52 protein-coding genes (2 of these 52 only partly in view) are annotated in these 55328 nt (G+C 68.3%); 24 read left to right on the forward strand and 28 right to left on the reverse strand.

Annotated features, from left to right (window positions below; translation table 11 throughout):
• The 6 genes in view from AC3IPM_RS18520 to AC3IPM_RS18545 are tightly spaced (at most 37 nt apart) and all read left to right on the forward strand, a layout consistent with a single transcriptional unit that may run on beyond the window.
• Nucleotides 1-214, forward strand: partial view of an RDD family protein gene (locus tag AC3IPM_RS18520; RefSeq protein WP_489301697.1) — the 3' portion only. Its footprint begins 476 nt before the window's first position; only the last 214 of its 690 coding nucleotides appear in the window; its start codon lies beyond the left edge, outside the window; the stop codon is at nt 212-214.
• Nucleotides 211-1203 carry a stage II sporulation protein M gene (locus AC3IPM_RS18525; RefSeq protein ID WP_489301698.1) on the forward strand — a complete coding sequence of 331 codons (993 nt, stop codon included), beginning with the start codon at nt 211-213 and terminating at the stop codon, nt 1201-1203. Before AC3IPM_RS18520 ends, AC3IPM_RS18525 begins: the two co-directional genes overlap by 4 nt.
• The gene (locus AC3IPM_RS18530) at nt 1193-2866 is read left to right on the forward strand and encodes a DUF4129 domain-containing protein (protein ID WP_489301699.1); all 1674 of its coding nucleotides are present in this window, start codon (nt 1193-1195) and stop codon (nt 2864-2866) included. Before AC3IPM_RS18525 ends, AC3IPM_RS18530 begins: the two co-directional genes overlap by 11 nt.
• A complete protein-coding gene (locus AC3IPM_RS18535; RefSeq protein ID WP_489301700.1) occupies nt 2863-4041 on the forward strand; it encodes a DUF4350 domain-containing protein in 1179 nt (392 codons plus the stop codon). Before AC3IPM_RS18530 ends, AC3IPM_RS18535 begins: the two co-directional genes overlap by 4 nt.
• On the forward strand, nt 4038-5054 hold the full coding sequence (locus tag AC3IPM_RS18540) for an AAA family ATPase (RefSeq protein ID WP_489301701.1): 1017 nt from the start codon (nt 4038-4040) through the stop codon (nt 5052-5054). Before AC3IPM_RS18535 ends, AC3IPM_RS18540 begins: the two co-directional genes overlap by 4 nt.
• A 37-nt stretch (nt 5055-5091) precedes the next feature.
• Nucleotides 5092-6390: a DUF58 domain-containing protein gene (locus AC3IPM_RS18545; protein ID WP_489301702.1), complete on the forward strand. Its 1299-nt coding sequence runs from the start codon at nt 5092-5094 to the stop codon at nt 6388-6390.
• A gap of 605 nt (nt 6391-6995) precedes the next feature.
• Here the strand turns inward: AC3IPM_RS18545 and AC3IPM_RS18550 are convergent.
• The gene (locus AC3IPM_RS18550; protein WP_489301703.1) at nt 6996-8174 is read right to left on the reverse strand and encodes a glutathionylspermidine synthase family protein; all 1179 of its coding nucleotides are present in this window, start codon (nt 8172-8174) and stop codon (nt 6996-6998) included.
• Nucleotides 8175-8177: 3 nt separating this feature from the next.
• A complete protein-coding gene (locus AC3IPM_RS18555) occupies nt 8178-8741 on the reverse strand; it encodes a DUF1190 domain-containing protein (RefSeq protein WP_489301704.1) in 564 nt (187 codons plus the stop codon).
• Between the two features lie 203 nt (nt 8742-8944).
• Here AC3IPM_RS18555 and ilvD point away from each other — a divergent pair, with 203 nt between their 5' ends.
• Nucleotides 8945-10783, forward strand: coding sequence for a dihydroxy-acid dehydratase (gene ilvD / locus AC3IPM_RS18560; protein WP_489301705.1), 1839 nt, complete (start codon nt 8945-8947; stop codon nt 10781-10783).
• A 179-nt stretch (nt 10784-10962) separates the two neighbouring features.
• On the opposite strand, the gene dinG is transcribed toward ilvD, so the two are convergent.
• The 3 genes from dinG to aroE all read right to left on the reverse strand — a co-directional run bounded on the left by dinG (nt 10963) and on the right by aroE (nt 14377).
• The gene (gene dinG, locus AC3IPM_RS18565; RefSeq protein ID WP_489301706.1) at nt 10963-13065 is read right to left on the reverse strand and encodes an ATP-dependent DNA helicase DinG; all 2103 of its coding nucleotides are present in this window, start codon (nt 13063-13065) and stop codon (nt 10963-10965) included.
• Nucleotides 13066-13172: 107 nt separating this feature from the next.
• Nucleotides 13173-13526: a hypothetical protein gene (locus AC3IPM_RS18570; protein WP_489301707.1), complete on the reverse strand. Its 354-nt coding sequence runs from the start codon at nt 13524-13526 to the stop codon at nt 13173-13175.
• Nucleotides 13527-13531: 5 nt separating this feature from the next.
• Nucleotides 13532-14377: a shikimate dehydrogenase gene (gene aroE / locus AC3IPM_RS18575; protein ID WP_489301708.1), complete on the reverse strand. Its 846-nt coding sequence runs from the start codon at nt 14375-14377 to the stop codon at nt 13532-13534.
• Between the two features lie 54 nt (nt 14378-14431).
• On the opposite strand from aroE, the gene AC3IPM_RS18580 reads away from it, so the two are divergent.
• The gene (locus AC3IPM_RS18580; protein WP_489301709.1) at nt 14432-15304 is read left to right on the forward strand and encodes a TolB family protein; all 873 of its coding nucleotides are present in this window, start codon (nt 14432-14434) and stop codon (nt 15302-15304) included.
• A gap of 57 nt (nt 15305-15361) precedes the next feature.
• Here AC3IPM_RS18580 and AC3IPM_RS18585 read toward each other — a convergent pair whose 3' ends face one another.
• The 4 genes from AC3IPM_RS18585 to AC3IPM_RS18600 all read right to left on the reverse strand — a co-directional run bounded on the left by AC3IPM_RS18585 (nt 15362) and on the right by AC3IPM_RS18600 (nt 17977).
• The gene (locus AC3IPM_RS18585) at nt 15362-15634 is read right to left on the reverse strand and encodes an SHOCT domain-containing protein (RefSeq protein ID WP_489301710.1); all 273 of its coding nucleotides are present in this window, start codon (nt 15632-15634) and stop codon (nt 15362-15364) included.
• Nucleotides 15635-15666: 32 nt separating this feature from the next.
• A complete protein-coding gene (hemB, locus tag AC3IPM_RS18590) occupies nt 15667-16656 on the reverse strand; it encodes a porphobilinogen synthase (RefSeq protein ID WP_489301711.1) in 990 nt (329 codons plus the stop codon).
• A gap of 40 nt (nt 16657-16696) precedes the next feature.
• Nucleotides 16697-17614 carry a bestrophin family protein gene (locus AC3IPM_RS18595; protein WP_489301712.1) on the reverse strand — a complete coding sequence of 306 codons (918 nt, stop codon included), beginning with the start codon at nt 17612-17614 and terminating at the stop codon, nt 16697-16699.
• Nucleotides 17615-17728: 114 nt separating this feature from the next.
• On the reverse strand, nt 17729-17977 hold the full coding sequence (locus AC3IPM_RS18600; RefSeq protein ID WP_489301713.1) for a hypothetical protein: 249 nt from the start codon (nt 17975-17977) through the stop codon (nt 17729-17731).
• A gap of 242 nt (nt 17978-18219) precedes the next feature.
• Between AC3IPM_RS18600 and AC3IPM_RS18605 the strand changes: the two genes are divergently transcribed.
• Nucleotides 18220-18678, forward strand: a complete 459-nt coding sequence (locus AC3IPM_RS18605; protein ID WP_489301714.1) for a hypothetical protein — start codon at nt 18220-18222, stop codon at nt 18676-18678.
• Nucleotides 18679-18759: 81 nt separating this feature from the next.
• On the opposite strand, the gene AC3IPM_RS18610 is transcribed toward AC3IPM_RS18605, so the two are convergent.
• The 4 genes from AC3IPM_RS18610 to AC3IPM_RS18625 all read right to left on the reverse strand — a co-directional run bounded on the left by AC3IPM_RS18610 (nt 18760) and on the right by AC3IPM_RS18625 (nt 24310).
• On the reverse strand, nt 18760-20574 hold the full coding sequence (locus AC3IPM_RS18610) for a DUF885 domain-containing protein (RefSeq protein WP_489301715.1): 1815 nt from the start codon (nt 20572-20574) through the stop codon (nt 18760-18762).
• Between the two features lie 78 nt (nt 20575-20652).
• Nucleotides 20653-21177 carry a cytochrome c oxidase assembly factor Coa1 family protein gene (locus tag AC3IPM_RS18615; RefSeq protein ID WP_489301716.1) on the reverse strand — a complete coding sequence of 175 codons (525 nt, stop codon included), beginning with the start codon at nt 21175-21177 and terminating at the stop codon, nt 20653-20655.
• 39 nt (nt 21178-21216) lie between these two features.
• Nucleotides 21217-23445: a S9 family peptidase gene (locus AC3IPM_RS18620; protein ID WP_489301717.1), complete on the reverse strand. Its 2229-nt coding sequence runs from the start codon at nt 23443-23445 to the stop codon at nt 21217-21219.
• Nucleotides 23446-23620: 175 nt separating this feature from the next.
• On the reverse strand, nt 23621-24310 hold the full coding sequence (locus tag AC3IPM_RS18625; RefSeq protein WP_489301718.1) for a glutathione S-transferase N-terminal domain-containing protein: 690 nt from the start codon (nt 24308-24310) through the stop codon (nt 23621-23623).
• A 107-nt stretch (nt 24311-24417) separates the two neighbouring features.
• Between AC3IPM_RS18625 and AC3IPM_RS18630 the strand changes: the two genes are divergently transcribed.
• Nucleotides 24418-25056, forward strand: coding sequence for a TIGR00645 family protein (locus tag AC3IPM_RS18630; protein ID WP_489301719.1), 639 nt, complete (start codon nt 24418-24420; stop codon nt 25054-25056).
• 186 nt (nt 25057-25242) lie between these two features.
• A complete protein-coding gene (locus AC3IPM_RS18635; RefSeq protein WP_489301720.1) occupies nt 25243-26256 on the forward strand; it encodes an energy transducer TonB in 1014 nt (337 codons plus the stop codon).
• Between the two features lie 93 nt (nt 26257-26349).
• On the opposite strand, the gene AC3IPM_RS18640 is transcribed toward AC3IPM_RS18635, so the two are convergent.
• Complete coding sequence (locus AC3IPM_RS18640; RefSeq protein ID WP_489301721.1) at nt 26350-26604, reverse strand: hypothetical protein; 255 nt, start codon at nt 26602-26604, stop codon at nt 26350-26352.
• A gap of 77 nt (nt 26605-26681) precedes the next feature.
• Here AC3IPM_RS18640 and AC3IPM_RS18645 point away from each other — a divergent pair, with 77 nt between their 5' ends.
• On the forward strand, nt 26682-27467 hold the full coding sequence (locus AC3IPM_RS18645) for an AraC family transcriptional regulator (RefSeq protein ID WP_489301722.1): 786 nt from the start codon (nt 26682-26684) through the stop codon (nt 27465-27467).
• A 148-nt stretch (nt 27468-27615) separates the two neighbouring features.
• Here AC3IPM_RS18645 and AC3IPM_RS18650 read toward each other — a convergent pair whose 3' ends face one another.
• From AC3IPM_RS18650 to AC3IPM_RS18665, 4 genes are all read right to left on the reverse strand, one after another.
• The gene (locus AC3IPM_RS18650) at nt 27616-28800 is read right to left on the reverse strand and encodes an ABC transporter permease (protein ID WP_489301723.1); all 1185 of its coding nucleotides are present in this window, start codon (nt 28798-28800) and stop codon (nt 27616-27618) included.
• Nucleotides 28797-29543 (reverse strand): ABC transporter ATP-binding protein, encoded by a 747-nt coding sequence (locus AC3IPM_RS18655; protein ID WP_489301724.1) that lies wholly within the window; start codon nt 29541-29543, stop codon nt 28797-28799. Before AC3IPM_RS18655 ends, AC3IPM_RS18650 begins: the two co-directional genes overlap by 4 nt.
• Nucleotides 29540-31051 (reverse strand): alpha/beta hydrolase, encoded by a 1512-nt coding sequence (locus AC3IPM_RS18660; protein WP_489301725.1) that lies wholly within the window; start codon nt 31049-31051, stop codon nt 29540-29542. Before AC3IPM_RS18660 ends, AC3IPM_RS18655 begins: the two co-directional genes overlap by 4 nt.
• Before the next feature lie 81 nt (nt 31052-31132).
• Nucleotides 31133-32302 (reverse strand): GGDEF domain-containing protein, encoded by a 1170-nt coding sequence (locus AC3IPM_RS18665; protein ID WP_489301726.1) that lies wholly within the window; start codon nt 32300-32302, stop codon nt 31133-31135.
• Between the two features lie 244 nt (nt 32303-32546).
• On the opposite strand from AC3IPM_RS18665, the gene AC3IPM_RS18670 reads away from it, so the two are divergent.
• Nucleotides 32547-33710: a lytic polysaccharide monooxygenase gene (locus tag AC3IPM_RS18670; protein WP_489301727.1), complete on the forward strand. Its 1164-nt coding sequence runs from the start codon at nt 32547-32549 to the stop codon at nt 33708-33710.
• Between the two features lie 50 nt (nt 33711-33760).
• On the opposite strand, the gene AC3IPM_RS18675 is transcribed toward AC3IPM_RS18670, so the two are convergent.
• On the reverse strand, nt 33761-34510 hold the full coding sequence (locus tag AC3IPM_RS18675; RefSeq protein WP_489301728.1) for a ferredoxin--NADP reductase: 750 nt from the start codon (nt 34508-34510) through the stop codon (nt 33761-33763).
• Nucleotides 34511-34614: 104 nt separating this feature from the next.
• On the opposite strand from AC3IPM_RS18675, the gene AC3IPM_RS18680 reads away from it, so the two are divergent.
• From AC3IPM_RS18680 to AC3IPM_RS18695, 4 genes are read left to right on the forward strand one after another with little or no spacing between them, the layout of a single operon-like run.
• On the forward strand, nt 34615-35574 hold the full coding sequence (locus tag AC3IPM_RS18680; RefSeq protein ID WP_489301729.1) for an ABC transporter ATP-binding protein: 960 nt from the start codon (nt 34615-34617) through the stop codon (nt 35572-35574).
• Complete coding sequence (locus AC3IPM_RS18685) at nt 35571-36371, forward strand: ABC transporter permease (RefSeq protein WP_489301730.1); 801 nt, start codon at nt 35571-35573, stop codon at nt 36369-36371. The genes AC3IPM_RS18680 and AC3IPM_RS18685 overlap by 4 nt, the downstream gene beginning before the upstream one ends.
• On the forward strand, nt 36371-37309 hold the full coding sequence (panE, locus tag AC3IPM_RS18690; protein WP_489301731.1) for a 2-dehydropantoate 2-reductase: 939 nt from the start codon (nt 36371-36373) through the stop codon (nt 37307-37309). Before AC3IPM_RS18685 ends, panE begins: the two co-directional genes overlap by 1 nt.
• A gap of 2 nt (nt 37310-37311) precedes the next feature.
• Complete coding sequence (locus AC3IPM_RS18695) at nt 37312-38214, forward strand: NAD-dependent epimerase/dehydratase family protein (RefSeq protein WP_489301732.1); 903 nt, start codon at nt 37312-37314, stop codon at nt 38212-38214.
• Nucleotides 38215-38311: 97 nt separating this feature from the next.
• Here AC3IPM_RS18695 and AC3IPM_RS18700 read toward each other — a convergent pair whose 3' ends face one another.
• Both AC3IPM_RS18700 and AC3IPM_RS18705 read right to left on the reverse strand, forming a co-directional pair.
• The gene (locus tag AC3IPM_RS18700) at nt 38312-39127 is read right to left on the reverse strand and encodes a TatD family hydrolase (protein ID WP_489301733.1); all 816 of its coding nucleotides are present in this window, start codon (nt 39125-39127) and stop codon (nt 38312-38314) included.
• A 52-nt stretch (nt 39128-39179) separates the two neighbouring features.
• Entirely contained in the window at nt 39180-40217 is a 1038-nt protein-coding gene (locus AC3IPM_RS18705; RefSeq protein ID WP_489301734.1) for a hypothetical protein, read from the reverse strand.
• Between the two features lie 92 nt (nt 40218-40309).
• Here AC3IPM_RS18705 and hrpB point away from each other — a divergent pair, with 92 nt between their 5' ends.
• Together hrpB and AC3IPM_RS18715 are read left to right on the forward strand one after the other, a co-directional pair.
• Nucleotides 40310-42814, forward strand: coding sequence for an ATP-dependent helicase HrpB (gene hrpB / locus AC3IPM_RS18710; protein ID WP_489301735.1), 2505 nt, complete (start codon nt 40310-40312; stop codon nt 42812-42814).
• Nucleotides 42815-42997: 183 nt separating this feature from the next.
• Nucleotides 42998-43387 carry a hypothetical protein gene (locus tag AC3IPM_RS18715; protein WP_489301736.1) on the forward strand — a complete coding sequence of 130 codons (390 nt, stop codon included), beginning with the start codon at nt 42998-43000 and terminating at the stop codon, nt 43385-43387.
• A 203-nt stretch (nt 43388-43590) separates the two neighbouring features.
• On the opposite strand, the gene AC3IPM_RS18720 is transcribed toward AC3IPM_RS18715, so the two are convergent.
• Both AC3IPM_RS18720 and AC3IPM_RS18725 read right to left on the reverse strand, forming a co-directional pair.
• Entirely contained in the window at nt 43591-44136 is a 546-nt protein-coding gene (locus AC3IPM_RS18720; protein WP_489301737.1) for a pseudouridine synthase, read from the reverse strand.
• A 61-nt stretch (nt 44137-44197) separates the two neighbouring features.
• Nucleotides 44198-45058: a class I SAM-dependent methyltransferase gene (locus AC3IPM_RS18725; protein ID WP_489301738.1), complete on the reverse strand. Its 861-nt coding sequence runs from the start codon at nt 45056-45058 to the stop codon at nt 44198-44200.
• 175 nt (nt 45059-45233) lie between these two features.
• Here AC3IPM_RS18725 and AC3IPM_RS18730 point away from each other — a divergent pair, with 175 nt between their 5' ends.
• Nucleotides 45234-46202 (forward strand): aldo/keto reductase, encoded by a 969-nt coding sequence (locus AC3IPM_RS18730; protein ID WP_489301739.1) that lies wholly within the window; start codon nt 45234-45236, stop codon nt 46200-46202.
• Between the two features lie 24 nt (nt 46203-46226).
• On the opposite strand, the gene AC3IPM_RS18735 is transcribed toward AC3IPM_RS18730, so the two are convergent.
• Nucleotides 46227-47129, reverse strand: a complete 903-nt coding sequence (locus tag AC3IPM_RS18735; RefSeq protein WP_489301740.1) for an NAD(P)/FAD-dependent oxidoreductase — start codon at nt 47127-47129, stop codon at nt 46227-46229.
• Nucleotides 47119-47571, reverse strand: coding sequence for an Rrf2 family transcriptional regulator (locus AC3IPM_RS18740; RefSeq protein WP_489301741.1), 453 nt, complete (start codon nt 47569-47571; stop codon nt 47119-47121). The genes AC3IPM_RS18735 and AC3IPM_RS18740 overlap by 11 nt, the downstream gene beginning before the upstream one ends.
• A gap of 187 nt (nt 47572-47758) precedes the next feature.
• Here AC3IPM_RS18740 and AC3IPM_RS18745 point away from each other — a divergent pair, with 187 nt between their 5' ends.
• Nucleotides 47759-49891 carry a methyl-accepting chemotaxis protein gene (locus tag AC3IPM_RS18745; RefSeq protein WP_489301742.1) on the forward strand — a complete coding sequence of 711 codons (2133 nt, stop codon included), beginning with the start codon at nt 47759-47761 and terminating at the stop codon, nt 49889-49891.
• A 41-nt stretch (nt 49892-49932) separates the two neighbouring features.
• Here AC3IPM_RS18745 and AC3IPM_RS18750 read toward each other — a convergent pair whose 3' ends face one another.
• Nucleotides 49933-50835, reverse strand: coding sequence for a LysR substrate-binding domain-containing protein (locus tag AC3IPM_RS18750; RefSeq protein ID WP_489301743.1), 903 nt, complete (start codon nt 50833-50835; stop codon nt 49933-49935).
• A gap of 126 nt (nt 50836-50961) precedes the next feature.
• Here AC3IPM_RS18750 and AC3IPM_RS18755 point away from each other — a divergent pair, with 126 nt between their 5' ends.
• The gene (locus AC3IPM_RS18755) at nt 50962-52176 is read left to right on the forward strand and encodes an MFS transporter (protein ID WP_489301744.1); all 1215 of its coding nucleotides are present in this window, start codon (nt 50962-50964) and stop codon (nt 52174-52176) included.
• Nucleotides 52177-52261: 85 nt separating this feature from the next.
• Complete coding sequence (dkgB, locus tag AC3IPM_RS18760; protein ID WP_489301745.1) at nt 52262-53065, forward strand: 2,5-didehydrogluconate reductase DkgB; 804 nt, start codon at nt 52262-52264, stop codon at nt 53063-53065.
• A 57-nt stretch (nt 53066-53122) separates the two neighbouring features.
• Here the strand turns inward: dkgB and AC3IPM_RS18765 are convergent, their stop codons facing one another.
• On the reverse strand, nt 53123-53821 hold the full coding sequence (locus AC3IPM_RS18765; protein ID WP_489301746.1) for an alpha/beta fold hydrolase: 699 nt from the start codon (nt 53819-53821) through the stop codon (nt 53123-53125).
• A gap of 406 nt (nt 53822-54227) precedes the next feature.
• On the opposite strand from AC3IPM_RS18765, the gene AC3IPM_RS18770 reads away from it, so the two are divergent.
• Nucleotides 54228-54587 (forward strand): hypothetical protein, encoded by a 360-nt coding sequence (locus AC3IPM_RS18770; RefSeq protein ID WP_489301747.1) that lies wholly within the window; start codon nt 54228-54230, stop codon nt 54585-54587.
• Nucleotides 54588-54618: 31 nt separating this feature from the next.
• Here the strand turns inward: AC3IPM_RS18770 and AC3IPM_RS18775 are convergent, their stop codons facing one another.
• On the reverse strand, nt 54619-55328 hold the 3' portion of the coding sequence (locus AC3IPM_RS18775; protein ID WP_489301748.1) for a bifunctional acetate--CoA ligase family protein/GNAT family N-acetyltransferase. Its footprint extends 2008 nt past the window's final position; 710 of the gene's 2718 nt are visible here — the last part of the coding sequence; its start codon lies beyond the right edge, outside the window; it ends in the stop codon at nt 54619-54621.

A 55328-nucleotide genomic window follows, 5' to 3' on the forward strand; every position in this document is an offset into this window, starting at 1 on the left:
CAGCGTCGCCATCGACAGCGTGCTGGCGCCGCCGCTTCCGCTGCAGCCGGCCGAACAGCTCGCGGTGGTCGCCTTTGCCGAACGGGCCCCGCGCCTGTCCGCGCCGCGCCAGCAGGAACTGGCCGCCATCGCCGAGCCGCTCAGTGGCGCCCAGGGCCAGGTCGGGGTACTGCGCCTGTACGCGATGGCCAACTGGTTGCTGGGGCGCCGATGAGACAGGAACAGTTCGTGCTGCGCTACCAGGCCGAATGGCAGGCACTGGAACACTGGCTGGCCAGCCGCGGTGACGCCGGCCGTCGGGCGCGCCGGCAACCGGCTGCCGCAGGCCTGGACGATGCCGATTTCCCGCAGCACTACCGGCGGCTATGCCAGCAGCTGGCCCTGGCGCGCAAGCGCGGTTACAGCCCGCAGCTGGTCGCGCGCCTGCAGGCGCTGATGCAACAGGGCCACGGGCTGCTGTACCGCACCCCGCCGCCGCGTTGGCGCCGCGCCGTGGAATTCCTGTTCGCCGACTTCCCGCAGCTGGTGCGCAGCCAGGCACGCAGCATGTGGGTGGCCACGGCCCTGTTCGTGGTGCCGCTGCTGGCCAGCTTCGGCTTGATCCAATGGCGGCCGGAGCTGATCCACGCACTGATGGACAACGCCCAGATCGCCGCGATGGAACGCATGTACGACCCGGCCTCGCCACACCTGGGCCGCGACAGCGGCACCGACTGGATGATGTTCGGCTACTACATCATGAACAACATCAGCATCGGTCTGCGCACCTTCGCCAGTGGCCTGCTGGCCGGCGTCGGCACGGTGCTGGTGCTGCTGTTCAACGGCCTGACCATCGGCGCGGTGGCCGGCCACCTGCAGCATATCGGCCATGGCGACCCGTTCTGGCGCTTCGTGGTCGGGCACGGTTCGTTCGAGCTGACGGCCATCGTCATCGCCGGTGGCGCCGGCCTGCAGCTGGGCATGAAACTGCTGGCCCCGGGCCGCCGCCGCCGCATCGATGCGCTGGTCGAAGGTGGCCGCATCGGCGCTCGGCTGTGCCTGGGCGTGGTCGCGATGCTGCTGGTGGCCGCCTTCATCGAAGCGTTCTGGTCGTCCATTGCCGAAGTACCGGCGTGGGGCAAGTTCAGCGTGGCGGCCGTGCTGTGGACGCTGGTGGCGCTGTGGTTGTGGCGGGGCGGACGCGGGAGCAGCCGTGCGCATTGACCAGCTCAACGTCGCCCTGCGCGCGCGCAGCGGTTGGGAAGCCATGGAACTGGGCACCGCACTGGTGCGCCGGCATGCGCGTGCGATCTGGCTGCCCTCGCTGCTGCTGGGCCTGCCGCTGTTCGCGGTGCTCAATGCCCTGGCCTGGTGGGCAGACGCGTTCGGCTGGGCGTGGCTGCTGATGTGGTGGCTGAAACCGCTGTTCGACCGCCTCACGCTGTACGTGGTCTCGCGGGGCGTGTTCGGTGACGTACCCGGACCACTGCAGACCCTGCGCGCGCAGAAGCACTGGGGCACCACCGGGTTCTGGGGGTATCTGGGCTGGCGTCGCTTCAGTGCGCTGCGTTCGCTGATGCTGCCGGTCAATCTGCTCGAAGGCACCGATCCGGAGCACCGCCGCGAACGTCGGCGCGCCATTGCCGGGTCGACCTTCGGTCATGCGCTGCTGTTGACCGGCACCTGCATGGCGTTCGAACTGGTGTTGGTGGTCGGTGCAATCGCCGCGGTGTTCCTGTTCATTCCCCTGGAACTGCTGTCCGACTCCTGGCGCGCGGCGTGGGAGATGATCCAGCACGACACCCCGGCGTGGGCGCGGCTGGGCCTGAACCTGGTGTTCTGGTTGGCCGCGCTGCTGATCGGCCCGTTCTATGTTGGCGCGGGTTTTGGGCTGTACCTCAACCGGCGCACCGAGCTGGAAGCGTGGGATGTGGAGATCGCCTTCCGTCGCCTGCGCGAGCGCCTGCAGCAGGCCGCGCCACTGCTGGTGTTGGCACTGGTGCTGGTCTGGCCGGGTGCGACCGTGCATGCCCAGGCGGCGGGTGACACGGCGCCAAGCTGCAAGGCCCCAGCGTCCGCGGCACCCGATGACGGTGCCCAGGACGACGAAGCGGATGTGGACGAGGTCGGGGACGAGGACGAGGACGAGGACGTCGACGAATCGACGCTCGACTACGCCAACGATCCGGCCAATACCCCCGAGCGCATCTTTGCCGACAGCACCGCCGATACCGCCGGCTTCCGCCAGGCCGTGCAGCGCGCCTATGAAGACCCGTTGCAGAGCCCTACCCGCAGCGTGACCAAGTGGAAGTCGCTGCAGGCGGACAAGGACGCCGACAAGGACAAGGCCAAGGACGCCGCCGAGCAGGACCGCCTGCGCAAGCAGTTGCCCAATGCCTTGGCGCGCTGGTCGGCGCGGATTGCCGAATGGGGTCTGTGGGTGATGGTCGGTGGATTGCTGCTGGTGCTGCTGCTGACCGCGCGGCGCTGGCTGCCCTGGCTGCGCGGGGGTGGCCGTGCGCAGCGCGAGGCCAGCGCACGCGTGCTCGAAGACCCGGTTCTGGTTCCCGACGAAGTGCCGCCGGATGTCGCCACACGCGCCCGTGCGCTGTGGCAGCAAGGGCGGCCGCGCCAGGCGCTGGCGCTGCTGTACCGGGCCAGCGTGGCCTCGATGAGCGAGCGCATCCAGAGCACGCTGCCGCCCGGTGCCACCGAGGCGCAGTGCCTGCGGGCATCGCGACGCATGCCCGACGCAACCGACCGCGATCTGTTCGCGCAGATCGTGCGGATGTGGCAGTACGCCGCCTATGCCGGCCGCCTGCCCAGCCAGGCGGCATTCGATGACCTGGCCACTACCCTGCAACAGCAGTTCCGGTGGCGCGCATGAGCCTGCGCATGCGTTGGTTGCTGGTGGCCCTGGTCGCGCTGGTGCTGGCAGTGCCGTTGACGGTGCTGTTCCTGCGCACCCACGAACAGGTCACCGAGGTGGAGCGGTTGCCGCCGCAGGGTGAGGCCAGCTACAACCCGTTGTACGTTCTGGGCCAGGCGCTGCGCGCCGACGGCATTACCGTGCAGTCGCGGCCGCGATTGGACCTGGCGGCGATGGCGCTGCAGCCGCACGACAGCGTGGTGCTGCTGCAGCACAGCGCTGAATTGACACCGCCGAGCGCACGGGCGCTGCTGGCCTGGGTCGAACGTGGCGGCCACCTGGTCCTGCGTACACCGCCGCTGACGTCTGCCGATCTGGATGACAACGGTCCATTGCTGGACGCATTGGGCGTGGACAGCATCGGCTATGAAGGCGCCTGCCAGGCGTTCCATGTGCGCGACGATCCGCACCATGTCGAGTTCTGCAAAGGCCGTCGCTTCGGCGTGCAGGCCGCGCCCGGCATGCAGATGGCACGCCAGTGGGGCGATGACGAGAACGGCCTGGTGTTCGCCCGGCTGCGCCACGGTGCCGGCCACGTGGACGTCCTGGCCGACCTGGAATTCATGAAGGGCAACGTACGTCCGTTCGACGACGAAGACCCCAAGAACAACGCCATCGACGGCCTGCACGACAAGGCCCATCGCGACCTGACCCGCTACGTGCTCGCGCCCAACTACGGCCAGGGCACGACGTGGCTGATCTACGCCGCGCGCCCGCCATCGCTGTGGCAACGGCTGTTCTACCAGGGCTGGCCGGTCTGGGTGCCACTGCTGCTGGCGCTGCTGGGCTGGCTGTGGCAGCGCGCGCAGCGGCTCGGCAGCGTGTTGCCATCGCCGGCGGTCGAACGCCGCTCGCTGCTGGAACACGTGCGTGCCAGTGGCGAACACCTGCTGCGCTTCGGCCGCGCACCCCTGCTGCATGACGCGGTGCTACGCGCGTTCCTGGCCCGGTTGCGGCGGCGTGCGCCGAGCGCGGCCGCGCTCACAGGCGAGGCCCAGGCCATGGCCATCGCCGGCCTGCTGGACTGGCCGTACACCCGCGTCCACACCGCCCTGCAGACCCCTGCTGCCCACGACGTCGCCGGCCTGCGCGACCGCATCCGCCTGCTGATCCAGATGAGAAACCTGCTATGACCGAGCCGACCGTTCCGCCGCCGCTGCTTCCCTCCGAACCGTCCCCGCCGGCATTGGCCGGGCCGGGCCTGGTCGAACGCGTCGATGCCGTGCGCGATGCCGTCGGCCGCGCCTTCATCGGCCAGCCCGAGGTGCTCGACCAGATCCTGATCGCGCTGCTCGCCGGTGGCCACGTGCTGATCGAGGGCGTGCCCGGGCTGGGCAAGACCCTGCTGGTGCGCGCGCTGGCGCAGGCGCTGGAGCTGGACTACGGGCGCGTGCAGTTCACCCCCGACCTGATGCCCAGCGATGTCAGCGGGCATGCGGTGTACGACCCCAAGTCGGAAAGCTTCAAGATCCGTCGCGGCCCGGTGTTCACCAACCTGCTGCTGGCCGATGAAATCAACCGCGCGCCGGCCAAGACCCAGTCCGCGTTGCTGGAAGTGATGCAGGAAGGCCAGGTCACCATCGAGGGCAAGTCGTTCGCGTTGAGCCCGCCGTTCCTGGCGTTGGCCACGCAGAACCCGGTGGAGCAGGAAGGCACCTACCCGTTGCCCGAAGCGCAGCTGGACCGCTTCCTGCTCAAGGTGATGATCGACTATCCCTCGCTGGAAGATGAGAAGCGCATGGTCGATGCGATCACCACCGGCCGCAGCGCCTCGGACTTCGATCTGTCGCAGGTACCGCGCGTGCTCAGCGCGGCCGATGTGGTCGCGCTGCAGCAGGCCACCGCCGCGATCACGGTGGACCCGCAGGTGATCGACTACGCGGTGCGCATTGTCGCTGCCACCCGGCGTTGGCCGGGCATCGCGCTCGGTGCCGGGCCGCGCGGCAGCATCGCACTGGTGCGTGCGGCGCGTGCGCAGGCGGTGTTGTCCGGCCGCGACTTCGTCACCCCCGACGATGTGCGCGACATCGCCAAGCCGGCGCTGCGCCACCGCATCGCACTGGCCCCGGAACTGCAGATCGAAGGCCAGTCCGCCGACGATGCACTGACCGCGTTGCTGGCCAAGGTGGAAGCCCCCCGTCAATGACTCTGGGCCGTCCTGTTCCCGTGCGCAGGTGCCCGCGATGAGGCCCGCGCCGCTGCTGCTGGTGCTGCTCGCCGGCTGGGGCCTGCTCGGGCTGCCGGTCGCGCTCGGGTACTGGCCGGCGTGGAGCTGGTATGCGGCCGCGGCCGGCATCGCGCTGCTGGCGCTGATCGACCTGCTGCGGCTGTGGCGGCGTCCCGCGCCGACGGTGCAGCGTGAACTGCCTGAAGCACTGGCCTTGAACGTCGAGCGCAGCGTCACGCTGCGGCTGGAATCCAGCCACCACCAGCGCGTGGACGTGTTCGACCTGGTGCCCGGCGCCTGGTCGCTGCAGGGCCTGCCGCAGGCGCTGCGGCTCAAGCCGCTGGTGGCCAGCAGCTTCCAGTACCGGCTCACCCCCACCGCGCGCGGACGCTTCGTGTTCGAGGGCGTGCACCTGCGCCTGCACGCACCGTGGCGGCTGTGGCGACAGCGCCGGCTGCTGCCACCTGCGTTGACGGTGCGGGTCTATCCCAACTTCGCGCCGCTCACCCGGTTCGCGCTGTTCAGTGCCGAACAGGCCTCGCGGCTGGTCGGCGCACACCTGAAGCGACGCCGCGGCGAAGGCACCGATTTCCACCAGATGCGCGAGTACCGCATCGGCGACAGCCTGCGCCAGATCGACTGGAAGGCGACTTCGCGCGCACGCAAGCTGGTGTCGCGCGAGTACCAGGACGAGAAGAACCAGCAGCTGCTGCTGATGATCGACACCGGCCGCCGGATGATGGCCAGCGAAGGCGGCCTGTCGCACTTCGACCACGTGCTCAATGCCGCGCTGGTGGTGTCCTATCTGGCGCTTCGCCAGGGCGATGGCGTGGGCCTGTTCGCCAGCGGTGGCGATACCCGCTGGGTGGCGCCCAAGCGCGGTATGGGCGCGATCGATACGCTGCTCCGGGCCAGTTATGACCTGCAGCCGCAACCGGTGGCGACCGACTATCTGGCTGCCGCCACCGAGCTGACCCTGCGCCAGCGCCGACGCTCGCTGGTGATGCTGGTCACCAACGTGCGCGATGAGGACATCGAAGACCTGCTCGCCGCCGTGCGTCTGCTGCAGCGCCAGCACCTGGTGTGCGTGGCCAGCCTGCGCGAGCGCGAGCTGGACGATGCCCTGACGCAGCCGGTGGAGACCCTGCAGGACGCTGCCCAGGCCGGTGCTATCGCGCGCTACCTGCAGCAGCGCAACGACGCCCACGAAGCCCTGCGCAGCCATCGCGTGATGGTGCTCGACGTCACCGCCGACGCCCTGCCCGGCGCGCTGGTGGAGCGCTACCTCGCGGTCAAGCGCGACGGCCTGCTGTAGCGCCACGCCATGCGTGGCTATCGCGGCGAAAGCCGCGCAGATTCATCCGCCTGCGCTGTGCCGGAACGAAGGCGTGTGTCATGGGGTTCATGGTGCCGGAACGGAGAGCAGCCATGCATGGCATGGCTCTACCCAATGCATCCGAAGCACATAGGTAGAGCCATGCCATGCATGGCTATCGCGGCGACAGCCGCGCAGATCCCTCCGTCCGTGCGCTGCCGGAACGAAGGCGTGTGTCAGGCGTTCATGGTGTTGGAATGGAAAGCAGCCATGCATGGCATGGCTCTACCAGAAGCATCCGAAGCCCATGGGTAGAGCCACGCCATGCGTGGCTATCGCGGCGAATGCCGCGCAGATCCCTCCGCCTGCGCGATGCTGGAACGAAGGCATGCGTCAGGGATTCATGGTGTCGGAACGGAGAGCAGCCATGCATGGCATGGCCCCACCAAACGCATCCGAAGCACATAGGTAGAGCCACGCCACGCGTGGCTATCGCGGCGAAAGCCGCGCAGATCCATCCGCCTGCGCTGTACCGGAACGAAGGCGTGTGTCAGGCGTTCATGGCGCCGGAGCGGAGAGCAGCCATGCATGGCATGGCGCTACCATCACACGTAAATCCGCGTCGGGGCTTCATCAATGATCGCGTGCGGCACAAACCGCGCACTGTCGCGGGTGATGCGGCTGTTGTCCTCGCGAATGCCCATGCCGCAGGCCTGGTCGCCCACCACCCAGCTGCCGACCAGCGGGTAGCCGCCGTCGAACGCGGTCAGCGGATGTGCCGCCTGGCGGATTGCCGGGCCGGTGTACGGGCCTTCGCTTTCCTGCCAGCTGCCGTCGGCCAGGTGCATGGCCACGTTGGCGCCTTCGCGCGAGAACAGCGGCTTGCGCACCCAGCCACGCGGCAACGCGCTGCGGTCGTCGAACTCGGCCGCCAGCAGATTGGGATGGCCGCGGTGGCGCTCCCACAGCAACGGCAGCACGCCCTTGTTGCTGAGGATCGCCTTCCAGGCCGGCTCCAGCAGCTGCACGCCCGCCCCCGGCAGGGCCTGGCCGAACGACTCGGTCATCAGGTCTTCCAGCGGGTACAGCTTGAACAGGCTGCCGATCACGGTGTCGTCCAGCGCGGTGAAGCGGCCGTCTTCGGACAGCCCGATGTCTTCAATGGCGATGCTCTCACCCCGCAGCCCGGCCTGGGCCGCGCAGTCGCGCAGGTAGGCCACGGTGCCCTGGTCTTCCTCCGAGCTGCCCATCGCGCTGAAGTACAGCGGCGGCGGCAGCTGCGCGGACAGTTCGCCAAAGCGCGCCACCAGTGCTTCGTGGATCGCATTGAACTGGTCCGCGTGCGGCGGCAGGCGGTTCTGGTTGCGCTGGTCTTCCAGCCATTGCCACTGGAAGAACGACGCTTCGAACAGCGAGGTCGGGGTGTCGTAATTAAGCTCATAAAGCTTGGCCGGGCCGGTGCCGTCGTAGGCGAAATCCAGCCGGCCGTACAGATGCGGCTCGCGGCGGCGCCAGCTCGCGGCGATCCAGTCGCGGAACGCCACCGGGATCGCCAACTGGTCCATCAGCTGTTCACTGCCTACCACCTCATCGACCAGGCCCATCGCCATCGCATGCAGCTCGGCGCTGGGGTCTTCGATGTCCTGCTCGATCTGACGCAGGGTGAAGGCGTAGTACGCGGTTTCATCCCAGTACGGCAGGCCGTCGATGGTGTGGAAGCGGAACCCCGATTCCTCGGCCCGGGCGCGCCATTGGCTGCGCTCGGCAATACGCACGCGCTGCATGGGTCAGCCGCCGACGCTGCTGCGGTTGGCGCTGCTGCTGCCAAAGCCACCACGGCTGGCGGTGACCGCACGGTTCGGGGTGGCCGAGACCGGGGCCAGCCCGGCCTTGCCGGCGCCGATGCCGCTGGCGGTGTTCAAGCCGCCGCTGCCACCCGGGGCCGGGCGCGCCCAACCCTTGGCCTTGTCCTGGTAGGCCGGGCTGGACGCCGGGGCCTGGGCCAGGCCGGCGCCACGGTTGCTGAGCATCTGCGACATGAAGAAGCCCATCATCATCGGGCCGATGAACGACTGGCCGGTCGAGGTCTTCTGTTCCACGCACTGCTCGGCGTTGTATTCGGCCTCACAGGCCGCGCGCGAGGCGTACTTGGGGGCCGCGTCGGCGGACTGCTTCTGTGCGTCAGCGAAGGCGTTGCGGCAGCTGGACGGGTCACCGGTGGCTTCGGTGCAGGCCTGCACCGAGGTATACAGCCCTTCCTGCACCTGGACGGCAGCGTCCTTCTGGCAGGCGGTGAACAGCAGCGGCGCGGCACTCATCAGCAGCAGCGCGGTGGTCCTGGAACGTTTCATGGCGTCATGCCCCCTCGTGCGGTTATCCCCTCAATCATGCCTGATCGGGCCGGACAACCAAAACCGGCCCACCCGGAAACATGAACACCGTTTCAGCATTCGTCGCCAGCGGTGCCGACGGCTTGGTTGCAAACGCAACCGAGATTTTTCGGCAGAATCGAGGGGAATCGCGCCCCCACGGCCCGCCAGATCCTGCCAGCCCCATGCCTGAATACCGCTCCCGCACCTCCACCGCCGGCCGCAACATGGCCGGCGCCCGCGCCCTGTGGCGCGCCACCGGCATGACCGACGGCGACTTCCACAAGCCGATCATCGCCATCGCCAACTCGTTCACCCAGTTCGTGCCCGGCCACGTGCACCTCAAGGACCTGGGCCAGCTGGTGGCGCGCGAGATCGAGCAGGTCGGCGGCGTGGCCAAGGAGTTCAACACCATCGCGGTGGATGACGGCATCGCCATGGGCCACGACGGCATGCTGTACTCGCTGCCCAGCCGCGAGATCATCGCCGACTCGGTGGAGTACATGGTCAATGCGCACTGCGCCGATGCGCTGGTGTGCATTTCCAACTGCGACAAAATCACCCCCGGCATGTTGATGGCCGCGCTGCGCCTGAACATTCCGGTGGTGTTCGTCTCCGGTGGGCCGATGGAAGCGGGCAAGACCGCGTTGTCCGAACACAAACTCGACCTGGTCGACGCGATGGTGATCGCCGCCGACGAAAGCGCCAGCGATGAGAAGGTCGCCGAGTACGAGCGCGCCGCCTGCCCCACCTGCGGTTCGTGCTCGGGCATGTTCACCGCCAACTCGATGAACTGCCTGACCGAAGCGCTGGGGCTGTCGCTACCCGGCAATGGCTCGACCCTGGCCACGCACGCCGACCGCGAGCAGCTGTTCCGCCGCGCCGGCCGGCTGGTGGTGGAGCTGTGCCACCGCTGGTACGGCGGCGAGGATGCCAGCGCCCTGCCGCGCGGCATCGCCACCCGCGCCGCCTTCGAGAACGCGATGACCCTGGACATCGCGATGGGCGGTTCCACCAACACCATCCTGCACCTGCTGGCGGCTGCGCAGGAGGCGGATGTGGATTTCGATCTGCATGCCATCGATGCGCTGTCGCGGCGCGTGCCGCAGCTGTGCAAGGTGGCCCCGAACAGCCCCAAGTACCACATGGAAGACGTGCACCGCGCCGGCGGCGTGTACGGCATCCTCGGCGAGCTGGCACGCGGGGGCCTGCTGCATACCGGGGTGCCGACCGTGCACAGCCGCACCCTGGCCGATGCGATTGCGCGCTGGGACGTGGCGGTGAGTGCGGACGAGGCCGTGCAGACGTTCTTCCGCGCCGGGCCGGCCGGCATCCCCACCCAGGTTGCCTTCAGCCAGGCCACGCGCTGGCCGACGCTGGACGTGGACCGTGCCGAGGGCTGCATCCGCGCCGTCGCCCATGCCTATTCGGCCGAGGGTGGGCTGGCGGTGCTGCGCGGCAACCTGGCGCTGGACGGCTGCGTGGTGAAGACCGCCGGTGTGGATGATTCGATCCACATTTTCGAGGGTACGGCGCGGGTGTTTGAAAGCCAGGACGCCGCGGTGGCCGGGATCCTCGCCGACCAGGTGGTGGCCGGGGATGTGGTGGTGATCCGCTACGAAGGCCCCAAGGGCGGCCCGGGCATGCAGGAGATGCTGTACCCCACCAGCTATTTGAAATCCAAGGGCCTGGGCAAGCAGTGTGCGCTGCTCACCGACGGGCGTTTTTCCGGGGGCACCTCGGGGCTGTCGATCGGCCACGCATCGCCGGAAGCGGCCGCGGGTGGCGCCATCGGGCTGGTGCGCGACGGTGATCGCATCCGCATCGATATTCCGGCGCGGCGCATTGATCTGTTGGTGGATGAAGCCACGATGGCGGCACGCCGCCTCGAACAGGATGCGCTTGGCTGGAAGCCGCGTGAGGCGCGCCCACGCAAGGTCACCGGCGCGTTGAAGGCATATGCGTTGTTGGCCACGAGTGCGGACAAGGGCGCGGTGCGGGATCTGTCGAAGCTGGACGATTGAAAGGCATTGCCACGCATGGTGTGGCACTACCGCATCGGGGTAGAGCCACGCCATGCGTGGCTATCGCGGCGACAGCCGCGCAGATGCATCCGCCTGCGCGGTGGCCGAACGAAGGCGTGCGTCAGGCGTTCATGGCGTCGGAATGAAGAGCCGCCATGCGTGGCATGGCGCTACCGGGCTTACCCGATCACCCGCTTGAACGGTGGCAGTGCATCGATGATGCGCTTGCCGTAGCGGCGGGTCAGCAGGCGTGAGTCGAGGATGATCACGCGGCCGGTGTCGGTGGAGGTGCGGATCAAGCGCCCGGAGAACTGGGTCAGCGTGCGCAGCGCGTGCGGGATCGCGATCAGGTTGAAGGCGTTGAGGCCGCGGCTTTCAAACCACTCGCTCAAGGTCGAGGTCTGCGGGTCGGTCGGGACGGCGAACGGCACCTGGGTGATCACCACCGTGGTGCAGGCCTCGCCGGGCAGATCCAGGCCTTCGCCGAACGAATTCAGGCCGAACAGCACCGAGCCCTCGCCGGCCGCCGTGCGGCGCAGATGCTCGTCGATCATCTTCTGCTTGGCGCCCTCGCCCTGCACCAGCACCCGCTTGCGCTGCGCAGCCGGCATCAGCTCGGCCACCTTTTCCATCTTCCAGCGCGAGGTGAACAGCACCATGCTGCCCTTGTCCCAGTCCAGTTCCTTGACCAGGTACTTGGCCACTTCCTTGGGATGACCCTCGCGGTCGTCCGGGGTGACCGGGAACGCGGGCACGATCAGCTGGGCCTGGTTGGGCAGGTCGAAGGGCGAGGACAGCGAGACCATCTCGGCCTCGCCCGGGATGCCGTTGTCGATTGCCAGCGCCTGGAAGTCACCGCCCCCGGTGAGCGTGGCGGAGGTCATCACCACCGAATCCACTTCGTCCCACAGCAGCTTTCGCAGCACGTTGGCCGCCGACACCGGCGAGCCGTGCAGCACCAGGTCGCCATCGCGTGACAGGGTGACCCAGCGCGCCATCGGCGGCTGGCCGTCCTTGTCCTCGCGGCGCCAGGCGGTCCACAGGTTGTGCTGCTGCTCGATCATCTCCAACGCCATGCCCAGGGTGCGCTGCAGGCGCTCGCGCGCGGCGTCCTCGGGCTTGCCCTTGGCCACCTGCGCATGCGCGGCGTGGGCCCAGTTGAACAGCGCGCGGGTATCGTCGGCGATGCCTTCGATATCGGCCATCCAGCTCTCCGGCAGGCGGCCGTTCGGCGCGCGCCACATCGGCTCCTGCGCGCTCGGGTCGGGTTGCCAGCTGCGGCTGATCAGATCGCGGAACATCTTCAGCTGCTTGCTGACCTTGGCGGCGACTTCGATCGCTTCATTGGGCAGCAGGTTGCCCAGCTTGTCCTTGTCCACCGCCCGGTAGGCCGCGGCGATCACGATCTGCAGGCGACCGGTGCGCTTGGCCATCTCGTCCAGCGCCAGGCTGGCCGCGCCCTGGTCGATGGCGACGCTGCCGATGTGGTGGCCTTCATCCAGGACCAGCAGCATGTCCGACGGCGGTGCGATCAACGGCTGGCCGTTGTCGCTTTCGCCGATCGACAGCGCCGACAGCAGCAGCGCGTGGTTGGTGACCACGATCTGCGCTTCGCGCACGGTGTTGCGCGAGCGCAGTACCGCGCACTGCGCCGAGTAGGCGCACTTGCGCCCCGCACAGCCGGAGGCCGGGGTGGTGATGCGCGAGCGCAGCGAGGCGCTGATGGTCTCCGGCGCGCTGTCCAGGTCGCCGTTCCAGCGGCCTTCCAGGAAATCCTTGCTCAGCTTCTGGGCCAGGTCCATCTCGATTGGCGCCAGCGGTCGGTCGAACAGCGGTTGCTCGTCTTCGAACATGCCTTCCTGCGCCCCATCGCCATGCGCCTCGGCGGCATTGCGCGTGCACAGGTAGCGGGTGCGGCCCTTGGCCAGCGCCACGGTCGCCTCGATGCCGGTGGCCTTGAGGAAATTGGGGATATCGCGCTCGAACAGCTGCGACTGCAACGCCACGGTGCCGGTGCTGATCACCAGTTTCTTCCTGGTGGCCAGCGCGATCGGCACGCCTGCGGTCAGATAGCCCAGCGATTTACCCACGCCGGTGGGCGCTTCGACCACGCCGACGCCGCCGCTATTGGCCAGCGCACGCGAGACCACGCCGATCATCTGGCTCTGCGAACGCCGGGTGCTGAAGCCGGGGGTATTGGCCTGCAGCTTGGCGTAGGCGTCGCGGATGACGGTCTTGAGCTCGTCGTTCAGCGCGCGCGGGGCTTCAACTTTTTCGGTCACGCCGGGAGCTACCTGCCTGGATCACGGCGGGTATTTTCTCACGAGCGGGGCGCGGACACCGGCGCGGATTTCCGCGCCGGTTCAGATCCGGGATGCAGGTCCGGTGTTCAGCCCGCCGCCACGGCGTTGCGGTTGCGCAGCGTGCGGGTCAGCGCCCACACCAGCAGTACCACGCCCAGCGCGTCGACCAGGCCCAGCACGAAGTGCCCCATGCCCAGCCACATCGACATGCTGCGCACTGATTCGAAGCTGCCCTGCTGCACCAGCCACATCGGCACCACATTCAGCACCAGCCCGGCCAGGTTGGCTGCGGCCAGCAGCGCCAGCGACCACAGCGCCACGTTGCGCACGGTGGTGGCCGGGGTATCGATCACCCACACCACCGAGATCGCCAGGGCAATCAGGATCGGCAGGCGCGTGACGGTCATGCCCAGCACCGAGATCAACAGGTCCATGTCCATGCCGCTCAGTCCTCGCCGGCCAGCGCGTGCTGGCCGCGCAGTTCGGCGTACACCGCGTCGGTCTGCGGGCGCACCGCGTGCCACTGCAGGAAGCTCTCGGCGGCCTGCTCGACCAGCATGCCCAGCCCGTCCACCACGTTGCGGCACCCGGCCGAACGCGCCCAGGCGGTGAAGGCGATGGCCGCTTCGCCGTAGTTGAGGTCCACTGCGGTGGTCATGCTGTTGACCAGCGACAGCGGCAGCTTGAACTCGTTGGCGCGGTCGTGGCCGGCCGAAGAGGCATTGACGATCAGTTCGAAGTCGCCCAGTTCGCGGATGTCTTCCCAGTAGCGGGTGATCGCGCGGCCCGGTTCGCCCATCGCGTCGATCAACGCATCGGCGCGCTCCGGGGTACGGTTGACCACCACCAGCTCCAGGATGCCCGCATCCAGCAGGGCCGGGGCGACGCTGCGCGCCGAACCACCGGCACCGATCAGCAGCGTGCGGCGGCCACGCAGGTCCAGCCCGTGGCGGTCGGTGAGGTCGCGCACCAGGCCGATGCCATCGGTGGTGTCACCGTGCCAGCGGTCGCCCTTGCGCAGCAGGGTGTTGACCGCACCGGCCCGGCGCGCACGCGAGGTCAGCGTGGTGCACAGCGCGAACGCGGCTTCCTTGTGCGGCGCGGTGACGTTGGCGCCCACGCCACCCTCGGCCGCGAAGGCTTCCAACGCGGCGTGGAAATCGGCGGGCGCGGCATCGATGGCGCGGTAATCCAGCGCGATGCCCTCCTGGCGGCCGAACACACTGTGGATGTGCGGCGACTGCGAGTGCGCGATGGGGTGGCCGAATACGGCGTAACGGTCGGCGGTCATGGGTTTTCCTGCTCCGGGCCTAGAATGGAACGCAAACCCCCAACAGAAGCGGCTATGCGCACTCCATTGTCACTGCTCGCGCTGAGCATCAGTTTACTCTTCGCGCCACAGGCAAGGGCGCTTTCCGAATTCGGCATCGAAGGCATGGGCGTGGTCTCGACCAAGGCCAACGAGGCCCAGGCCACGATCGCCCCGGATGGCCAGCGCATCGTCTGGGCCTCCGACCGCGCCGGGGGCGCCGGCGGCTGGGACCTGTGGCAGGCGGTGCTGCGCGACGGACGCTGGCAGGACCCCACGCCGCTTGCACTCAATACCGCCAGCGACGAGGTCGACCCGTACTTCAGTCGTGACGGCAGGTGGCTGTACTTCGCCTCCAACCGCAGCGGCGGGCGCGGCGGGTTGGACCTGTACGGGGTGCGGGTGGGCGGCGATGGCAGCTTCGGGCCGGTCATGGCGATGCCGGTGACGCTCAACACCGCCGCCGACGAGCGCCGCCCGGCGATGCGTCCGGACGGCCAGGCACTGCTGTTCGCGCGCAATGGCAAGGGCACCCACGGCGGCTTCGATCTGTATCTGGCGACCGTAAAGGACAACGGCTTCAGCACGGTGGCGGCGTTGCCGGCCCCGCTCAACAGCGCGGCCGACGAGCTGGGTGGCGACTGGCTGGACACCAGCGGGGCGCTGGCGATCACCCGGGTCACCGGCGCCACCTCGCAGGTGTGGTTGGTGGGGTGTGACTACCGCCAGCCGGCGACACCGCTGGCGCTGTCGTTCAATACGGCCGACGGACAGACCGGTGCACCGGTGGTGGATGCGTCCAAGCCGTCGGAACTGGTGGTGGCGGGCATGGCACGCGCGCCGCGTGCCGGCGGGCTGGATCTGTACCGGATGAAGACGCCGGCGGCGCCGGCGGGTGTCTGCCCCTGACGGGGTCGCGCGTGGCGGTAAAGCAGCCACGCATGGCGTGGCTCTACCTGCGGGGTGTCAGGCGCTGCGCAGCAGGGCGGCGCGCTGCTGTTCGTACTCGGCTTCGCTGATCTCCCCGTGGTCCTTGCGCTGGTTCAACGCGGCCAGCTGCGCCTGCAGGGCCGGCGACAACTGCGCCTCGCGCGCCATCCGTGCCGCTGCCGAGGGCTGTTCCGGCGGACGCTGGCGCGCGCGCAGCACACCGCGGATGACCAACCCGATCACCACCGCGAACACCAGCACGCCGGTGCCCCAGGTTACCCACTGCACCCATCCCATCGTCTGCGTCATTGCTCTTCCCGTTGCTGTGTCGGCGCGTATTGTCAGCGTTCGCGCAGCCAACGCGCCACCTGCGGCGCAAAATAGGTCAGCACGCCATCGGCGCCTGCCCGCTTGAAACCGATCAGCGACTCCAGCACGCAGGCGCGCTCGTCCAGCCAGCCATTGGCAAAGGCGGCCTTCATCATCGCGTACTCGCCACTGACCTGGTAAGCGAAGGTCGGCACGCCGAACTGCTGCTTCACCCGGCGCACCAGGTCCAGGTAGGGCATGCCCGGCTTGACCATCACCATGTCCGCGCCCTCTTCCAGGTCCAGCGCGATTTCGCGCAGGGCCTCGTCACCGTTGGCCGGGTCCATCTGGTAGGTCTTCTTGTCGGCCTTGCCGAGGCTGGCCGAGCTGCCCACCGCATCGCGGAACGGGCCGTAGAACGCCGAGGCGTACTTGGCCGAGTACGCCATGATGCGCACGTTGAGGTGATTGTCGGCATCCAGCGCGCGGCGGATCGCCCCGATGCGGCCATCCATCATGTCCGACGGCGAGACGATGTCCACGCCGGCCGCGGCATGCGACAGCGACTGTTTGACCAGCGCCTCCACGGTGATGTCGTTGAGCACGTAGCCCGTGTCATCGATGATGCCGTCCTGGCCGTGGGTGGTGTACGGGTCCAGCGCCACGTCGGTCATCACGCCCAACTCGGGGAAGCGCGACTTCAGCGCGCGGATCGCCCGCTGCGCCAGGCCGTTCTCGTCCCACGCCGCGGCGGCGTCGAGCGACTTGCCGGCCGGATCGATCACCGGGAACAGGTCGATCACCGGAATGCCCAGTTCCAGCGCTTCCTCGGCCACTTTCAGCAGCTCCTCGATCGACAGCCGCTCCACGCCCGGCATCGACGCCACCGGTGCGCGACCGTCCAGCTCATGCACGAATACCGGGTAGATCAGGTCGTCGGTGGTCAACGTGTTCTCGCGCATCAACCGGCGTGAGAACTCATCGTGGCGCATGCGGCGGGGGCGGTAGTCGGGGTGGGCCATGGGGATGCTCCGTAGCGGAATTCGGTGGGGCGCGGCAGGCTTACTGCAGCAGGTAGCGATGCGGTTGCAGCGGCGCGGGCAGCGGGCGCACGCCGAGGCTGTCGAGCAGATCGATTTCGATGGTGCGCACCAGCGCGTCCAGCGGCAGGTCGTTGGGCTCCAGCCCGAACGGCTCTTCCATCTCTTCGCCGAGCTGGTCCAGGCCGAAGAACGCGTAGGCCAGCACCGCCGACACCACCGGCGTGGCCCACCCCAGCGCGCTGGCCAGGCCGAACGGCAGCAGCACGCAGAACAGCCAGGCGCAGCGGTGCAGCAGCAGGGTGTAGGCAAACGGCAGCGGGGTGGACAGGATCCGCTCGCAGCCGGCCTGGATGCTGGACATGGCATGCAGGCGGGTTTCGAACTGGCTGTACAGGATCGGATCCAGCTGGCCCTCGCGCAGCGCCTGCGCCAGGTCGGCGGCGATCATCGCCAGCAGCTGGTCGGGCGCGTTCTGGCGTTCGCCGAAACGTGCCTGGGCATCGTCGGGCACCCATGGCAGCGCGGCCAGTGCACTGTCGCGGCCGCGCAGCTTGGCTGCCAGCGCATGCGCGAAACCGATGCCCAGCCGGCACACGCGTTCACGGCGCGGCGCGTCATCGGCGAACAGCGCGCTGCACAGGCGCGCCAGGCTGCGCGATTCATAGACCAGCTGGCCCCACAGCTTGCGGCCTTCCCACCAACGCTCGAAGCAGGCGTTGTTGCGGAAACTCAGGAAGATCGACAGGACCAGCCCGAGCAGGGTGAACGGGGCCACTGACACGCGTTCGATGCCGGGCGGGTGCCACAGCTCGGCCAGGGCGGCCACGGCTACCGACAGCAGCAGGATCGACAGCACCTTGGGCGCCACCGCCGGGACGATGGAGCCGCGCAGGATGTACAGCAGTTGCCAGCCGTGTGGACGAGGGCGAATGATCATCGGTGCGGGAATGGCGCCTGGGCGGGCGTGGGCCGACGGCGGAGCCGTGTGCGGCAGGCGCTCATTCTACGCCGATGGCGGCCGGCGTCGGCCCGGTGCGACCGACGGTCGCAGTCAGACGATGCCACCGCCCAGGCTGAGCCGGACGATGCCCACGATCACCACGATGCCGTTCAGGACCAGCCCGGTCCAGGCGCGGCCGCGCTTGGTCGGATGGGTGAACAGGATGCCGAGCGCGGCGATCACCGCCCCCACCGCGGCAAACGGGATCAGGAACCAGTTGCCCCAGCCCAGCAGCGGGATCAGCGCCAGGATCATCCAGAGCAGCGCCAGGATCCCCCACAACAGACTGATCAATCCCATGCCCGGCTCCTCTTGGTGGTTGCGTTCATCCACCATAGCCTAATCATCGCCCTGCAAGACCGCGTCACGACCGCAGCGCGGCATGCCGACGGCCTCACCCGGACAGTGATAGCGTGAGACCCGAGACGTTGGCACCGATTCAGTGGCCAGCGCCGATGATCGCGCCATGGGCCGGCTTGCCGTGCCTTCCTTCACGCCGCGCCCCTCCGGGTGCGGCACGGCCAACCGACAGGGGTGACGCCATGAACATCCGATCCGCTGCACTGCTGGGCCTGCTGCTGGCCCTCGGCGGCTGCGCCAGTACGTCCAAGGTGATGCTCGGCCAGGTCCGCGCGCCGGTCGATCCGGCCACCGTGCAGATCTATTCCACGCCGCCCGCCGGTTCGATCGATATCGCCCAGCTGGAATCCTCCAGCGCGGTGGGCTTCGGAACGCAGGGCCAGACCGATGCCGCGATTCTGCGGCTCAAGCGTGAAGCCGCCGCCCTGGGCGCCAATGGTGTGGTGCTGATCGGCACCGGCTCCAGTGGCTCACCGGTGGGCATGTCGGTGGGTGCCGGCAGCTACGGTTCGCACGTGGGCGGTGGTGTCGGCATCGGCATCCCGACCACCCAGAAGCGTGCGGCGGGCGTGGCGATCTGGGTACCCAATCCGGCCGCGCCGGCACGGTTGCCGACGCAGACGATTACGCCTCAGCGCTGAGGCGTACCGACCCGCTGAGGCGTACCGACCAACGGTCGGTACCTACCGCGTTGAAATGGTCGGTACCTGCCCGTTGCCCGGTCAGCGTTTGGCGGATGCCTTGTACTTCGGTACGAAGACCTCGTTGACCGCCTTGGCCAGCTGGTCCGGCGGCAACAGGCCCTGGTCGAGCAGGAAGTTGTTGAACGCCATGCGGTCGAATTTCTGGCCCAGCGCCAGTTCGGTCTGCATGCGCAGTTCCAGGATGCGGGTGTAGCCGTAGAAGTAGCTGCCGGCCTGGCCGGGCATGCGCACCATGTAGCGGTCCAGTTCCTGGGTGGCCATCGCCTTGGACAGGCCCACTTCGTCCACCAGCACACGCTCGGCGTTGGCGCGGTCGATCAGGCCCAGGTTGAGCATCGGGTCAAGCATCGCGCGGGCGGCGCGGAGCAGGCGGAACTGCAGCGCGATCAGCTGACCGTCCAGCGGCTCGTAGGGCACCATCTCGGCCTCGGCATACAGCGCCCAGCCTTCGACGTTGACCGAGTTGAACGCGAACATGGTGCGCGCCAGCGAGATGCCGCGTTCGACCATCGCGGTGAACTGCAGTTCGTGGCCGGGGCGGCCTTCGTGCGCGCTGAGCGTCCACGCCGCCGAGCCGAAGTTGAAATCATCGTACTGGGCGGCCTTGTCGCCGGCGGCCGGGTTGCCCAGCGGCAGCACGAAGGTGCCCTGCTGGCCGGTGTTGCCGACCAGCGGCGCGGGCAGGAAATGCGGGGCCGGCGAGGCGGCGCTTTCCGCGGCCGAACCCAGCCGCATCTGCATCGGGCGCTGCGGCACATCGACAATCTTCTGCGCGCGGATGATCGGGTCGATCGCATCGATCACGCCCCGGTAGTGGTGCTCAAGCTGGTCATCGGGAATCTTGTCGCCCTTCAGCGCGCGCACCACCGCCACCGGGTCGGTCGGATCGCTCACCTTCAGGCCCTTGGCCTGCACCACCAGCGGTGACAGCTGGCGCATCGCCGAGCGGGTTTCCATGAACTCCAGCTGCGCCCGCTGCATCAGCAGCGCCGGGTCGATATCGATGCCCACCTGCTTCAACTGGTAGGCATACAGCGGTGCCGGCAGGCGCGCGTCGGTGCGCGCCTTGGGCAGTACTTCAGCGCGGGTCCAGTCGCGGTACGCGCGCAGCTGGGTGGCGATGGCCTTCAGCGCCTCGTCGGCACCGGCCACTTTGTACTTGCCGAACAACTGCTCGATACCGGTGATGTAGGTATCCACGTTGGCCAGCGACTGTTCGACCTCGAGCCGGGTCGGCTGCAGCAGGCTCTTGTCGGCCAACCGCTCTTCATAGCGCTGGCGCGAGAGCGTGGTGACCGGCTGGCTGCCCGGCAGCAGGCCGGCATAGCGCTTGAGCCGGTCCAGCGCCTTGGCCCGGCGCTCGGCCGGGACCTGGTCGGAGAGCAGCAGGTTGATGCCGCTGAAGACGGTCTGCGGGGTGTCCGTCCACGGCAGCAGGTACTTCTCGTTGAGTTCGCTGCCTTCGATGTTCTGGCTGGCTGCGGCGATCATGATCGCCAGGTCCTGGCGCACGTTGGGATCGCGCTCGGTGGTGAGCTTGGCCTGCAGTTCGCTACGCGCCTTGGCCATCGCGGCACGGTAGCGGGCATCGTTGTCCGGGCCGAAATCGGACACCTTGTCGTCGTAGCCGGGCACGCCGAAGAAGCCGGTTTCCTCCGGCTGGAACGGGCCCTGCGCGTCCAGCAGGATCTGCGCGAGCTGGTTGCTGCGGGTCACCCAGGCCGGGCTGGCGGGCGTCTTGCTGGCGGCCGGCGCGGCGGCCAGGGCCGGCGGCGCGCTGAGCGCGGCGGGAACGGAAAGGACCAACGCAATGGCAAGGACGAGCGGCTTCATGCAGAACTCCCGGGAACGGATGCCTGCGACCCTACCACTCCCGCCGCAGGCGGCAATCGGCCGGAGGTCATGCCCCGCTCAGACCTCCAGCCCCGGCAACGCCGGCCCCAGGCAGTCGCCGTTGGCACGACATTCCTGCAAGGCGCACACCGTGGCCGCCTCGGCATCGTCCAGCGCGGTCAGGTCGATGGCTTCTGGCTGTTCGGTCAGCACGTACAGCACCGGGTAGTCCCAGCGCCCCTCCGCGCCGCGGCGGGCCTCCAGGAACATCCGTGCCTCGCCCTGCGGGCCCGACAGCGCCACTTCGAACTGGCTGGTGCTGCCCTGCGTATCGCGGTACATGCTGCCGGCAGGCAGGTAGCCATCCTGGATGGGTTCGCCCAGCTCAGCCACCAGCTCGACGCTGCAGCGCGCGCGCCGCATGGCCTCCTGGTAGGGCGCGCTGCTGCGGCTGCCGTGCGACCACATCCATAGCGCGACGCCCACCGCTGCGGCCAGCGACAGCACCGCCAGCAGCACGCTCAACGGCATCGCCCAACGCCAGTGGCGGCACCACCATCCTTCCGTGCAACGGTCCCCGGGTAGCGCGGGTGGCGGGGTCATCGGCGTCCTCCTTGTCGAGCCGGTGGGATGGCAGTGCGTTTACGGCGCCAGGCAGCGTCCCAGGAATTCCTCGGCCAGGCGGTAGCGGTGCAGCGCATTGCTGCCCGACAGACCGTGCTTGGCACCCGGGTAGGTCATCAGTTCGAAGGTCTTGCCGCGCTGCTGCAGCGCGCTCATCAGCGCGGTGGAATTGGTGAACAGCACATTGTCATCGGCCATGCCGTGGATCAGCAGCAGGCGCGAGCGCAGGCCGTCGATGTGGGCCAGCACGCGGGCCTGCTCATACCCCTTGGGGTTGTTGGCCGGCAGGTTCATGTAGCGCTCGGTGTAGTGGCTGTCGTACAGGCCCCAATCGGTGACCGGCGCACCGGCCACACCGCAGGCGTAGCTGTCCGAGGCCTGGGCCAGCAGCATCAGGGTCATGTAGCCGCCGTTGGACCAGCCCTGCACGCCGATGCGCGCCGGGTCGACCCACTTCTGCTGCTTGAGCCAGGCCACGCCACGCAGCTGGTCGGCCACTTCCACGGTGCCCTGCACGCCGTACAGCGCACCGCCGAAATCACGGCCTCGGCGCGGGGTGCCGCGGTTGTCCAGCGAGAACACCACATAACCCTGCTGAGCCAGGTACTGGTTGAACAGGTGGTCGCCGCGACCGGGCCAGCTGTTGGTGACGGTCTGGCTGGCCGGGCCGCCATACACGTACACCACCACCGGATAGCGCTTGGCCGGATCGAAACCGGCCGGCTTGATCACGCTGTAGTGCAGGTCGGTCTTGTCGTCGGCCGCCTTGAGCATGCCGAACTCGACCGGGCGCTGTGCGTCCAGGTAACGCGCGTAGGGATGGGCGGGATCGGCCAGGATGTTCTCGACCAGCGTGGCGATCTTCTCGCCATTGGCGCGGTGCAGGGCGATCTGCGGCGGCGTGGTGGTGCTGGACCAGCTGTCGACGTAGACGCTGGCATTGCGCGCGAAACTGGCGCTGTGCTTGCCCGGTGCCTGCGACAGGCGTTGCAGCGGGCCACCCTGCAGCGGCACGGCGTAGATCTGGCTTTCGCGCGGCGACTCCACGCCCGCGCTGAAGTAGACCGTGCCGGCCGCTTCGTCCACGGCCAGCAGCTCGTCCACCGGCCATGCGCCGGTGGTCAGCGCGGTGACCTGCTTGCCATCTTCGGACACGCGGTACAGGTGCTCGAAACCACTGCGCTCGGAGGACCACACAAAACCGCCCTGCTCCAGGAAGCGCAGGCTGTTGTGCAGCGGCACCCAGGTTTTCGAGGTTTCGGTGATCAGCGTCTGCTGCTTGCCGCTGCCCAGGTCGGCCTGGATCAGCGCCAGCTGCTTCTGGTCGCGCGACTGGCGCTGGAAGGTGAGCCGTTGCGGGTCGCGCCAGTCCACGCGCGCCAGGTAGATGTCCGGGTTGCGGCCGAGGTCGATCCAGCGCGGTGCGGCATCGGCCTGCGGTGCGATCACCGCCAGCGTCACGGTGACGTTGTGGTCGCCGGCGGCCGGGTAGCGCTGTTCGATCATCTCGGTGCGGTCGGCATACATTTCGTAGCGCTTCTGCACCGGCACCGGGCTTTCATCGATGCGCGCGAAGGCGATCGCCGAATCGTCCGGTGCCCACCAGTACCCGGTGTGGCGGTCCATCTCCTCGTCGGCCACGAACTCGGCCACGCCGTTGCCGATGGTGTCGCTGCCGTCGCGGGTCAGCTGGATCTGGCGGCCACTGGCCAGCTCGATCACCCACAGGTTGCGGGCGCGCACGAAACTGACGAAACCGCCCTTGGGCGAGAGCTTCGCATCGGTGGCGAACCCTTCGCCGTGAGTGAGCTGACGCACCGCCGCCGGGCCCTGCTTGCCCAGGTCGTACAGGTACAGTTCGCCGCCCAGCGGGAACAGCAGGGTGCGCGCATCCGGCGACCACTGGTAATCGACGATGCCGGTCATCGCGGCGATGCGCTGGCGCTCGCGGCGGGCCTTTTCGGCATCGCTGAGGGTTTCGGTACCGGGCAGCACCACCTTGGAATCGACCAGCAGGCGGGTCTGGCCGCTGGCGATGTCGTAGGTCCACAGGTCCAGCTGGTTGCGGTCGGCTTCCTTGCCGCGCAGGAAGCTGACCTGCGAGCCGTCCGGGGCCACTTTGGGCTTCATCAGGGTCGGGCCGGACAGCGGCAACGGGCCGGTGATGGCTTCCAGGGTGAGCTTTTCGGCGTGGGCTATCGAGGTGGAGGCAATCATCAGGGCGAGCGAGGCAAACAGGTGGCGCATGAAGGTTTCCGGCAGCGTCTGGGCGTTCCCCACCGGCGCGCGGGCGCGGCAAGGGAGCGCCCCATCCTAACCAAAACCGTCCCGGTCGTGCCGGGTGCGGGTGGGCTCCCCGGGTTGCATGGCGCCGCCTGGAGCCGGCCAGCGGCCGGCACTACCCCGGTGCGGCGCGGAAGGGTCAGCGCTGGCCGAACAGGTGCTTGCGCTCTTCTTCGCTGAGCGGCTTGCCGGCGTCCGGGTTGACCTGCTGGCGCAGCGCGTAGGCCCGCTGGGTGGCTGGGCGCGCGGCGATGGCGGCGTGCCAGCGCTGCAGGTTGGGGAAGGCGCCAAAGTCCACCGGCAGCTTGTCGTAGGCCCCGATCCAGGGGTAGCTGGCCATGTCGGCGATGCTGTAGTCGGCGCCGCCCAGATAGGCCGTTTGCGCCAGGCGCTTGTCCATCACCCCGTGCAGGCGGCGCACCTCGTTGTTATAGCGTTCGATGGCGTACGGAATATGCTCCGGCGCGTACACATTGAAGTGGCCCATCTGCCCGCTCATCGGGCCCAGCCCGGCCATCTGCCAGAACAGCCATTCCAGCACCGCCACCCGGCCACGGCTGTCGGCCGGCAGGAAGCGACCGGTCTTCTCGGCCAGGTACAGCAGGATTTCGCCGGACTCGAATACGCTCAGCGGGGCGCCGCCATCGCTGGGCTGGTGGTCGACCAGCGCCGGCATCTTGTTGTTCGGTGAGATCGCCAGGAATTCCGGCTTGAACTGGTCGCCGGCGCCGATGTTGACCGGCTTGATCTGGTACGGCAGGCCGAGTTCTTCCAGCAGCAGCGTGACTTTGTGACCGTTCGGGGTAGGCCAGTAATACAGGTCGATCATGGCGACGGCTCAGCGGATGAGGAAACTGAAGTCTAGTCCGTCGGTTGGGTTGGCAGGGTCAATCCGGCCCGGTACCCTGCGGCGTCCCCCGCAACGCAGCATTCCACATGAGCTCGAACCGCCAGACCATCAGTCCGCTCTCGTCCCTGATCTTCGCCTCGCGCTGGCTGCAGCTGCCGTTGTACCTGGGCCTGATCCTGGCCCAGTGCGTCTATGTGTTCCTGTTCGGCAAGGAACTGTGGCACCTGTTGCACAAGGCCAACAGCATGGGCGAGCAGGAAATCATGCTGCTGGTGCTGGGCCTGATCGACGTGGTGATGATCTCCAACCTGCTGGTGATGGTGATCGTGGGTGGCTACGAAACCTTCGTCTCGCGCCTGCGTCTGGAAAACCACCCGGACCAGCCGGAGTGGCTCAGCCACGTCAACGCCAGCGTGTTGAAGGTGAAGCTGGCGCTGTCGATCATCGGCATCTCCTCGATCCACCTGCTGAAGACCTTCATCGCCGCCGGCAGCCTGGACGCGTTGCCCTCGTGCAACAGCGAAAGCTACATCCAGGCCGTCGCCTCCGTGGTGGCCGCGCAGGGCCCGGCCGCCGCCGCGGTGTTCAAGTGCACCACCGGGCTGACCTCCACCGGGGTGATGTGGCAGACCATCATCCATGCCGCCTTCATCCTGTCGGCGATCGGCATCGCTTACACCGACAAGCTGATGAACGCCACGCCCAGCAAGACCTCGGCGCACTGAGGCTTGCCCGGCGGCGCCGGCAGCGGTCACGCTGCCGGCCTGCCCACGCCGCCCGGCCCCGGGCCGGGCGCGGTGATGCTAGATTGCACACCTGCCATACCGCCGTGGACGACGGGAAACGTTCATGGCCTCGGTCGGCCCGACCGCATCGGGTCTTACGTATCGTCGTATTCAAAGGGGAGTTGGATGTCGCACGTCAACACGATTGCCAAGGCGCGCCTGCTTGCGCCGCTGACCCTGCTGGTGGCACTGGCCGCCTGCTCGGGCAAGGACGAACCGGCCCCGGCCGCACCCGCTGCACCGGCCGCCACGCCGGCGGCCGTCGCCGCCGCACCGGCGGTGTCGGCCAAGGTCCAGTCGATGGGCACCGAACAGCTGCGCGAACTGGCCAGCAAGGCCCTGCGCGAGAACCGCATGTATGCCCCGGCCGGCGACAACGCCATCGAGTACTACCTGGCGCTGCGTGACAAGACCCCGGACGACGCCTCGGTGAAGAGCGCGCTGACCGACCTGCTGCCCTACACCCTGATCGCCGCCGAGCAGAGCCTGGCCCGCGAAGACTTTGCCGAAGCGCAACGGCTGGTCGCGCTGATCGAGAAGGTCGACGCCACGGCACCGGCACTGCCACGCCTGAAGCAAGGCATCAGCGGTAGCATGCAGACCGCGCTCAAGCGCACCCAGGAAGAGACCGACAAGGTCAAGAAGGACGCTGAAAGCCGCACCAAGCAGCTGGCCGAACAGCAGCGCCTGGCCCAGCAGCAGGCCAGCGAGGCCGATGCCGCCAGCAAGATCGCCGCGCAGCAGGATGCCGCACGCCGCGATACCGACCGCCAGGACGCCGAGCGTCAGGCGACCGCCCGCCGCGAAGCCGAGCAGCGCCAGCAGCAGGCCGCCGCGCAGCAGGCCGCCGCCGCCCGCCAGGCGCCTGCAGCCGCCGCGGCCGCACCGAGCCTGCGCCCGGTCAGCACCCCGGCCCCGCGCTACCCACCGGAGGCGCTGCGTTCGGGCACGTCGGGCGAAGTGCTGGTGGAGATCACCGTCGGTACCGATGGCTCGGTCACCAACGCCCGCGTGCTGCGCGCAAACCCTTCGCGCGTGTTCGATCGCGAGGCGCTCAACGCGGTCAAACGCTGGAAGTTCGAACCGGTCAACGCACCGGTCACCACCCGCCGCACGCTGGCTTTCGCGCCGGGCGGTTGATGGGGTAATGGCAGTGCATTGAAAAGGCCCGGAGCGATCCGGGCCTTTTTTTGTTTCCGGCGCGGACGCCTCATCGCCCCCGCCCCGGTTCCATCACCGCGACTGTTCAATGAAACGTCGCAGGGCAGGATCACGCGGCGCCACTACCTCGAACAGGCCAAGCGCGTGCAGGCCCGGCATCAGCGCACGCAGGTCCGCTTCGGCACGGGTACGGGTTTGCGCATCGCATGCCGGGTCGAGCCACTGCCGCGCGCTGACCAGGAACGCGCCGACACTGCCCTTGCGGATGGAGATGCCATCGCGTTGCACGTGGTCCTGCTGGTCGGGAAGAAGGTCTTCGGGGCGCATCGTGGTGCTCCGTCTCTGGGGAGATCCCAGTGTGACGGTCACAAGGCGACCGATCTGCCGTATAACTGCCAATCAATATGGCAAATCCGCCAGTTCCCGTCCTGCTGGACCCCGCGCTCGCCGACGCCGCGACAGGCCCGCTGCTGTTCGCCGGGCAGGCACTGTCGGGGGAGGCACGCCGCACGCCTCGCCATCAGCATGCGCGCGGTCAGTTGATCGGCTCACGCCGCGGCCTGCTGCAGATCGAGGTGGGTACCACGCACTGGCTGCTGCCCGCCGGCCATATCGCCTGGATCCCACCGCTGCTGCCGCACGCATTGTTGGGCCAACAGGCGTTCGATGGCTGGAGCCTGTACTTCAATGCCGCGGCCAGCGCAGTGCTACCGCAAACACCGCAGGTCTTTCTCGCCACGGCCCTGCTGCAGGCGGCGATCGACCGCGCGCGGACCTGGCCGATCGCGCCACTGGATGCCGCGCAACAACGGCTGGCATCGGTACTCGTCGATGAGATCGCCTGCTGCACGCCATTGCCACTGGCATTGACGCAACCCGTGGACCGGCGGCTGCAGCGCGTGGCACGGGCGCTGGCATCGCATCCGGAGCGCAACCTGAGTGTCGAGGCGTGGGCTTCGTTTGCGGGTGTTTCCGGGCGCACCCTTGCCCGTCGCTGGTCCGCCGAAACCGGCATGGGCTTGGCGCAATGGCGACAGCGGCTGCGTATCCTGCATGCCCTGCCGCAGCTGCGGGCCGGCGCATCCGTAACCGCAACGGCGCTGGCCCTCGGCTACGAAACCCCGAGCGCCTTCATTGCGGTGTTCAAGCGGGAGCTGGGTGTCACGCCTGCGCGTTACGCCTGCGGATGATCGTTGCAGTGCTGCCACGCATGGCGTGGCGCTACCGGTTCCTCGCGGGCCACCCAAGGGTAGTGCCACGCCATGCGTGGCAGCCCTTCGTTCCGATGGATGATGGCCCGATGGAGCAGCCACGCATGGCGTGGCTCTACCCGTGGTTTCAGCCTGAGATGGCCAGGCGTTCCTGGTGGTAACGGCGTACGGCGGCATACCAAAGCACGGCGGCCAGGCCGAAGCCGGCGGCCAGGTATACACCCCACATCTGCGCACTGATGGTTTCGTGGCGGATGATTTTGAGCAGCATCTGGTTCTGCGCCAGGAAGGGCACGGCGAACTGCCACAGCTCACTCTTCAGCGGGTACACCATCAGCGCGTAGCCGGGCAGCATCGGCAGCAGCATCAGCCAGGTCATGTGGCTCTGTGCTTCCTTCATGCTCTTGGCCGCCGCCGACAGGAAGGTCAGCAGCGAGGTACCGATGAACAGCATCGGCAACATGATCAACAACATCTGCGCCATCGGCACGAAGCCCATGTTGAGTTGTCGACCGGCCCCGCTGGTTGAGAGCTGCGCACTGAGTTTGAACGCCAACAGGGTGAGCAGCAGCGACGCCATGCCGACCACGCAGGCGGCAGCGATCTTGCCGCTGACAATCGCGCTGCGCGGTGCCGGCGTGGCCAGCAGCGGCTCCAGCGACTGCCGCTCGCGCTCACCGGCGGTGGTATCCATCACCAGGTAGGCGCCGCCCAGGAACGAGGTGATGGTGAGCAGCACCGGCAGCAGGAAGGACAGTACCTGGCCGCGCTTGGCTTCGGCGGTGGCCAGGTCCTGCGAGGCCAGGTCCAGCGGCCGTGCGACCTGCGCATCCACGCCACGCGCCAGCAGACGCAACGCGCCCACCTGCTGGTTGTAACCGGCCAGGGCATTCTGCAGGCGCTGGCTGGGAATGTCGGCGGCGCGACGGGTGCTGTCCTTGACGATCTCCACCAGCGCCGGACGCCCTTCGGCCCAGTCCTTGCCGAAGTCCGCGCTGATCCGCAGCGCCACGTCGATCTGCTGGTCGCGGATGGCGGTGGTCAGGTCCTTGGGCGCATCGACGGCGTTGAGCCCCTGCGCGGCCAGGAAACGCACCAGGTTGGGGGCGTTCTCGCGGCCGATGGTGGCGATATCCAGCGGTTTGTCGATCTGGGTCTTGACCCGGCTTTCGGCCAGCTTGCCCATGCCCAGGATCAGGATCGGGTACAGCAGCGGGCCCAGCAGCAGGGTCAGCGCCAGGGTGCGCCGGTCGCGCGAAAGGTCGCGCAGTTCCTTGCGCATCACGGTCAACAACGTTGCGAACGAACTCATGCGTGCAATCCTTCTTCCGAACCGATCACCTTGACGAAGGCATCTTCCAGGTTGTCTTCCCCGGTCTGTGCGCGCAGCTCATCGGCGCTGCCGGCCGCCATCACCGTGCCATGCGCGATGATCACGATGCGATCGCACAGCGCGGCCACCTCCTGCATGATGTGGCTGGAGAAAATCACGCAGCGGCCCTCGTCGCGCAGGCCACGCAGGAAGCCACGCAGCGCGCGCGTGGTCATCACGTCCAGGCCGTTGGTGGGCTCATCGAGAATCACATTGCGCGGGTCGTGCACCAGCGCGCGGGCGATGGCGGTCTTGGTGCGCTGGCCCTGCGAGAAACCGTCGGTCTGCCGGTCCAGGATGTCTTCCATGTCCAGCGCCTGGGAGAGCACCTTGGTGCGATCGCGGATCTGCGCGGCGCTCATGCCGTGCAGCTGGCCGAAGTAGGCGATGTTCTCGCGCGCGGTCAGGCGTTTGTAGACGCCACGTGCGTCGGGCAGCACGCCCAGCCGGCGGCGCACCGCCACTGCATCGGCGGCCGCATCGATGCCATCCACCATGACGCGGCCCTGATCGGGCGTCATCAGCGTGTAGAGCATGCGCATGGTGGTGGTCTTGCCGGCGCCGTTGGGGCCGAGCAGGCCGGTGATCTGGCCATCCTCGGCATGGAAACCAACGTTCTCGACCGCCTTGATCAGACCGGTCTTGGTCTTGAAGGCTTTGTGCAGGTTCTCGGCGACGATCATGGTTCCCATCCGTTGAACGAGGTGAAGGCCGGCACCGGGCTCAGCGAGTCCAGGCACGTGGCATCGAGGCTCTTGGCGTCGGCACGGTCCATGAACTGGCCGAGCAGGCGCGGCATGCAGCCGGCGTTGAGGGTGCCGTGGCCCTGGCCCTTGGCGACCAGATGGCGGCCGTTGGGCAGGGTCTTGAGCACCTGCTCGGCATAGCGCGGCGGGGTGACCGGGTCGAACTGGCCCGACAGCAGCAGCACCGGCAGGTTGGAGGCGAACGGCGCGGTGAAGTCCTTCGGGCGCGTGCCCACGTTCCAGCCCGGGCAGGCGGCGAAGAACATCTGCGCCACTTCCGGGCCCAGGATGCGATCGCTGGCGGCCGGCGCCTGGTAGCGGTCGGCGTCTTCGGCGCAGATCACCGACCACTGCATGCCCCGGTTCATCTGCACGCCCAGGGTGCGGCCGGCCATCTTGCTCAGCGACATCAACGAGGCGTAGCGCCCGTTGGCGGCTTCATCGAGCACCACCGGCAACAGCGAGGACAGCTCGGGCATGTAGGAGAACATGAACGCCAGCCCGGTCACCGAGTCGGCGGTGAGGACATCGCGCTTGGCTTCGGCGGTGCCCGGATCACGGTAGTCCACTTCGACCGGGGTCTTGGCCAGCGTGTCCATCACGTTGCGCAGCTGGGTGCGGGTATCCACCGGAAAACGCTTGGCGCAGATGGGATCCTTGCGGCATTGCGCGGACTGCAGGTCGATGGCGTCCTCGAAGGTGTTGGCGAAATCACCGCCGACCACCACATCGTTCGGGGCCACACCGTCGATCACCACCGCGCGGGTGTGCTGCGGGTAGCGCGCGGCGTACTGCTGGGCCACGCGGGTGCCGTAGGAGCCACCCACCAGGTTGATCTTGTCCACGCCCAGGGCCGCGCGCACCGTGTCGATGTCGGCGATGGCCTGGGTGGTGGTGTAGAAGCGGGTGTCGGCGCGGTCGGCCAGCGACGCGGCACAGCGCTTGGCATAGTCGGCGATCAGCGCCGTGGACGGTGTTGCACTTTCGTCCAGCGGCAGTTCCTTGCCGTCCGCACCCAGGCAGGTGAGCGGATTGGATTTACCGGTGCCGCGCTGGTCGATCAGGATGATGTCGCGCTGCTTGCGCACTTCGCGCAGCGCGGTGTTGACGATCGATGCCACGTCGGTGGCGGCCTGGCCCGGGCCGCCGGCCAGGAAGAACACCGGGTCGCCCTTGCCCTCGCCTTCATTGGCGGTGTCCAGCCAGGCGATGTTCAAGCCGATCTTGCGGCCGTTGGGCGCGTCCGGATTTTCCGGCACCTGCAGCGTGGCGCACTCGGCTTCCACGTTGTCGCTGGCCTGGGCGCTGGTCAGCGTGCAGGGCTTGAATACCAGTTTTCCGTACGAGCGTTGCGCCGCTTCCGGCGGCGCCTCCGGGGCAGCGTGGCAGGCCGCCAGCAGCAGCAACGCTGCGCCGGAAGCCAGGGAACGGCAGGAAAGTCGCATTTCGATCGCATCCTGGATTGAAGGGTCTCAGCATGCCATGACGCAGCACCGTTCAGGATGTGACCAAGCCCGGCTGCCAGCTCAGTGCAGCAGCACCGGCACCGCGCTCACCGTGCGGTCGCGACCCTCGGCCTTGGCCTGGTACAGCGCGGTGTCGGCTGCGGCCAGCAGGGCTGCCAGATCGGCCTGCCCGGCGTCCACGACCAGGCCGATGCTGGTGGTGACCGGCACCGCCACGCCCTCGATACGGGCGGGCCTGTCGCGCAGCATCGCGCGTATCCGCTCGGCCAGCTGGCGCCCCTGCGTGGCATCGGCGCCGGGCAGCAGCAACACGAACTCCTCGCCGCCATAGCGGCCCAGCAGGTGCGTGTGGCCGCTGGCGCAGCGCGTCAGCAGCAACGCGAAATGCTGCAGCACATCATCGCCGCCAAGGTGGCCCCAACGGTCGTTGATCTGCTTGAAGTGATCCACGTCGAGCAGCAGCAGCGCCAGCGGTTGCTGCCGGCGCCGGCAATCAAGCAGCGCGGCGGCGCCATCGGCGAGTACCGCGCTGCGGTTGAGCAGGCCGGTGAGCCCATCGGTGCGCGCCGCGTGCCGCAGTTCCACCAGCATCCGCTCCACCAGCAGCAGCACCAGCGCGAAACAGCGCGCCAGCTCCAGGATCACCCCGCCCAGGTAGGTGGCGAACATCGGCGTGCCGGTACGCATGATGTCCTCGCCTGCATCCGGTGCCACCGGCAGCCACAGCCGCACGGTGTACAGCAGCGCCTCGGTGGCGAAGATCACCGCGGCCAGCCGGCAGCTGGTGCGTTGTGCAGGCGGGGCGTGGCGCAGCAGCAGCACGACCATCCAGGTGTTGACCAGCACCGCGAACACGCTGAACACGTCCAGCCGGATCGACAGACTGGGGAACGGCAGCAGAAACACCACGATGCCGCCCAGGAAGGCGGCGGCCAGCAACAGCGGCTGCCACAGCGGCAGGCGCAGGCCCAGGTGACGGGCCACGCCGCACAACATCAGCACGCCGGAGGCGGCAATGGCGGTGTTGCCAAGCAGGATCGCCGGGACCGTCGGCAGCTGGTCGCGCAGCGCCAGCAGGGTCACGCTGACGGCCAGCAGCCACAGGCTGGCCGTCCACAGGCGCAGCACCGGTTGCCGGCGCAGGACCAGCAGCAACAGCGAAAAACCCAGCGCAATGCCCAGGCACAGCAGGTAGCCAAGCACTGCGACGGTAGGGAAATCCAGCGACATGCGGCCTCGGGCGCCAGGGCGGCGCGGCGCATCTTACCGCGCGCGGGCGGTAGCGGCCGTCTTGGCGGGCCGGGTTGACCCCTCACTTCTGGAATGGGCACCTCATACCGCTGTTGATGTGCGTCCCAAGGTCGAACATCTACACGGCGTTCTATTCGGCGTTCTCCTACCCGTCGTGATACTCGGCGAGCTGCTTCCGGGCACGCGTTCGGCAGGCAGCCCCTTGATCATCTCTGGAGGTTCCATGTCTCTTCGACACTGCATTCCGCTGTCCGGCGTGTCCCTGCTGCTGGCCGGTCTGGCCGTGGCCGGCGGCGCCCAAGCGCACGGCACCATGCTCACCCCGATCAGCCGGGTTTACGCCTGCTTCCAGGGCAACCCGGAGAACCCGACCAACCCGGCCTGCGCCGCGGCCAAGGCCGTGGCCGGCTCGCAGGCGTTCTACGACTGGATGGGCATCAACCAGGCCAACGCCAACGGCAACCACCCGGCCGTGGTGCCGGACGGCAAGTTGTGCAGCGGCAACAACCCCACCTTCCGCGGGCTGGACCTGCAGCGCAGCGACTGGCAGACCACGCCGATCAGCGCCGATGCCAACGGGCGCTACACGTTCGTGTTCAAGGCGCCGGCCCCGCACGCCACCCGCGAGTGGAAGTTCTACGTCACCCGCGATGGCTGGCAGCCGGGCAGCGAGCTGCGCTGGTCGGACCTGGAAGCCTTCTGCACCCTGGGCAACACACCGCTGTCGGCCGACGGCACCTACAAGCTGGACTGCCCGCTGCCCAAGCGCTCGGGCCCGCACATGATCTACAACACCTGGCAACGCTCGGATTCCACCGAAGCGTTCTACACCTGCATGGACGTGAAGTTCGACGGTGGTGGGGGTGGCACGCCGCCGCTGTGGCAGGACGCCGGGGCGCTGACCGCACGCGGCGACCTGCCGGTGGGCACGGCGGTGGAACTGCGGGTGTTCACCTCGGCCGGTAGTGATGCCGAGCGCATCAAGACCACCCTGGCCGCTGGCCAGACCAGCGCGGCGCAGTGGCCGCTGCAGCTGGCGCGCCAGGTCAACGCAGACGCCCGCCAGGCCCGGATCGGGGTGATGAGCAACGGCGTGATCACGCCTGTGGCCTCGGCCACCGCCAACCGCGTCTACCTGCAGCGGGGGCTCACCCACCAGGTCGACATCCGCCTGCCCGATGTCGATCCGCCGGGCGGCGGTGATTTCGACCATGTGTACCCGGCCGGGCTGGGCAGCTATGTGCCGGGCCAGACCGTGGTGAAGGGCAGCGACGGCAAGCTGTACGCCTGCCGCCCGTTCCCGGAAGGCGCCTGGTGCAACGTCAACTCGCCGGTGTATGCCCCGGGTGTGGGAGCGGCCTGGCGCGATGCCTGGATTCCGTACTGAGGAATGCCGGTGCCGGGACGGGGGCGAGCCTTCGTCCCGGCACGCAAGCCTTACTTGCTGCTGACGTACTTCTCGCGCCGCACCTGCGGCGTCGGCAGACCCGCTTCTTTCAACACCTCGAAGGTGGCATCGACCATGTCCGGGTTGCCACACAGGTAGGCGATGTCGGTGGCCGGATTGGGCGCGAACTCGGCCAGGTGCTGCTGCACGTAGCCGTGGCGTACGTCCGGATGCGGGTTGGCCGGCAGCTCGCGCGACAGGCACGGCACGTAGCGGAAGCCCGGGTGGGCGTCGGCGAAGGCGCGGAAGTCATCGCTGTAGAGCAGCTCGGCCGGGGTGCGGGCCCCCTGCAGCAGCACCACTTCCACCCCGCGCTCGGCCATGGCGGTGGCCAGCAGCGGCAACATCGAGCGGTACGGGGTGACCCCGGTGCCGGTGGCGATCAGCAGGTAGCGGGCGTTGTGGTCGCCCGGCTGCAGGCAGAACCGGCCGAACGGGCCGCTGGCGGTGACGTGGCCGCCCAGGTCCAGGCCCTCGAACAGGGCCGTGGCGGCGCCGCCGGGGACGAAGCTGACCGCGATATCCACCGCATCGCCAGCGCCCAGGGCGTGGTCATGGATGGTGGCCAGCGAGTAGCTGCGCTTGGTGGCGGTGCCGTCGGCGTAGTGGAAATGGACCTGGATGAACTGGCCGGGCTGGAAATCCAGCGGCTGGCCGTCATCACGCAGGAACTGGTAGTGGCCGACGGTGGGGGCCAGCATGCGCCGGTCAACCAGCTTGAGGGGGAATTGAACAGGCACGATTTTGGGAAACAGTGTGTAGCCGGGGCGAGCCCTCAGGGTCTTCTATAATAGCCGCTCCCCGCCCCTATCCAGCGCCAGCCCGCAGGCGCGAAGGCAAGAGCTTGGCTTCCCAGAATACTCCCGCGCCCCCCACGGCCCCCGCCCTGCGGGTCCGCGACCTCCGCAAGACCTACGACAACGGTACCCAGGCGCTCAAAGGCGTCTCGCTGGACGTTGCGCCGGGCGACTTCTTCGCGCTGCTGGGCCCCAACGGGGCCGGCAAGTCGACCCTGATCGGCATCATCAGCTCGCTGGTCAACCTCAGTGAAGGCCAGGTCGAGGTGTTCGGCACCGACCTGGTGCGCCACCGCAGCGCCGCCATGCGGCTGATCGGGCTGGTGCCGCAGGAGATCAACTTCAACCTGTTCGAGAAACCCTTCGATATCCTGGTCAACTACGCCGGCTTCTATGGCGTGGCCCGGGCCGAGGCCGAGCAGATGGCCGAAACCGAGCTCAAGCGCGCGCACCTGTGGGAAAAGGCGCAGGTGATGAGCCGTACCCTGTCCGGCGGCATGAAGCGCCGGCTGATGATCGCCCGCGCGATGATGACCCGCCCGCGCCTGCTGATCCTCGATGAGCCCACCGCCGGTGTGGACATCGAGATCCGCCGCGACATGTGGCGCGTGCTCAAGGAGATCAACGCGGCCGGGACCACCATCATCCTGACCACGCACTACCTGGAAGAAGCCGAGCACCTGTGCCGCAACCTGGCCATCATCAACCACGGGCAGATCGTCACCCAGGGCCCGATGCGCGAACTGCTGGCCAAACTCGACGTGGAAGGCTTCCTGTTCGACATCGACGGCGAGCTGCCGGCGCAGCTGCCGGTGATCGAAGGCACCACCATGATCGCCACCGACGGCCACACGCTGGACGTGGACATGCCCCGCGCGATGGACCTCAACCGCGTGTTCGAGGCGCTCAACAGCGCCGGCATCCGGGTCCGTTCGATGCGTACCAAGAGCAACCGCCTGGAGGAGCTGTTCGTGCGCCTCACCGGCAACCAGGAGAACGCGGCATGAGCAGCACCCCGACCCCGGTCCTGACCGACGGCCAGCGCAACCGCATCGCCCTGATGACCATCGTGCGCCGCGAAGTGGCGCGCATCCTGCGCATCTGGGGCCAGACCCTGGTGCCGCCGGCAATCACGATGACGCTGTACTTCCTGATCTTCGGCGGGCTGATCGGCTCGCGCGTGGGTGAGATGGGCGGCTACAGCTACATGCAGTTCATCGTGCCGGGCCTGGTGATGATGAGCGTGATCCAGAACAGCTACGGCAACATCAGTTCCTCGTTCTTTGGCGCCAAGTTCGGCCGCCACGTGGAGGAGCTGCTGGTCAGCCCGATGCCGAACTGGGTGATCCTGTGGGGCTATGTGTCCGGTGCGGTGCTGCGCGGCCTGATGGTGGGCGTGATCGTGCTGATCATCGCGATGTTCTTCACCCCGGTGCGCATTCCGCACCCGCTGGTGACGCTGACCACTGTGATCCTGGGCGCGACGATCTTCTCGCTGGCCGGTTTCATCAACGCGGTGTACGCCAAGAAGTTCGATGACGTGGCGATCGTGCCGACCTTCATCCTGACCCCGCTGACCTACCTGGGCGGTGTGTTCTATTCGGTGAAGCTGCTGCCGACCTGGGCCGAAGCGGCCACCCACGCCAACCCGATCTTCTACATGGTCAACGCGTTCCGCTACGGCCTGCTGGGCACCAGCGACGTGCCGCTGTGGGTGGCCTATGCGCTGATGATCGGCTTCGTGGTGGCGCTCACCGCGCTGGCGCTGTGGCTGTTGAAGCGTGGCGTGGGGATGCGCAGCTGATGCGCATCCTGGTTCTCGGCGCCGGCGGAACCGGCGGCTACTTTGGCGGTCGCCTGGCCCAGGCCGGCGTCGATGTGACGTTCCTGGTGCGACCGGCGCGCGCGGCGCAGCTGGAGGCCGAGGGCCTGGTGATCCGCAGCCCGCTGGGGGATGCGACGTTCGCGGTGCAGCACGTCACTGCCGAGGCATTGCCGGCGCTGGCGGCGGCGCAGCCGTTCGACCTGGTCATTCTGAGCTGCAAGGCCTATGACCTGGGCAGTTCCATCGAGGCGATCGCGCCGGCGATGGGGCCGCGCACCACGGTGTTGCCGATCCTCAACGGGCTGCGCCATTACGCCGATCTGGATGCGCGCTTCGGCCGCGATGCGGTGCTGGGCGGGCTGTGCTTCATCAGCGCGACCAAGGCCGCCGATGGCGCAGTGGTGCACCTTGCGCCTGCGGCCAAGCTGACCTTCGGCGAGCGCGATGGCACCGGCAGCAGCGCGCGGGTGCTGGCGTTGGCGGCAACCTGCGTGCAGGCCGGCGTGGACTACGTGGCCAGCGATGCGATCGGCCAGGAGCAGTGGATCAAGTACACGTTCCTGACCACGCTGGCTGCGTCGACCTGCCTGATGCGCGCCGATGTCGGCACCATCGTGGCCACCGAGGATGGCGCGGCGATCGTACGCGGGCTCTACGACGAATGCCTGGCGGTGGCCGAGGCAGCCGGTGAGCCGATTCCGCACAAGGCACGCGAAGCGGCACTGGGTGCGACCACCCAGGCCGGCTCGACCCTGAAGGCCTCGATGCTGCGTGATCTGGAAGCCGGCCAGCAGGTTGAGGCCGAGCAGATCGTCGGCGACATGCTGGTGCGTGCACGTGCGGCCGGGCAGGCCGCGCCGCTGCTGGCGGTGGCCTACAGCCACCTGCAGGCCTACCAGCGCCAGCGCAGCGCCTGAGCATGCGCACCAACACCGCACCGGCACGCGTGCTGGTGCTGGGCCTGGGCTACAGCGGGCGGCACGTGGCCGCCCTGCTGCAGGCCCAGGGCATTGCCTGCAGCGGCACCGTGCGCGATCCTGCCACCGCAGCGGACGATGGCGTGCGCCGCCATCGGCTGGCAGAGGGATACCCCATCGATGCGGCGCTGCATGAGGCGATCCGGAGCGCCGATGCGATCCTGTGCAGTGTCCCGCCCGATGCCGAAGGTGACCCTGCGCTACGGCTGCTCGGCGAGGCGCTGCAGGATTCGCCGTCGCTGCGCTGGGTGGGCTATCTCTCTTCGACCGCCGTCTACGCCGATCGCGATGGCGGCTGGGTCGACCTGCACGCGGCAGACGATGCCACGGACGACACCGCACTGAAGCGCCTGCGTGCCGAACGGCAGTGGCAGGCATTCGCGCAGGCGCGCGGCATCGCCTCGGCGGTATTCCGGCTGCCCGGCCTGTATGGGCGTGGCCGCAATGCGCTGGTGCAGCTGGCGCAGGGCAAGGCCCGCGCGGTCATGCGGCCGGGGCTGGTGTTCAACCGATTGCATGTAGAGGACCTGGCCACCGCGGTGCTGGAAGCGATGCGACGACCGCAGGGCAACGCGCTGTATCTGCCCGCCGACGATGCGCCCGCTCCGCCGCAGGACGTGCTGGCCTACGCAGCGGCACTGAGTGGTCTACCGTTGCCTGCCACGCAGGCCTGGGATGACCCGGCGGTTCCTGCCTCGCTGCGCCGCTTCTACAGCAGCAACAAGCGCATCGACAGTCGCGGCACGCGCGAGGCGTTGCAGTGGCAGCCACGCTTCCCTACCTACCGCGAAGGGCTGGACGATGCGTGGGCAGCAGGCGACGGGCGCGTCACCGCGAACCGGTAGCGCCGAGCCATGCTCGGCTGCGCGCGGTTGCCGAGCATGGCTAGGCACTACCGAAGCGGTTGCCGAGCATGGCTCGGCACTACCGAAGCTGGGCGGATCAGGCTACGTCGGGTAACCGGAAGAACGTGCGCGTGGCCGCCGTCGCATTGGCTGCGGTGACGTCCACTGCTTCGCCGCGATCGCGTGCCAGTTCCTCGACGATGTGCGACAGGAACATCGGCTCGTTGCGACGGTCCTTCGGCATCGGCTTGAGCGAGCGCGGCAGCAGGTAGGGGGCATCGGTCTCGATCATCAGGCGCTCGGCCGGAATGTGCTTGACCAGTTCGCGCAGGTGCGCGCCACGGCGTTCGTCGCACAACCAACCGGTGATGCCGATGTACCAGTCCTGGTCGAGGTAGTCGAACAGTTCCTGGCGCTCGCCGGTGAAGCAATGCACCACCGCCGCACCCAGCCTGCCGTCGAAGTTCTTCATCATGCTCATGAAATCGGCATGCGCATCGCGCTGGTGCAGGAACAGCGGCTTGCGCGCGCCATCGGCAGCAAGCACCTCGCTGGCCAGTTGCAACTGGCGCTCGAAGGCGCGGTGCTGGGCCGGGCGCGGGGCGAAATCACGGAAGTAATCCAGCCCGCACTCGCCCACCGCCACCACCTCGGCATGCGCATGCAGCGCGCGCATCTCGGTATCGCACTCGTCGGTGTATTCCACCGCGTGGTGCGGGTGCACGCCGGCCGTGGCGTACAGGAAGCCCGGATGCTGCCGGGCCAGCGCCAGTGCCTGCGGCGAATGCTCGCGGCTGGCACCGGTGATCACCATCTGCACCACGCCCGCCTCGCGCGCCCGTGCGAGCACGGCGTCGCGGTCGCGATCAAAGGAATCGTGGGTGAGGTTGGCGCCGATATCGATCAAGTGCATGGGGCTGCTGCAGGACGGAAAACCCGGTCATTGTAGCGGGCTGCAGACAGGCTCAGTCCTCGCCGGGCGGATCGAGCAGTGCCCGCGCCAGCTCGCGGGAGATGCCGGTCAGCAGCACGCGGTCGCCCTCGCGCATCACGGTGATGAAGGGTGCGCCGTCGCGCACCAGCGTGTCAGCGGGCGCAGGCGGACCCGCGGGCACCCGGCGGCCCGGCAGGCGCAGGTACCAGACTTCCGCGCACAGGGCCGAGAAATCCGCCTCGGGCTCGGGATACAGACCACCGCGCGCGCTCACCTCGGCCGTGCGCAGCAGCGCCAACAGGGCCGGCAGCAGGTCGGTGCGCGCGGGTGCATCGACCGCACCGACCGAGGCGCCGAAACCGTCCGCAGCGACACTCATGCTGAACAACGTGGCGGTGGCCCGCGACCGTGGCACCACGCTGAACTGCAGGGACACGCCATTGGCCCGCCAGAACGCCTCGCTGGGTCTCTGCAGGAAGGGCTGGATATCGCGCTCGAACCGCGTCAGCCAGGTGGCGTACTGCCGACGTGCGTTGTCCAGGTTCCAGCTGGGCAGGCTGCACTGCGCACCCGGCAGCTGCGGCTGCCAGCGTTCGGGCAGGCCCAGCGCCGCACATTCCACGCAGCGCAGATCGGCACCCTTCTGGCGCTGGAAGTGCAGGCTGGGCGCCTCGCCCACGTTACAGTCTTCGGTGTCCAGCAGCAGGCGGAAGCCGTCACTGGCATCGCAGCGCGTCAGCGTATTGGGCACCGGGCCGAGCGTGCTGCGCCCGAACTGCGACAACCACACGTAGGCGCGGTCGTCGGCCAACTGCAGGCTGGGATAGATCGCTTCGCGCAGGGTGCCGTCGGCCACCGCGGCGCGAATGGCCGCCTCATTGTCCAGCCCGGCCGGCAGGTAGCGGGCATCGATCGTGGGCCGCAGCAGCATCGCCATCGGGTGCCCGTCATAGGGCATGTGCAGCCCCTCGTCGGGCATCCCGGTGTCGGCAGCGGTAGGCGCGGCCGCCGCAACCGACGCGGCCGCACAACACAGGGCCAGCAACAACAGGCGAGCAATACGCGACATGCACACGTCCAGGTACCACGGGGCGGCACAGGGAAGCATGGGCGCGGGCCTCTGGCAATCGGCATACCGCCGCGACACCGTATCCTTGTGCGATGAATCCGCCGATTTTCCCCATCGCCACGCTGCTTCCGCAGATCCTGAACGCACTGGAGCGCCAGCCGCGCCTGGTGCTGGAAGCGCCACCCGGTGCCGGCAAGACCACCCAGGTGCCGCTGGCCCTGCTGGATGCGCCGTGGTTGCAAGGCCGGAAGATCATCATGCTGGAGCCGCGCCGGGTCGCCGCGCGCAGCGCCGCACAGTTCATGGCGCGCCAGCTCGGCGAGGAGGTCGGCGGCACGGTCGGCTATCGCATCCGCTTCGAGAACAAGATCTCCGCGCGCACCCGGGTGGAAGTGGTCACCGAAGGCATCCTCACGCGGATGCTGCAGGACGATCCGATGCTGGAAGGCGTGGGCGCGCTGCTGTTCGATGAATTCCACGAGCGCCACCTTGCTGCGGACCTCGGCCTGGCATTGGCGCTGGATGTGCAGTCGCAGCTGCGCGAGGACCTGCGCATCGTGGTGATGTCGGCCACGCTGGACGGTGAGCGCCTGGCGCAGTTCCTGGACGCGCCGCGGTTGAGCAGCGAAGGCCGCAGTTTCCCGGTCACGATCAGCCACTTCCCGGCGCGCCGCGACGAGGCGTTGGAAGCGCAGGCGCGGCGGGCGGTGGAACAGGCGTTGGGCGAGCATCCGGGCGATGTGCTGGTGTTCCTGCCCGGCCAACGCGAGATCGCGCGTACCCAGGCGGCGCTGGAACAGGCACTGCCCGGCACCGTGCAGGTGCTGCCGCTGCATGGCGAACTGCCGGTGGAACAGCAGTCGCGCGTGCTGCAGCCCGATCCAAACGGCCAGCGCCGGGTGGTGCTGGCCACCAATGTGGCCGAGTCGTCGGTGACCCTGCCCGGCGTGCGCGTGGTGATCGATGCCGGGCTCGCGCGCGAGCCGCGCTACGACCCCAACAGCGGGTTCGCGCGGCTGGACGTGGTGAACATCGCACAGGCCTCGGCCGACCAGCGGGCCGGGCGCGCCGGGCGTGTCGCCGAGGGTTGGGCGTGGCGGTTGTGGCCGCAGTCGCAACGGTTGGAAGCGCAGCGTCGGCCCGAGATCGCGCAGGTGGAACTGGCTTCGCTGGCGCTGGAACTGGCGGCCTGGGGCAGCGATGACCTGCGCTTCGTCGATGCCCCGCCGGTGGGTGCACTGGCCGCCGCGCGCGAACTGTTGCAACGGCTGGGCGCACTGGCCGACAGCGGCACCTTGACCGCACTGGGCCGCCGCATGCTCACGCTGGGCACGCACCCGCGGCTGGCGGCGATGCTGCTGGCCGCCGGCAGCGGCAGCGAACAGGCGCTGGCCTGCGACCTGGCCGCGCTGGTGGAAGCACGCGATCCACTGCGCCAGGGCGGCGATGCGCTGGCCGCACGCTGGCGCGCCATCGCCGCATTCCGCCACGGCCGTGCCCCGCACGATGCCAACCGCGGTGGCCTGGCCGCCATCGACGCCGCCAGCAAGCAGTGGCGACGACGCCTGCGCTGCGACAGTGCACCGCCGGGCACGGTGGAAGCGCACCAGTTGGGCGACCTGCTGGCGCATGCCTTTCCCGACCGTATCGCGGCCCGCCACCCCACCGATCCACTGCGCTACCTGCTGGCCAACGGGCGCAGCGCGCGTCTGTTCGATCCCAGCGACCTGCGCGGCGAACCGTGGCTGGTGGCGGTGGAACTGCGCTACGAGGCGCGCGATGCCCTGCTGCTGCGCGCCGCGCCGGTGGACGAGGGCCGCCTGCGCCGCGATTTCCCGGAACGCTTCCAGCAGCAGGACGTGGTGCGCTGGGATGCCGAGAAACGCGCGCTGGTTGCCCGCCGCGAAACCCGCTTCGATCGCATCGTGCTCGACAGCCGCTCGGCCGGCCGGGTGGATCCGGCACAGGCCGCGCAGGCACTGACCGAGGCGGTGGCCGAGCTGGGGCTGGCATCACTGCCGTGGACCGACGGCCTGCGCCAATGGCAGGCGCGCGTGGTCAGCCTGCGCGCGTGGATGCCGGCGCTGGAACTACCGGACGTGTCCGATGCCGCATTGATGGCCACGTTGTCGCACTGGCTCACCCCCGCGTTCGGCGGCAGGACGCGGCTGGATGCCCTGGATGAGGCCGCCCTGGGCGAGGCACTGAAGTCGCCGCTGCCGTGGGCGCAGCGCCAGCTGGTCGACCGCCATGCACCGGTCCGCATCGCGGTGCCATCGGGCATGGAGCGCCCGATCCACTACGCGCTCGAGGCCGACGGCGTGACCCCGCAGCCACCGGTATTGGCAGTCAAGCTGCAGGAACTGTTCGGTCTGGCCGATACGCCGCGTATCGCCGACAACCGCATCGCGCTGACGCTGCACCTGCTCTCGCCCGGTGGCCGCCCGCTGCAGGTGACCCAGGACCTGCGCAATTTCTGGGCGAACACCTATGCGGAAGTGAAAAAGGAAATGAAGGGCCGCTATCCCAAGCATCCGTGGCCGGACGACCCGTGGACGGCCACCGCCACGCACCGGGCCAAGCCCCGCGGCACATGACACCGGGCGCGGCCGCCTGCACATGCGCCTCGCATTCATGGCTGCTACCTGACCGCGGCACGAGCCCGCGCTGCAACCGGTGGCGCAAGCGGCTACAGTCGTGAATCGGCCGTGGGCGGCGGATAACACGCCCTACACGGCCCGCGCGCGACACTGGATCAGAACCGAGGCAAAGGACCCCCCATGAGCAGATTGACTGTGATTACCGACCGCGCCCTCGAGCGCGCCCTGGATTTGGCCAGCAGCGCGGGCGATGGCCTCAAGCACGCCGGCAGCAACCTGCGTCATCTCGGCCCGCAGGCCACCGACTGGATCAAGACCGGCGCAGCATTGGGCGCGGTCAAGACCGGCGGCAAGGCGGCAGTGAAGGTGGCGCGTCGCAACCCGGCCGTGACCATCGCCGCAGCCGCGGTGGGCGTGGGCCTGCTCGGCTACGCGCTGTACCGCAAGCAGCAGAAGAAGAAGCTCGCCAATGGCGGCGTGGTCAACGGCCAGGCGCAGCGCATCAGCGCACGCAACCGCCGCAATGACACCGTGGTGGACGAACACAGCGACATCGGCAGCGATACCTGAGCTGTCCACGCGAGCGCGTCATCATCGAAGCCGCCGGCACTGTCCGGCGGTTTTTTTTTGGCGTGTAAGGCTCCGCGGTGTAGATGGCTGGGGCGCGGCCCCCAACGCTCGCCTCACCCCCCAGAACGAAGACAGCAGTGCGCTTGAAGCCACCACCACCCGACCAGGCGCATCGAGACGCCCCAAAGGGAGAAGAAGCGCTCTTAGCGGTCGGCCAGTTGCCGCCACTGGCCCGGCTGCAGATCGCCCAGCGCATGCGCGCCCATTGAGACCCGCACCAGGCGCAGCGTAGGCAGGCCCACCGCGGCGGTCATCCGCCGCACCTGGCGGTTGCGGCCTTCGCGCAGGGTGATCGCCAGCCACGAGTCGGGCACGGTCTTGCGGAAGCGGACCGGCGGATTGCGCGGCCACAGGTCCGGCGCGGGTTCCAGCCGTTCCACCCCGGCTGGCAGCGTGGGGCCGTCATTGAGCAGCACACCGCGCCGCAGGGCGTGCAGCTGCTCCTCGGTGACCGCGCCTTCCACCTGCACCCAGTAGGTCTTGTCCGCCTTGTGGCGCGGATCGGTCAACTGATGGGCCAGCCCACCGTCATCGGTGAGCAGCAGCAGGCCTTCGCTGTCGTAGTCCAGCCGCCCGGCCGCATACACCGCCGGCGGCAGCCCGAACCCCGCCAGCGTCGCTCGCGGCGGCTGGCTGCGGTCGGTGAACTGGCACAGCACGTTGAAGGGTTTGTTGAAGGCGATCAGCATGGCGGGGGCGGCGACGGCGGGGAGTGTATTTTCCCACCGTCGCGCCGCCACCGATACCGGCTTACTTGGCCGGCTTCACGAAGCGCAGCGTCATGCGGTCGCTTTCGCCGATCGCCTTGTACTTGGCATCGTCGGCAGCGTCATGCGCATTGCTCGGCGGCAGCATCCACACGCCCTTCGGGTGGTCCTTGGTATCGCGCGGGTTGGCGTTGATCTCGCTGCTGCCGGCCAGCTTGAAACCGGCCGCTTCGGCCAGCGCGATCACCTGCTTCTGGCCCACGTAGCCGCTCTTGTCATCGGCCGGCACATCGGCCTTGGCACGGTGTTCCACCACGCCGAGCACGCCGCCGGGCTTGAGCACGTTGTAGAAGCCCTTGAACATGCCTTCGGCCTGGCCGGAGGTGCGCCAGTTGTGCACGTTGCGGAAGGTCAGCACCACATCGGCCGAACCGGCCGCGCCGAACTCCGGTGCGCTGGGGTTGTAGGCCACCACGCGGGTCTTGCCGTACAGCGCCGGCGTGGCGGCGTAGAAGGCCTCCAGGCTGTCGCGGCTGCGCTGCTGGTAATCGCGGCCACGGCCTTCGGGCACCGCCATCGGATCGACCACAGCGGCCACGTAGCTGCCCTTGTCGCGCAGCAGCGGCGCCAGGATTTCCGAGTACCAGCCGCTGCCGGGGGTGATTTCGATGACGGTCTGGCCCGGCTGCACGCCGAACAGCGACAACGTCTGCGCCGGATGACGCCACGCATCGCGGGTGACGTTGGCGGGCGTGCGCCAGTCGCCCTGCACGGCCTGCTGCACCGCCGGGGTGATCGCAACCTGCGCATTGGCACCGGCGGGTTTGACCGCCATCGCCGGGGCCGACAACAGCAGCGTGGACATCGTGAACAGGCAGGCACAGCTCAACGAACGGGCTTTCATCGGGATCACTCCGGTGGCGGGATGCGGCGAGACTAGCAGTCGCGATGGCCCAGGTGTTCACAAAACGTTAGTGCGATGCAGCATCGCAGAACACTGTTTTGTGGCTGCCGCCGCAACGCTGTCATCCACGCGGTCTTATTCTGTCGGTCTGGTTTTCCATTGGAGTACATCGCCCATGACTGCAGCGCCCACCTCTGCACCACGCGAACTCGGCCGCTCCGGCCTGAAAGTGCAGCCCATCGCATTCGGCGGCAACGTGTTCGGCTGGAGCGCCGATGAGAAGACCTCGTTCGCGCTGCTGGATGCCTTCGTCGATGCCGGCTTCAACCTGGTGGACACCGCCGATGCGTACTCGGCCTGGGTACCGGGCAACACTGGCGGTGAATCGGAAACGATTCTGGGCCGCTGGTTCCAGCGCAGCGGCAAGCGCGACAAAGTGGTGCTGGCCACCAAGGTAGGCAAATGGGCCGAGCACCCGGGCCTGTCCGCCGACACCATCGCCGCAGCGGTGGACGATTCACTGCGCCGCCTGCAGACCGATGTGATCGACCTGTACCAAGCGCACGAGGACGACGAATCCACGCCGCTGGAAACCACGCTGGCCGCGTTCGGCCGCTTGATCGAGCAGGGCAAGGTGCGCGCGATCGGCGCTTCCAACTACAGCGCCACGCGGCTGCACGATGCGCTCAAGGTGTCGGCCGATTACAAGCTGCCGCGTTATGAAACCCTGCAGCCGGAGTACAACCTGTACGACCGCAGCGGCTACGAAGCCGAGCTGGAACCGCTGGTGCACGAGCACGGCATCGGCGTGATCAGCTACTACTCGCTGGCCAGCGGCTTCCTCAGCGGCAAGTACCGCAGCGCCGATGACGCCGCCAAGAGCAGCGCACGCGGCGCCAAGGTGATTGCGCAGTACCTCAACCCGCGCGGGCTGCGCATCCTCACCGCGCTGGACGATATCGCCAGCACGCACGCGGCCAGTGCCGCGCAGGTCGCGCTGGCGTGGCTGATCGCGCGCCCGGGTATCAGCGCACCGATTGTCAGCGCTACCAGCGTCGCGCAGTTGCAGGACGTATTGGCCGCCGCGCGGATCGCGCTGTCGGCGCAGGACATCGCACAGCTGGAGGCAGCCAGCGCCGAGTAGTGTTGCGGGCAGGCCGGCGCGGGCTCAGGCCGCGCCGTCTTCGGCGACCAGCGCGTGGTGCAGGCTGATGCCGGCGCGTACGCCTTCGGCATTGGCCAGGGTGATGTTGCCCATCACCGTGGCATCGCCGGCGGCATAGACGCCGGGCACCGTGGTCTGCTTCTGTGCATCCACCCGCACCAGCACGCCCACCGGGCTTTCATCCAGCGCGCAGCCCAGCTGTTCGATCAAGGCCGACGCCATGTGCTGGCGTGCGGTCACGAACAACGCGCGCAGTGCGATGCGACGGCCATCGGCCAGCACCGCCGCACTCAGCGCCGGTGCCTCGCCTTCCAGGCCCACCACCGGGCTGGTTTCGATACGCACGCCGCGGCGTTGCAGCCGGGCCAGCTCGTCGGCCTCGATCACGCTGCCCTGGGTGAACAACGTGGCATCGCCCCAATCGGCCAGCAGCGCCGCCATGGTCGGCGACATCGGGTGGCCGCCAAGCAGGCCGATCGCGCCGCCGCCGATTTCGTAGCCATGGCAGTACGGGCAGTGCAGCACGCTGTGGCCCCAGCGTTCGCTCAGACCGGGCAGCGCGGGTAGTTCGTCGCGGATGCCGGTGGCCAGCAGCAGCTTGCGTGCGCTGAGCGTTTCGCCCCCTGCCGTGGTCACCGTAAAACCACTGCGGCCGGCCTGCGCCTGGGTGGCGGTATCGCTGACCCAGCGCACGCTGGGGTAGTTGAGCAGCTGCGCCTTAGCCTGGCGCAGCAGGTCGCTGCCGGCGATGCCATCCATGCCCAGCACGCCATGCGAATGCGCGGCATAGCGGTTGCGCGGCAGGCCGCTGTCCACCACCACCACGCCGCGGCGGGCACGGGCCAGCATCAAGGCAGCAGACAGGCCGGCGAAACTGCCACCGACGATCACGGCATCAGAGGTCATGGGGAACTCCCGCAACATGGTGGGCCAGGTGGCGGGCGAAGGCTTCGCCCAGCGTGGCCAGGGTGGTTTCGCGCAGGCGCTGTTCGAGCAGGGCCTGGGCTTGGCGATAGCTCTCATCCAGCGCGGCGTTGACCACCTGCTGGACCGGGCAACCGCGCCCGCTGTCGCGTGCGCCGGTATGCAGCAAGGCCGGCGTACCGATCGCCACATAGACGTCGTGCAGGGTGATCTGCGCCGGGTCGCGCGCCAGTTGGCTGCCACCGCCATGGCCGCGCGTGGAGTGCACCAACCCGCCCTTGTGCAGCGCGGCCAGCAGCCGGCGGATCACCACCGGATGGGTCGGCAGACAGTGAGCCAGCTGTTCGGAGGTGCGTGGCCCAGGCTGACCGACCAGGTGGGCCATCACATGCAGGGCGTCGGAAAACTGGTTGCTGGATTTCATGTAACTACGATAGTTACAAATAGGCGCCGTGTCCAGTGCGGGTTGTTCCATACGGCGACAGCTGTCGCTGAAACAATTCCTTCACCTCCTTGAATGGAACGGGAAGTGTGATGGAAAGCCCACTTCAGGAGATCACGTCTGCAACCGATACCGCAGAGCCCTCCCTCACTTTCTGGCGTCCTCTCCGATGAATCCGTCGTCCGGTGCCTCCACGCGCACCTTCAGTCTGCAGTTCAAGTTGCTGGGCGCGTTGTCGCTCGGCCTGGCCATCGTGGTGCTGTGCGCGCTGGCCGGGCTGGGCTCGGCCTGGCTCAACCTGTCCACCGAGGTGCCCCCGCAGGTGGCCCGCAATACCCAGGCCGAAGCGCTGCAGCGCGAGTTCCGCCTGCAGGTGCAGGAATGGAAGAACGTGCTGATCCGCGGCAGCGACGAGGCTCTGCGCAGCCGCCACCTGACCGCCTTCGATGCGCAGGGCGGCAAGACCCGCACCCTGGCCCAGGCGCTGGCCGACAGCGACGATGCACGCACCGCCGCACTGGCGCGGACCTTCATCGCCCAGCACGCCACGCTGGAGCAGGACTACCACGGGGCGCTGGACGCCTTCGCCGCCAGCGGCTACGTGCCGCTGGAAGGCGATGCGCTGGTACGCGGCAAGGACCGCGCACTGGGCACCACGCTGGATGCGCTGGGCAAGCAGACCGCCACCGTTGCCGAGCAGGCAGTGACGGCGCGCTCGCAGCAGGCACGGCGCACGCTGCTGGTGTGCGCGGCGCTGACCGCATTGGCTGCGGTGGTGCTGATGGGCGTGCTGGCGGTGTGGCTGCGGCGTGCGGTGATCGCCCCGATCGTGGCGGTGGAAGCGGCCGCACGCGCAGTGGCGCAGGGCGATCTGGAACAGCGCGTGCAGGTACGCAGCCGCGATGAGATCGGTCGGCTGGGCCAGGCGATGGGCGCGGTGACGCAGACCCTCAAGGACGTGCTGGCCGCACAGGCCGGCATGGCCCAGCGCCATGAGGCCGGCCAGATCAGCTTCCGCATGGACGATGCCGCCTTCCCCGGTGGCTACGGGCAGATGGTGCGCGATACCAACGCACTGGTCGACGCACATATCCAGGTCAAGCTGCGTGCGATCGAGATCATGGGCCGCTATGCGGTGGGCGACCTGTCGCTGGACATGGAACGCCTGCCTGGCGAGAAGGCGGTGATCACCGAATCGCTCGACCGGGTCAAGCACAACCTGGGCGCGATCAACGCCGAGATCAAACGCCTGGCCAGTGCCGCGGCTGCCGGCGACTTCAGCCAGCGCGGCGACGAAGCGCGCTACCAGCATGATTTCCGCGACATGGTGGGCGGCCTGAACCGGCTGATGCAGACCACCGAACAGGATCTGGGCCAGGTGTCGCAGGTGCTGCAGGCCATCGCCCGTGGCGATCTCAGCGCGCGCATGCACGGGCAATTCCACGGCGTGTTCGCACGCATGCGCGACGACGTGGCGCTGACCAGCGGCCAGTTGACCGGTATCGTGGGGGATATCAAACGCGCCGCACAGGCGATCCAGGCGGCGGCCGGCGAGATCGCCGCCGGCAACAACGACCTGTCCCAGCGCACCGAGCAGCAGGCGGCCAACCTGGAAGAAACCGCGGCCTCGATGGAAGAACTCACCTCCACTGTGCGCCAGAACGCCGAACATGCGCGCCAGGCCAATCAGCTGGCCATCGGCGCGCATGCGGTGGCCTCGCAGGGCGGTGAGGTGGTCGGCCAGGTGGTGACCACGATGAGCGCGATCCAGACCTCGTCGAAGAAGATCGCCGAAATCATTTCGGTGATCGACGGCATCGCCTTCCAGACCAACATCCTCGCCTTGAATGCGGCGGTGGAAGCGGCGCGTGCCGGCGAACAGGGCCGCGGCTTCGCGGTGGTGGCCAGCGAGGTGCGCACCCTGGCACAGCGCTCGGCGGCGGCGGCCAAGGAGATCAAGACACTGATCGAGCAATCGGTGGAGGACGTGGGCACGGGTGCGGCGCTGGTGGGCCGTGCCGGCCAGACCATGGGTGAGATCGTGGGCAGCGTGCAGCGCGTGACCGACATCATGGCCGAGATCGCGGCGGCGTCGCAGGAACAGTCGGCCGGTATCGAGCAGGTCAACCAGACCGTGGTGCACATGGACGAAACCACGCAGCAGAACGCGGCGCTGGTGGAGGAAGCCTCGGCGGCGGCGCGCAGCATGGAAGCGCAGGCGCTGGCCTTGAACGGGGCGGTGGATGTGTTCGTGCTGGAGGCTGCAGGTGAAGTGCGGCCGGGGGTTTCGCGCGCGGCTTGAGCAGGTGCCGACCAACGGTCGGCAGCCACCGCGCGCTGCGATCAGCGCACGTAGGGGTCGCCGAGCATGGCCGCGCCCAGGTGGTCCAGGAAGGAGCTGATCCGCGCCGAGACCGCCGTGTTGCGGTAGTACACGGCGTGGATCGGCTGGCGGACTTCCACGGTGAGTGCCGGCAGCACCTGCACCAGGCTGCCGGCCAGGCGGTCGCGGTGGATCATGAAGTCGGACAGGCAGACGATGCCGACGCCCTCCAGCGCCAACCGGCGCAGGGTTTCACCACTGGATACCGCCACGGCCGGGCGCACATGCAGCAGCGCGTCCGTCTGCCCGGGCAGCGGCCAGTGGTTGAGCGAGTCCGGTTCGTTGAAGCCCAGCAGCGTGTGCGCGTCCAGTTCGGCCACGCTGGCCGGGCTGCCGTGCTCGCGCAGGTAGGCTGGGCTGGCCAGCACCCGCAGCCGGCTGTGCGCCAAGGGCCGCGCATGCAGGGTGGAATCGGCCAGCGGGCCGATCCGGATCGCCACATCGGTGCGCCGTTCGAGCAGGTCGATGTAGCGCTCGCTGCTGTTGATCTCCAACGCCACGTCGGGATAGCGCGCGCGGTAGCCGGCGACCAGCGGCGCGATCACATGCAGCACGAACGGCATCGCCGCATCCACCCGCAGCCGCCCGGCCGGGCGTTGGCGGCGCGCGGCGATCTGCTCTTCGGCGTCTTCCACCGAGGCCACGATGGCGCGTGCCTGCTGCAGGAAGGCCTGGCCTTCTTCAGTGAGCTGCAGGCGCCGGGTGGTGCGGGTCAGCAGCGTGGTGCCCAGTTTCTCCTCCAGCCGGCCCAGCGCGCGGCTGACCCCGGAGGTGGTCTGGCCCAGGGCCTCGGCGGCAGCGGTGATCGAGCCGCTGTCGATCACCGCGATGAAGGCCTGCATTTCGTCGAGGGTGGTTTTCATGGGGGAACCCGGCAGTGGACGCCCCATTATTGACCACGAATCAAGAGTGATTGGCGTGAAGACCGGTTTTTCCGCAACAGTGCGGCGCGCAGACTGCGCAGCCTCACCTCCCACCGGTAACCCACCATGTCCCGTGGCATCCCCTTGGCCCTGCTGGCGCTCACGCTGGGTGCGTACGCTATCGGCACCACCGAATTCGTCATCGTCGGGCTGATCCCGACCATTGCCGCCGACCTCGGCGTCTCCCTGCCCTCGGCCGGCCTGCTGGTGTCGCTGTACGCGCTGGGCGTGGCGATCGGCGCGCCGGTGCTCACCGCGCTCACCGGCCGCGTGCCGCGCAAGACCCTGCTGGTGGCGCTGATGGTGCTGTTCACCCTGGGCAACGTGATCGCCTGGATGGCCCCCGGCTACGGCTCGCTGATCGTGGCGCGCGTGCTGACCGGGCTGGCGCACGGCGTGTTCTTCTCGATCGGCTCGATCATCGCCACCTCGGTGGTGCCCAAGGAGAAGGCCGCCAGCGCGATCGCGATCATGTTCACCGGCTTGACCGTGGCCCTGGTCACCGGCGTGCCGCTGGGCACCTTCATCGGCCAGCACCTGGGCTGGCGCGCGACCTTCCTGGCCGTGGCCGCACTGGGCGTGATCGCATTGATCGGCAGCCTGCTGTTCGTGCCGCGCAACCTGCAGCGCAGCGAGCCGGCCACGTTCGCCCAGCAGCTGTCGGTGCTGGCGCAGCCGCGGCTGCTGCTGGTGTATGCAATCACCGCGCTGGGCTATGGCGGCACCTTCCTGTCGTTCACCTACCTGGCCTCGATCCTGCAGGACGTCAGTGGCTTCTCGGCCAACGCGGTCAGTGGCGTGCTGCTGGTGTACGGCGTGTCGGTGGCGATCGGCAACCTGTGGGGCGGCCGCCTGGCCGACCGCCGCGGCCCGATCCCGGCGCTGAAGCTGATCTTCGGCCTGCTTGCGCTGGTGCTGTTCGTGCTCACCTTCACCGCCTACAACAGCTGGCTGGTGCTGCTCACCGTGCTGGCGCTGGGCGCGGTCGCCTTTGGCAACGTGCCGGGCCTGCAGGTGTATGTGGTCAAGCAGGCGCAGCGCTTCGCCCCGCAGGCTGCGGACGTGGCCTCGGGTCTGAACATCGCCGCGTTCAACGTCGGCATCGCCTTCGGCGCGTCGCTGGGCGGGCTGGTGGTGGACCACCTCGGCCTGATGCACACCCCGTGGCTGGGGGCGCTGGTGGTGCTGGGCGCACTCGGCCTGACCGCGCTGAGCGGCCGCCTGGATCGCCGCGATGGCGTGCAGGACCGCGCTGAAGGCATTGCTGTCAGCGCGCATTGATTGCGTGGCGCCGACCCACGGTCGGCTCGACGTCGCTTTACGGTGCACGGCGTAGCCTGCACTGCCCCCCATTGAAGGAGTTTCCATGAGCATTCCCGCATTCGGCCTCGGCACGTTCCGCCTCAAGGGCCAGACCGTCATCGACTCGGTCCGCAACGCACTGGACGTCGGCTACCGCGCCATCGACACCGCGCAGATCTACGACAACGAGGCCGAGGTCGGCCAGGCCATCGCCGAGTCCGGCGTGGCCCGCGACGACCTGTTCCTGACCACCAAGATCTGGATCGCCAACTTCAAGCACGACGACCTGCTGGCCAGCCTGCGCGAGAGCCTGCGCAAGCTGCGCACCGACCATGTCGAGCTGACCCTGATCCACTGGCCCTCACCGAACGACGCCGTGCCGATGGCCGAAACCCTCGGCGCGCTGGCCCAGGCCAAGGCCGAAGGCCTGACCCGGCAGATCGGCATTTCCAACTTCACCATCGACCTGACCCGCCAAGCCATCGCGATCCTGGGCGCGGATACGATCGCCACCCACCAGATCGAAGTACACCCCTACCTGCAGAACCGCGCGCTGATCGCGTTCCTGCGCGAACAGGGCATCCACGTCACCGCCTACATGAGCCTGGCCTACGGCGAAGTGCTCAAGGAGCCGGTGATGCTGGCCATCGCCGAACGCCAGCAGGCCACTCCGGCCCAGGTCGCGCTGGCGTGGGCGTTGCAGCAGGGCTATGCGGTGATCCCCTCCTCCACCAAGCGCGACAACCTGGCCAGCAACCTGCTCGCCGCCGACCTGCGCTTGAGCGACGAGGACATGACGCAGATCGCCACGCTGGATCGCGGGCACCGCTTGGCCAACCCGGAAGGGATCGCGCCGGCCTGGGATTGATCCGTGACGCCCGACCGTGAGGTCGGGCATAGGGGCGTGCCGACCAACGGTCGGCACCTACCCCAGCAACCAGCCGCGCATCGCCGCGCTGACGTCTTCCGGCTTCTCCATCGGTGCGAGATGCCCGCAATCGGGCAGCACCACCAAGGTCGATCCGGGCACCAGCGCATGCATCTCCTCGCTGATCGGCAACGGGGTGATGCGGTCGTTGGCGCCGCACACGATCAGCAGCGGGTCGCGATAGCTGGACAGCACGTCGCGGCCATCCACACGGTCCAGCGCGCTCTGGCGCAGGAATACCTCGGCACCCAGCCGCGCGGTCATGTCGCGCACGCGCTGCACCAGTACGTAGTCATCCAGCCGCGAGGCGTCGATGTAGCTGCGCATCAGCTTGTCACCGAAGCCGTGGAACGTGCCCGGCAGTCGCACACTGGTCCGTTGCGACTGGCGCTGCGCGGCACGCTCGGGGGAATCGGCATGGAGGGAGGTATCGACCAGCGCCAGTTTCAGCACGCGCTCCGGTGCGCTGCGCAGGATCTGCTGGGCGACGAAGCCACCGAGCGAGAAGCCCGCCAGCGCAAAGCGTGCCGGGGCCTGCGCCAGCACGTCATCGACCACCGCCTGCATCGTCTCGCCACGGGTCTGGTCGCCCACGGTGCAGTCGGCGATATCGGACAGGTCGGCCACCTGCGCGCGCCACAGCTCGGCGTCGTTGAGCAGGCCGGGGAGCAGCAGCAGGGGGAGTCGGTCGGTCATGCGCCATTGTCGCGCGCGCATCGTGCACGCGCCGTGCCGGCAACGACTCAGTGTGTTGCGGTATCCGGTGTTTCCGGCACGGCACCATTGAAGCGTTCACTTGCGGAAACGGCATTCTCCACCGGAGGTGCGTGGAGGGCAACCAGGCTCCATCAAGCGAGAGAACGGAGGCTGGGTTGTGCTGACCATCGGCGTCGGATGAGCCAGGAATCAACCATCAAGCCCGATGAGTTCACTTGTGATTGCACGGTCCTCGGCTTCTACCGTTCACGTCCGAATATCCGCTCGGAAGGATATAGTCCGCTCGGCAACCAGGGCGACTACAGGTTCCTTCAATACATGGCGTGCCAAGCGTGATCCGAAGCCATGAGGGGTACGAATATCCACCTGTCCAGGGAGGTGAATGATGTCCAAAGTACCAATGATCACGTTGTGCTTTGTTCTCGCATGCATGCCCTCTGCGTGTGAAGCCACCGACAAGGTGAGGCTGCAATCACTGCCTGCACAGATAAGAGCCAATATTCTGGCTGCGCAGAAGCAACCCGACTGCGTGCGTATCGTTGAAGCCTACGTCTTGCGTACCAGGGCCTGGAAATCGACGACGTACTTCGTATCCATATCACCGCCTGTGGCGGGTGGCCGAGGATTTGCCGTGTTGCATGAGGATGAGCTTGCCGATCCGCTGTCTACAGGCGAACGCAAATCGTTCCATGTAGAGCTGGATCTGTCATGCAGCAAGGTGGCTGAAGAATTCCGGTTTCAGTAGGGGCCGCACGGTGGCGTGAACAGGGCGCTGGTCACGCTGGCGACTCGGGCACCTGCACGCTCTGTACCGGCAGCGTCACCACCATCACGGTCGGGTCGTCCGGGTCGAGCTTGGTCTTGAAACCCAGGCTCTGGCACATCGCCAGCATGGTGCTGTTCTCGCGCAGCACCTGGCCTTCGATGATGTTCAGGCCCAGCCACTGGGCGTACTCGATCATGATGCTCATCAGGCGCCAGCCGATGCCATGGCCCTTGAGGTCCGAGCGGATCAGGATGCCGTACTCGCCACGGTCGTAGTCGGCATCGGCGTGCAGACGCACCGCGCCGAGCATGTCGCCGCTGCGCGGATCGATCGCGACCAGCGCGATGGAGCGGGCGTAGTCGAGCTGGGTCAGGCGCGCGATGAATTCGTGGCTGAAATGCTTGACCGACTGGAAGAAGCGCAGGCGCAGGTCGTCGTCGGTGACGCGGGCGAAGAACGCGCGGAACAGGGCGTCGTCCTCCGGGCGCACCGGTCGTACGAACGCCGGTGAACCGTCGGACAAGGTGAGCGTGCGCTCCCATTCCTTCGGATACGGGAACACCGCAAAACGCGGATGACCGCGGCCCTTGTGTAGTTTGCGCGAGGGCGCGATGGCCACGCGGGCGTCGAGCGCGATGACGCCGTCGCGGTCGGCCAGCAGCGGGTTGATGTCCAGCGTGCGGATCTCGGGGATGTCGGCGGCAAGCTGGGCCAGTTTGA

This window comes from Stenotrophomonas sp. GL_111, from assembly GCF_057835245.1.

What these genes read in the sequence shown, in the direction of transcription:
- AC3IPM_RS18525 (WP_489301698.1), top strand. Translation starts at nt 211, where the DNA reads ATGAGACAGGAACAGTTCGTGCTGCGCTACCAGGCCGAATGGCAGGCA.
- AC3IPM_RS18535 (WP_489301700.1), top strand. Translation starts at nt 2,863, where the DNA reads ATGAGCCTGCGCATGCGTTGGTTGCTGGTGGCCCTGGTCGCGCTGGTG.
- AC3IPM_RS18540 (WP_489301701.1), top strand. Translation starts at nt 4,038, where the DNA reads ATGACCGAGCCGACCGTTCCGCCGCCGCTGCTTCCCTCCGAACCGTCC.
- AC3IPM_RS18545 (WP_489301702.1), top strand. Translation starts at nt 5,092, where the DNA reads ATGAGGCCCGCGCCGCTGCTGCTGGTGCTGCTCGCCGGCTGGGGCCTG.
- AC3IPM_RS18550 (WP_489301703.1), bottom strand. Translation starts at nt 8,174, where the DNA reads ATGCAGCGCGTGCGTATTGCCGAGCGCAGCCAATGGCGCGCCCGGGCC.
- AC3IPM_RS18555 (WP_489301704.1), bottom strand. Translation starts at nt 8,741, where the DNA reads ATGAAACGTTCCAGGACCACCGCGCTGCTGCTGATGAGTGCCGCGCCG.
- ilvD (WP_489301705.1), top strand. Translation starts at nt 8,945, where the DNA reads ATGCCTGAATACCGCTCCCGCACCTCCACCGCCGGCCGCAACATGGCC.
- AC3IPM_RS18570 (WP_489301707.1), bottom strand. Translation starts at nt 13,526, where the DNA reads ATGGACATGGACCTGTTGATCTCGGTGCTGGGCATGACCGTCACGCGC.
- aroE (WP_489301708.1), bottom strand. Translation starts at nt 14,377, where the DNA reads ATGACCGCCGACCGTTACGCCGTATTCGGCCACCCCATCGCGCACTCG.
- AC3IPM_RS18580 (WP_489301709.1), top strand. Translation starts at nt 14,432, where the DNA reads ATGCGCACTCCATTGTCACTGCTCGCGCTGAGCATCAGTTTACTCTTC.
- AC3IPM_RS18585 (WP_489301710.1), bottom strand. Translation starts at nt 15,634, where the DNA reads ATGACGCAGACGATGGGATGGGTGCAGTGGGTAACCTGGGGCACCGGC.
- hemB (WP_489301711.1), bottom strand. Translation starts at nt 16,656, where the DNA reads ATGGCCCACCCCGACTACCGCCCCCGCCGCATGCGCCACGATGAGTTC.
- AC3IPM_RS18595 (WP_489301712.1), bottom strand. Translation starts at nt 17,614, where the DNA reads ATGATCATTCGCCCTCGTCCACACGGCTGGCAACTGCTGTACATCCTG.
- AC3IPM_RS18600 (WP_489301713.1), bottom strand. Translation starts at nt 17,977, where the DNA reads ATGGGATTGATCAGTCTGTTGTGGGGGATCCTGGCGCTGCTCTGGATG.
- AC3IPM_RS18605 (WP_489301714.1), top strand. Translation starts at nt 18,220, where the DNA reads ATGAACATCCGATCCGCTGCACTGCTGGGCCTGCTGCTGGCCCTCGGC.
- AC3IPM_RS18610 (WP_489301715.1), bottom strand. Translation starts at nt 20,574, where the DNA reads ATGAAGCCGCTCGTCCTTGCCATTGCGTTGGTCCTTTCCGTTCCCGCC.
- AC3IPM_RS18615 (WP_489301716.1), bottom strand. Translation starts at nt 21,177, where the DNA reads ATGACCCCGCCACCCGCGCTACCCGGGGACCGTTGCACGGAAGGATGG.
- AC3IPM_RS18620 (WP_489301717.1), bottom strand. Translation starts at nt 23,445, where the DNA reads ATGCGCCACCTGTTTGCCTCGCTCGCCCTGATGATTGCCTCCACCTCG.
- AC3IPM_RS18625 (WP_489301718.1), bottom strand. Translation starts at nt 24,310, where the DNA reads ATGATCGACCTGTATTACTGGCCTACCCCGAACGGTCACAAAGTCACG.
- AC3IPM_RS18630 (WP_489301719.1), top strand. Translation starts at nt 24,418, where the DNA reads ATGAGCTCGAACCGCCAGACCATCAGTCCGCTCTCGTCCCTGATCTTC.
- AC3IPM_RS18635 (WP_489301720.1), top strand. Translation starts at nt 25,243, where the DNA reads ATGTCGCACGTCAACACGATTGCCAAGGCGCGCCTGCTTGCGCCGCTG.
- AC3IPM_RS18640 (WP_489301721.1), bottom strand. Translation starts at nt 26,604, where the DNA reads ATGCGCCCCGAAGACCTTCTTCCCGACCAGCAGGACCACGTGCAACGC.
- AC3IPM_RS18645 (WP_489301722.1), top strand. Translation starts at nt 26,682, where the DNA reads ATGGCAAATCCGCCAGTTCCCGTCCTGCTGGACCCCGCGCTCGCCGAC.
- AC3IPM_RS18650 (WP_489301723.1), bottom strand. Translation starts at nt 28,800, where the DNA reads ATGAGTTCGTTCGCAACGTTGTTGACCGTGATGCGCAAGGAACTGCGC.
- AC3IPM_RS18655 (WP_489301724.1), bottom strand. Translation starts at nt 29,543, where the DNA reads ATGATCGTCGCCGAGAACCTGCACAAAGCCTTCAAGACCAAGACCGGT.
- AC3IPM_RS18660 (WP_489301725.1), bottom strand. Translation starts at nt 31,051, where the DNA reads ATGCGACTTTCCTGCCGTTCCCTGGCTTCCGGCGCAGCGTTGCTGCTG.
- AC3IPM_RS18665 (WP_489301726.1), bottom strand. Translation starts at nt 32,302, where the DNA reads ATGTCGCTGGATTTCCCTACCGTCGCAGTGCTTGGCTACCTGCTGTGC.
- AC3IPM_RS18670 (WP_489301727.1), top strand. Translation starts at nt 32,547, where the DNA reads ATGTCTCTTCGACACTGCATTCCGCTGTCCGGCGTGTCCCTGCTGCTG.
- AC3IPM_RS18685 (WP_489301730.1), top strand. Translation starts at nt 35,571, where the DNA reads ATGAGCAGCACCCCGACCCCGGTCCTGACCGACGGCCAGCGCAACCGC.
- panE (WP_489301731.1), top strand. Translation starts at nt 36,371, where the DNA reads ATGCGCATCCTGGTTCTCGGCGCCGGCGGAACCGGCGGCTACTTTGGC.
- AC3IPM_RS18695 (WP_489301732.1), top strand. Translation starts at nt 37,312, where the DNA reads ATGCGCACCAACACCGCACCGGCACGCGTGCTGGTGCTGGGCCTGGGC.
- AC3IPM_RS18700 (WP_489301733.1), bottom strand. Translation starts at nt 39,127, where the DNA reads ATGCACTTGATCGATATCGGCGCCAACCTCACCCACGATTCCTTTGAT.
- AC3IPM_RS18705 (WP_489301734.1), bottom strand. Translation starts at nt 40,217, where the DNA reads ATGTCGCGTATTGCTCGCCTGTTGTTGCTGGCCCTGTGTTGTGCGGCC.
- hrpB (WP_489301735.1), top strand. Translation starts at nt 40,310, where the DNA reads ATGAATCCGCCGATTTTCCCCATCGCCACGCTGCTTCCGCAGATCCTG.
- AC3IPM_RS18715 (WP_489301736.1), top strand. Translation starts at nt 42,998, where the DNA reads ATGAGCAGATTGACTGTGATTACCGACCGCGCCCTCGAGCGCGCCCTG.
- AC3IPM_RS18720 (WP_489301737.1), bottom strand. Translation starts at nt 44,136, where the DNA reads ATGCTGATCGCCTTCAACAAACCCTTCAACGTGCTGTGCCAGTTCACC.
- AC3IPM_RS18725 (WP_489301738.1), bottom strand. Translation starts at nt 45,058, where the DNA reads ATGAAAGCCCGTTCGTTGAGCTGTGCCTGCCTGTTCACGATGTCCACG.
- AC3IPM_RS18730 (WP_489301739.1), top strand. Translation starts at nt 45,234, where the DNA reads ATGACTGCAGCGCCCACCTCTGCACCACGCGAACTCGGCCGCTCCGGC.
- AC3IPM_RS18735 (WP_489301740.1), bottom strand. Translation starts at nt 47,129, where the DNA reads ATGACCTCTGATGCCGTGATCGTCGGTGGCAGTTTCGCCGGCCTGTCT.
- AC3IPM_RS18740 (WP_489301741.1), bottom strand. Translation starts at nt 47,571, where the DNA reads ATGAAATCCAGCAACCAGTTTTCCGACGCCCTGCATGTGATGGCCCAC.
- AC3IPM_RS18745 (WP_489301742.1), top strand. Translation starts at nt 47,759, where the DNA reads ATGAATCCGTCGTCCGGTGCCTCCACGCGCACCTTCAGTCTGCAGTTC.
- AC3IPM_RS18750 (WP_489301743.1), bottom strand. Translation starts at nt 50,835, where the DNA reads ATGAAAACCACCCTCGACGAAATGCAGGCCTTCATCGCGGTGATCGAC.
- AC3IPM_RS18755 (WP_489301744.1), top strand. Translation starts at nt 50,962, where the DNA reads ATGTCCCGTGGCATCCCCTTGGCCCTGCTGGCGCTCACGCTGGGTGCG.
- dkgB (WP_489301745.1), top strand. Translation starts at nt 52,262, where the DNA reads ATGAGCATTCCCGCATTCGGCCTCGGCACGTTCCGCCTCAAGGGCCAG.
- AC3IPM_RS18765 (WP_489301746.1), bottom strand. Translation starts at nt 53,821, where the DNA reads ATGACCGACCGACTCCCCCTGCTGCTGCTCCCCGGCCTGCTCAACGAC.
- AC3IPM_RS18770 (WP_489301747.1), top strand. Translation starts at nt 54,228, where the DNA reads ATGTCCAAAGTACCAATGATCACGTTGTGCTTTGTTCTCGCATGCATG.